Origin of the sequence: Acidovorax sp. NO-1 (assembly GCF_000238595.1) — a bacterium.
In the GTDB taxonomy this organism is placed as follows: domain Bacteria; phylum Pseudomonadota; class Gammaproteobacteria; order Burkholderiales; family Burkholderiaceae_C; genus Acidovorax.
Genome location: NZ_AGTS01000055.1, coordinates 1 through 57,671 on the forward strand (window position 1 = coordinate 1; position 57,671 = coordinate 57,671).

General features: G+C 64.6%; 46 protein-coding genes and 2 pseudogenes (1 of these 48 running past the window's edge). 29 read left to right on the plus strand and 19 right to left on the minus strand.

All coding sequences use genetic code 11. The annotated features are described in order from the left end of the window. A partial coding sequence (locus KYG_RS06195) for a DEAD/DEAH box helicase (RefSeq protein WP_008903991.1) occupies positions 1–1,322 on the minus strand: 1,322 nt, incomplete at its 3' end. A 296-nt stretch (positions 1,323–1,618) separates the two neighbouring features. On the opposite strand from KYG_RS06195, the gene ettA reads away from it, so the two are divergent. Then, positions 1,619–3,280 carry an energy-dependent translational throttle protein EttA gene (ettA, locus tag KYG_RS06200; RefSeq protein ID WP_008903992.1) on the plus strand — a complete coding sequence of 554 codons (1,662 nt, stop codon included), beginning with the start codon at positions 1,619–1,621 and terminating at the stop codon, positions 3,278–3,280. 60 nt (positions 3,281–3,340) lie between these two features. Beyond that, on the plus strand, positions 3,341–5,782 hold the full coding sequence (locus KYG_RS06205; RefSeq protein WP_034693413.1) for a DUF1631 family protein: 2,442 nt from the start codon (positions 3,341–3,343) through the stop codon (positions 5,780–5,782). 47 nt (positions 5,783–5,829) lie between these two features. On the opposite strand, the gene KYG_RS06210 is transcribed toward KYG_RS06205, so the two are convergent. From KYG_RS06210 to KYG_RS06220, 3 genes are all read right to left on the minus strand, one after another. After that, positions 5,830–7,152, minus strand: coding sequence for a TAXI family TRAP transporter solute-binding subunit (locus KYG_RS06210; protein ID WP_008903994.1), 1,323 nt, complete (start codon positions 7,150–7,152; stop codon positions 5,830–5,832). A gap of 149 nt (positions 7,153–7,301) precedes the next feature. Further along, positions 7,302–7,655: a hypothetical protein gene (locus KYG_RS06215; RefSeq protein ID WP_008903995.1), complete on the minus strand. Its 354-nt coding sequence runs from the start codon at positions 7,653–7,655 to the stop codon at positions 7,302–7,304. A gap of 235 nt (positions 7,656–7,890) precedes the next feature. Continuing rightward, positions 7,891–9,348, minus strand: coding sequence for a PLP-dependent aminotransferase family protein (locus KYG_RS06220; RefSeq protein WP_034693416.1), 1,458 nt, complete (start codon positions 9,346–9,348; stop codon positions 7,891–7,893). Positions 9,349–9,503: 155 nt separating this feature from the next. Here KYG_RS06220 and KYG_RS06225 point away from each other — a divergent pair, with 155 nt between their 5' ends. The 12 genes from KYG_RS06225 (at position 9,504) to KYG_RS06280 (ending at position 26,437) form a co-directional block, all read left to right on the plus strand. Beyond that, positions 9,504–10,298, plus strand: coding sequence for a c-type cytochrome (locus KYG_RS06225; protein WP_008903997.1), 795 nt, complete (start codon positions 9,504–9,506; stop codon positions 10,296–10,298). 14 nt (positions 10,299–10,312) lie between these two features. Further along, positions 10,313–11,593 carry a cytochrome c gene (locus KYG_RS06230; RefSeq protein WP_008903998.1) on the plus strand — a complete coding sequence of 427 codons (1,281 nt, stop codon included), beginning with the start codon at positions 10,313–10,315 and terminating at the stop codon, positions 11,591–11,593. 71 nt (positions 11,594–11,664) lie between these two features. Beyond that, on the plus strand, positions 11,665–12,069 hold the full coding sequence (locus KYG_RS06235) for a thioredoxin family protein (RefSeq protein ID WP_034693419.1): 405 nt from the start codon (positions 11,665–11,667) through the stop codon (positions 12,067–12,069). 190 nt (positions 12,070–12,259) lie between these two features. Continuing rightward, positions 12,260–15,610, plus strand: a complete 3,351-nt coding sequence (locus tag KYG_RS06240) for a DEAD/DEAH box helicase (protein ID WP_008904000.1) — start codon at positions 12,260–12,262, stop codon at positions 15,608–15,610. A 384-nt stretch (positions 15,611–15,994) separates the two neighbouring features. Then, complete coding sequence (gene rimP, locus KYG_RS06245; protein WP_008904001.1) at positions 15,995–16,591, plus strand: ribosome maturation factor RimP; 597 nt, start codon at positions 15,995–15,997, stop codon at positions 16,589–16,591. A 79-nt stretch (positions 16,592–16,670) separates the two neighbouring features. Beyond that, a complete protein-coding gene (gene nusA / locus KYG_RS06250) occupies positions 16,671–18,155 on the plus strand; it encodes a transcription termination factor NusA (RefSeq protein WP_008904002.1) in 1,485 nt (494 codons plus the stop codon). 24 nt (positions 18,156–18,179) lie between these two features. Then, entirely contained in the window at positions 18,180–21,044 is a 2,865-nt protein-coding gene (gene infB / locus KYG_RS06255) for a translation initiation factor IF-2 (protein WP_008904003.1), read from the plus strand. A 171-nt stretch (positions 21,045–21,215) separates the two neighbouring features. Next, positions 21,216–21,587 (plus strand): 30S ribosome-binding factor RbfA, encoded by a 372-nt coding sequence (gene rbfA / locus KYG_RS06260; protein ID WP_008904004.1) that lies wholly within the window; start codon positions 21,216–21,218, stop codon positions 21,585–21,587. Between the two features lie 3 nt (positions 21,588–21,590). Then, entirely contained in the window at positions 21,591–22,583 is a 993-nt protein-coding gene (gene truB, locus KYG_RS06265; protein WP_008904005.1) for a tRNA pseudouridine(55) synthase TruB, read from the plus strand. Next, complete coding sequence (gene typA, locus KYG_RS06270; protein ID WP_008904006.1) at positions 22,580–24,406, plus strand: translational GTPase TypA; 1,827 nt, start codon at positions 22,580–22,582, stop codon at positions 24,404–24,406. The genes truB and typA overlap by 4 nt, the downstream gene beginning before the upstream one ends. Before the next feature lie 64 nt (positions 24,407–24,470). After that, positions 24,471–25,346 carry a DMT family transporter gene (locus KYG_RS06275; RefSeq protein ID WP_034693423.1) on the plus strand — a complete coding sequence of 292 codons (876 nt, stop codon included), beginning with the start codon at positions 24,471–24,473 and terminating at the stop codon, positions 25,344–25,346. Further along, complete coding sequence (locus KYG_RS06280; protein WP_008904008.1) at positions 25,343–26,437, plus strand: enoyl-CoA hydratase/isomerase family protein; 1,095 nt, start codon at positions 25,343–25,345, stop codon at positions 26,435–26,437. Before KYG_RS06275 ends, KYG_RS06280 begins: the two co-directional genes overlap by 4 nt. Before the next feature lie 241 nt (positions 26,438–26,678). On the opposite strand, the gene smpB is transcribed toward KYG_RS06280, so the two are convergent. After that, positions 26,679–27,152 (minus strand): SsrA-binding protein SmpB, encoded by a 474-nt coding sequence (smpB, locus tag KYG_RS06285; RefSeq protein WP_008904009.1) that lies wholly within the window; start codon positions 27,150–27,152, stop codon positions 26,679–26,681. A 121-nt stretch (positions 27,153–27,273) separates the two neighbouring features. Here smpB and KYG_RS06290 point away from each other — a divergent pair, with 121 nt between their 5' ends. After that, on the plus strand, positions 27,274–27,714 hold the full coding sequence (locus KYG_RS06290; RefSeq protein WP_008904010.1) for a type II toxin-antitoxin system RatA family toxin: 441 nt from the start codon (positions 27,274–27,276) through the stop codon (positions 27,712–27,714). Continuing rightward, complete coding sequence (locus KYG_RS06295; protein WP_008904011.1) at positions 27,707–28,063, plus strand: RnfH family protein; 357 nt, start codon at positions 27,707–27,709, stop codon at positions 28,061–28,063. Before KYG_RS06290 ends, KYG_RS06295 begins: the two co-directional genes overlap by 8 nt. A gap of 28 nt (positions 28,064–28,091) precedes the next feature. Here the strand turns inward: KYG_RS06295 and KYG_RS06300 are convergent, their stop codons facing one another. Beyond that, entirely contained in the window at positions 28,092–28,631 is a 540-nt protein-coding gene (locus KYG_RS06300) for a DUF4124 domain-containing protein (RefSeq protein ID WP_008904012.1), read from the minus strand. 270 nt (positions 28,632–28,901) lie between these two features. Here KYG_RS06300 and guaB point away from each other — a divergent pair, with 270 nt between their 5' ends. From guaB to KYG_RS06315, 3 genes are all read left to right on the plus strand, one after another. Continuing rightward, complete coding sequence (gene guaB / locus KYG_RS06305) at positions 28,902–30,377, plus strand: IMP dehydrogenase (RefSeq protein WP_008904013.1); 1,476 nt, start codon at positions 28,902–28,904, stop codon at positions 30,375–30,377. 77 nt (positions 30,378–30,454) lie between these two features. Beyond that, complete coding sequence (gene guaA / locus KYG_RS06310; RefSeq protein WP_008904014.1) at positions 30,455–32,092, plus strand: glutamine-hydrolyzing GMP synthase; 1,638 nt, start codon at positions 30,455–30,457, stop codon at positions 32,090–32,092. Positions 32,093–32,134: 42 nt separating this feature from the next. Next, a complete protein-coding gene (locus KYG_RS06315) occupies positions 32,135–33,205 on the plus strand; it encodes a DUF6352 family protein (RefSeq protein WP_008904015.1) in 1,071 nt (356 codons plus the stop codon). Positions 33,206–33,304: 99 nt separating this feature from the next. Here the strand turns inward: KYG_RS06315 and putA are convergent. Beyond that, a pseudogene (gene putA, locus KYG_RS23230) lies at positions 33,305–37,161 on the minus strand (trifunctional transcriptional regulator/proline dehydrogenase/L-glutamate gamma-semialdehyde dehydrogenase). A 27-nt stretch (positions 37,162–37,188) separates the two neighbouring features. Here putA and KYG_RS06330 point away from each other — a divergent pair. The 3 genes from KYG_RS06330 to rlmD all read left to right on the plus strand — a co-directional run bounded on the left by KYG_RS06330 (position 37,189) and on the right by rlmD (position 39,580). Then, positions 37,189–37,662, plus strand: a complete 474-nt coding sequence (locus KYG_RS06330) for an Lrp/AsnC ligand binding domain-containing protein (protein ID WP_008904018.1) — start codon at positions 37,189–37,191, stop codon at positions 37,660–37,662. Positions 37,663–37,764: 102 nt separating this feature from the next. Next, positions 37,765–38,058 (plus strand): hypothetical protein, encoded by a 294-nt coding sequence (locus KYG_RS06335; RefSeq protein WP_008904019.1) that lies wholly within the window; start codon positions 37,765–37,767, stop codon positions 38,056–38,058. A gap of 61 nt (positions 38,059–38,119) precedes the next feature. Beyond that, entirely contained in the window at positions 38,120–39,580 is a 1,461-nt protein-coding gene (gene rlmD, locus KYG_RS06340; protein WP_008904020.1) for a 23S rRNA (uracil(1939)-C(5))-methyltransferase RlmD, read from the plus strand. Between the two features lie 80 nt (positions 39,581–39,660). Here rlmD and KYG_RS06345 read toward each other — a convergent pair whose 3' ends face one another. Next, positions 39,661–40,035 (minus strand): hypothetical protein, encoded by a 375-nt coding sequence (locus tag KYG_RS06345; protein ID WP_008904021.1) that lies wholly within the window; start codon positions 40,033–40,035, stop codon positions 39,661–39,663. A 112-nt stretch (positions 40,036–40,147) separates the two neighbouring features. Continuing rightward, the gene (locus KYG_RS06350) at positions 40,148–40,843 is read right to left on the minus strand and encodes a Bax inhibitor-1/YccA family protein (RefSeq protein ID WP_008904022.1); all 696 of its coding nucleotides are present in this window, start codon (positions 40,841–40,843) and stop codon (positions 40,148–40,150) included. Between the two features lie 236 nt (positions 40,844–41,079). Between KYG_RS06350 and KYG_RS06355 the strand changes: the two genes are divergently transcribed. Next, positions 41,080–41,487, plus strand: coding sequence for a heme-binding protein (locus KYG_RS06355; RefSeq protein WP_008904023.1), 408 nt, complete (start codon positions 41,080–41,082; stop codon positions 41,485–41,487). A 271-nt stretch (positions 41,488–41,758) separates the two neighbouring features. On the opposite strand, the gene hemP is transcribed toward KYG_RS06355, so the two are convergent. Next, positions 41,759–41,983 carry a hemin uptake protein HemP gene (gene hemP / locus KYG_RS06360; protein ID WP_008904024.1) on the minus strand — a complete coding sequence of 75 codons (225 nt, stop codon included), beginning with the start codon at positions 41,981–41,983 and terminating at the stop codon, positions 41,759–41,761. A gap of 505 nt (positions 41,984–42,488) precedes the next feature. Between hemP and KYG_RS06365 the strand changes: the two genes are divergently transcribed. Further along, positions 42,489–43,541: a DMT family transporter gene (locus KYG_RS06365; protein ID WP_034693430.1), complete on the plus strand. Its 1,053-nt coding sequence runs from the start codon at positions 42,489–42,491 to the stop codon at positions 43,539–43,541. 172 nt (positions 43,542–43,713) lie between these two features. Here the strand turns inward: KYG_RS06365 and KYG_RS06370 are convergent, their stop codons facing one another. The 8 genes and pseudogenes from KYG_RS06370 to KYG_RS06405 all read right to left on the minus strand — a co-directional run bounded on the left by KYG_RS06370 (position 43,714) and on the right by KYG_RS06405 (position 50,885). Then, positions 43,714–44,124 carry a biopolymer transporter ExbD gene (locus KYG_RS06370; RefSeq protein WP_008904027.1) on the minus strand — a complete coding sequence of 137 codons (411 nt, stop codon included), beginning with the start codon at positions 44,122–44,124 and terminating at the stop codon, positions 43,714–43,716. A 3-nt stretch (positions 44,125–44,127) separates the two neighbouring features. Next, positions 44,128–44,847 carry a MotA/TolQ/ExbB proton channel family protein gene (locus KYG_RS06375; RefSeq protein ID WP_008904028.1) on the minus strand — a complete coding sequence of 240 codons (720 nt, stop codon included), beginning with the start codon at positions 44,845–44,847 and terminating at the stop codon, positions 44,128–44,130. Positions 44,848–44,884: 37 nt separating this feature from the next. Then, positions 44,885–45,594 (minus strand): annotated as a pseudogene (locus KYG_RS06380) (energy transducer TonB). Positions 45,595–45,692: 98 nt separating this feature from the next. After that, positions 45,693–45,965, minus strand: coding sequence for a bacterioferritin-associated ferredoxin (locus tag KYG_RS06385; protein WP_034693432.1), 273 nt, complete (start codon positions 45,963–45,965; stop codon positions 45,693–45,695). A 165-nt stretch (positions 45,966–46,130) separates the two neighbouring features. Further along, complete coding sequence (locus tag KYG_RS06390) at positions 46,131–47,249, minus strand: alpha-hydroxy acid oxidase (RefSeq protein WP_008904031.1); 1,119 nt, start codon at positions 47,247–47,249, stop codon at positions 46,131–46,133. Positions 47,250–47,330: 81 nt separating this feature from the next. Beyond that, a complete protein-coding gene (locus tag KYG_RS06395) occupies positions 47,331–48,020 on the minus strand; it encodes a Fe2+-dependent dioxygenase (RefSeq protein WP_008904032.1) in 690 nt (229 codons plus the stop codon). Between the two features lie 39 nt (positions 48,021–48,059). Then, on the minus strand, positions 48,060–50,342 hold the full coding sequence (locus tag KYG_RS06400; protein ID WP_008904033.1) for a TonB-dependent siderophore receptor: 2,283 nt from the start codon (positions 50,340–50,342) through the stop codon (positions 48,060–48,062). Between the two features lie 222 nt (positions 50,343–50,564). Further along, positions 50,565–50,885, minus strand: a complete 321-nt coding sequence (locus KYG_RS06405; protein ID WP_008904034.1) for an SWIB/MDM2 domain-containing protein — start codon at positions 50,883–50,885, stop codon at positions 50,565–50,567. Between the two features lie 312 nt (positions 50,886–51,197). Here KYG_RS06405 and rraA point away from each other — a divergent pair, with 312 nt between their 5' ends. Next, complete coding sequence (gene rraA / locus KYG_RS06410; RefSeq protein ID WP_008904035.1) at positions 51,198–51,713, plus strand: ribonuclease E activity regulator RraA; 516 nt, start codon at positions 51,198–51,200, stop codon at positions 51,711–51,713. A 36-nt stretch (positions 51,714–51,749) separates the two neighbouring features. Here rraA and KYG_RS06415 read toward each other — a convergent pair whose 3' ends face one another. Continuing rightward, the gene (locus tag KYG_RS06415) at positions 51,750–52,712 is read right to left on the minus strand and encodes a DMT family transporter (RefSeq protein ID WP_008904036.1); all 963 of its coding nucleotides are present in this window, start codon (positions 52,710–52,712) and stop codon (positions 51,750–51,752) included. 110 nt (positions 52,713–52,822) lie between these two features. Here KYG_RS06415 and KYG_RS06420 point away from each other — a divergent pair, with 110 nt between their 5' ends. The 4 genes from KYG_RS06420 to infC form a co-directional block, all read left to right on the plus strand. Then, entirely contained in the window at positions 52,823–53,230 is a 408-nt protein-coding gene (locus KYG_RS06420) for a gamma-glutamylcyclotransferase (RefSeq protein ID WP_034693442.1), read from the plus strand. Positions 53,231–53,503: 273 nt separating this feature from the next. Then, positions 53,504–54,835, plus strand: a complete 1,332-nt coding sequence (gene aceA / locus KYG_RS06425; RefSeq protein WP_008904038.1) for an isocitrate lyase — start codon at positions 53,504–53,506, stop codon at positions 54,833–54,835. Positions 54,836–55,156: 321 nt separating this feature from the next. Further along, positions 55,157–57,076 carry a threonine--tRNA ligase gene (gene thrS / locus KYG_RS06430; protein ID WP_008904039.1) on the plus strand — a complete coding sequence of 640 codons (1,920 nt, stop codon included), beginning with the start codon at positions 55,157–55,159 and terminating at the stop codon, positions 57,074–57,076. A gap of 81 nt (positions 57,077–57,157) precedes the next feature. Continuing rightward, positions 57,158–57,671: the 5' portion of a translation initiation factor IF-3 gene (gene infC / locus KYG_RS06435; RefSeq protein WP_085942513.1), read on the plus strand. 95 nt of this gene lie beyond the right edge of the window; only the first 514 of its 609 coding nucleotides appear in the window; its start codon is at positions 57,158–57,160; the stop codon falls past the right edge of the window.

A 57,671-nucleotide genomic window follows, 5' to 3' on the forward strand; every position in this document is an offset into this window, starting at 1 on the left:
GGGGCGCGATCACCACCCTGGCCGCCGCCCTGGCCTGCCTTGTTGGTGCGGATGCGGTCCATCATTTCGCTGCGCGCTGCCTTGGCGGCTGCCTGCATCACTTCACGGCTGGGCGGCTTGCCCGCGCCACCCCAGATCGTCTGGCGGCCCATGGCGATGGGCTCGGCCTTCTCGCCAGGTTCTGGGCCAAAACCTTCGATCACCTGGACAGGAATCTGCTGCTTGGTGAAGCGCTCGATGTCCATCATGAAGCCTTCTTCGTCCATGCAGACCAGGCTCACGGCTTCGCCCGTGGCGCCTGCGCGGCCGGTGCGCCCAATGCGGTGCACGTAGTCTTCGGAGACGTTGGGGATTTCGTAGTTGACGACGTGGGGCAGGTCATCGATGTCGATGCCGCGTGCGGCGATGTCGGTGGCCACCAGCGCGCGGATCTCGCCGCTCTTGAATCCAGCCAGTGCCTGCGTGCGGGCGCTCTGGCTCTTGTTGCCGTGCAAAGCCATGGCCTGCACGCCGTTCTTGGTCAGGAACTCGGCCACGTTGTTGGCGCCGAACTTGGTGCGCGTGAACACCAGCACCTGGCTCCAGTTGTGCTGCTGGATGATGTGCAGCAGCACCTGCTTTTTCTTGCCGCGGCCCACGGGGTGGATCACCTGCGAGATACGCTGCACGGTGGTGTTGCGCGGGGTGACCTGGATGCTCTGGGGGTTCTTGAGCAGGGTGTTGGCCAGGTCGCGGATTTCGTCGCTGAAAGTGGCCGAGAACAGCAGGCTTTGCTTGTCCTTGGGCACCAGGGCCAGCACCTTTTTCACGTCGTGGATGAAGCCCATGTCCAGCATGCGGTCGGCTTCATCCAGCACCAGCACCTGCACGGTGGACAGGTCCAGAAAGCCCTGTTGCTGCAGGTCGAGCAGGCGGCCGGGGGTGGCCACCAGGATGTCCACGCCGCGCTTGATACGGTCGATCTGCGGGTTCATGCCCACGCCGCCGAAAACGACGGTGGAGTTGATATCCAGGTATTTGCCGTATTCGCGGACCGACTCTTCCACCTGGGCGGCGAGTTCACGGGTGGGGGTGAGCACCAGGGCACGGATGCCCTTGCCACCAAACTTGTTCTTGGGCGCAGCGCTTTGCGAGAGGCGGTGCAGCATGGGCAGGGTGAACGCAGCGGTCTTGCCGGTCCCGGTCTGTGCGCCGGCCAGAAGGTCATGGCCTTCCATCACGGCGGGAATGGCCTGGGCCTGAATGGGCGTCGGGGTTTCGTAGCCCGTTTCGTGCACGGCCTTCAGGATGGCAGGAGCCAGGTTCAGTTCGTCAAATGTCATGTCGTAGGATGCGCCCGTCCGGGGCGCCGGGTATCTGCCTGTCGTGCAACCGGGCGGTTGCTGAGCCAGTCTCAGGCGGATGAGTTCAGGATTGGGAGCCCGGAAGCGTGGCTTCCTTCGTCCCCAGCAGTGTGCTGATGTGGCGGGCAACTGGAGCCCGCAACGAGGGGTATTGTCGCATGGACCGATAATCCAAGGTTTGAGAGCTTGTTCTGTCTTTTCCGGAGGCCCGGAAATGACCTCCTGGACAGGCTCGGATGCAGACATCCTGCCCACTTTCGCAAGTCAGAACCCCCATGGCCCAATACGTTTACTCGATGAATCGCGTCTCCAAGACCGTGCCACCCAAGCGGCAGATCTTGAAAGACATTTCCCTGAGCTTCTTCCCCGGCGCCAAGATCGGCGTGCTGGGTCTGAACGGTTCCGGCAAGTCCACACTGCTCAAGATCATGGCCGGCGTCGACAAGGAGATCGAAGGCGAAGCCATCCCCATGCCGGGAATCAAGATCGGCTATCTGCCCCAGGAACCCCAGCTCAACAACGAGCACACGGTGCGCGAAAGCGTAGAAGAGGCCATGGGCGAGGTGTTTGCCGCCAAGGCCAAGCTCGAAGAGGTGTATGCCGCTTATGCAGAGCCAGATGCGGATTTCGATGCCCTGGCGGCCGAGCAGGCGCGCCTTGAAGCCATCATCGCCACCGCGGGCACGGACTCCGAGCACCAGCTTGAAATCGCAGCCGATGCGCTGCGCCTGCCGCCCTGGGATGCCAAGATCGGCCTGCTGTCGGGTGGTGAAAAGCGCCGTGTGGCGCTGTGCCGCCTCCTGCTGTCCAAGCCCGACATGTTGCTGCTCGACGAGCCCACCAACCACCTGGACGCCGAATCGGTGGACTGGCTGGAGCAGTTCCTGCACCGCTTCCCTGGCACCGTGGTGGCCATCACCCACGATCGCTACTTCCTCGACAACGCGGCCGAGTGGATCCTGGAGCTGGACCGGGGCTATGGCCACCCCTACAAGGGCAACTACAGCACCTGGCTGGACCAGAAGCAGGCCCGCCTGGAATCCGAAAACAAGGGTGAGGAAGCCCGCGCCAAGGCCCTGAAGAAGGAACTGGAATGGGTGCGCCAGAACGCCAAGGGCCGCCAGGCCAAGAGCAAGGCGCGTATTGCCCGCTTCGAGGAACTGAGCGACTACGAATACCAAAAGCGCAACGAAACGCAGGAAATCTTCATTCCTGTGGCCGAGCGCCTGGGTACACAGGTGATCGAATTCCACAACGTCACCAAGTCGTTTGGCGACCGCGTGCTCATTGACAACCTGTCCATGACGATCCCGGCAGGCGCCATCGTCGGCATCATCGGCCCGAACGGTGCCGGTAAATCGACCCTGTTCAAGCTCATCGCTGGCCGCGAGAAGCCCGATAGCGGTGAGGTGGTGATCGGTGCCACGGTGAAGATGGCCTTTGTGGACCAGCACCGCGATGCCCTGTCGGACGACAAGACCGTGTGGGAAGACATCTCCGGTGGCCTGGACATGATCAACATCGGCAAGTTCACCATGGCCAGCCGTGCCTACGCCGGGCGCTTCAACTTCAACGGCGGCGACCAGCAAAAGAAGGTCGGCTTGCTTTCCGGTGGTGAACGCGGTCGCCTGCATCTGGCCAAGACACTGATCGCGGGCGGCAACGTGCTGCTGCTGGACGAACCCTCCAACGACCTGGACGTGGAAACCCTGCGTGCACTGGAAGACGCCCTGCTCGAATATGCGGGCACAGTGTTGGTAATCAGCCACGATCGCTGGTTCCTCGACCGGATTGCCACGCACATCCTGGCCGCTGAAGGCGACAGCCAGTGGACGTTCTTCGACGGCAACTACCAGGAGTACGAGGCCGACAAGAAGAAGCGTCTGGGCGAAGAAGGCGCAAAACCCAAGCGTATGCGGTTCAAGGCCCTCAAATAGGGCGTCTGGTCAAGTAGCATTGCACCCGGAGCCCCGTCGGGCAATTGATTCCTCCCCACCATGTCCCAGCCTGCTTCTCGTTCGAGAACCGTTTTTCGCGCTTGTGTCGTCAACGCCGTGCGCGGGGGCGAGGCCTTGATGCAGGAACTGGTCAAGGTCACGCAGGGGGCCCTGACGGCGGAAGAGTCTGTGGTGCGCAACATCCAGCAGCGCAATCTGGTCAGTGACAGCCTGCGCCTGCTGACCCAGCACGAAGCAGCGCTGGTCAAGGGCTATCCAATGGCGCTGCTGGAGATTTTTGCGGAGGGCCCTTCTGCCGCCAAAGGCCGCAGCTCCGCGGAAGACACCGGAATGGACTTTGGCGAGCTCTCGCTCATGGACGAGAGCGAAATGCAGGCGCAGGTCGAGCTCTCCAAGGCGCAGCAATCCGCGCTGCATGCCACCGATGCCGTGCTGGCAGAGCTCAACACGCTGGTCAGTTCTGCGCAGGGGCTTCGCAGCGTGCAGCCCGAGCGCAACCCGCTGCGGCCCGAGAGCTACATCCGTGCCCTTCAGCGGGTGGTGGGTGACACCGGTGTTTCTGCCGAGGTGCGCCAGCTGTGGATGCAGCACATGCGTGACCTGCTGGGCAAGCTGCTGGTGGAGGAATACAAGAAGACAGCCGCCAGCCTGCGCGAACACGGCGTGCAACCCGTGGGGTATGCCGTGGTGGGCACGCCGGGCGGGCAGGGCGGGCGCGGCGGCGGTTACGGTGGCCCCGGCATGAACACCGGGATGGGCACCGGATACGGCAGCGGATATTCCGGCTACGGTCATTCGACCAGCGCACCCATGAGCGAATACGGCACCACCGGGTACGGCCGTGGTGGCGGTCCGTCGACGGGCTGGAGCGGGGATTCCATGCAGTCCGCCATGGCGCCGGCTGCGGAAGAAGCGTTGCTCACCGTGGGCATCCTGCGCCAGATGCTGGCGGGTGGAGACCCGTTCAGCGTCCCCGCGCATGGCGTGATGCCATCTCAGCCGGTGGCGCTGCAGCCGGGCTGGGGTGGGCCTGTGGTGGGGATGCCGGTGGGGGGCGCGCAGGGCGCGCCCATGGCGCACGCAGGCGGGTACTTCCCAGCCGGTGCGGCGGCAGAGGCCATTGAAGACATGGCCCAGCTCGAGCGTCTGGTGGGCCGGCTTGCCAACGGCAGCCCGGCGGCTTCCCTGTCGGCGCCCTTGTCTGGATGGCGCGCCTCGGGTGTGGCGCCGGTGGTTTACGCCGCGATGCCCATGGAGGCCGCAGCACAGTCGCCTGCGGTGGCCATGGAGGTGGTAGGCCGCATGATGCAGAACATTGCCCAGGACACCCGGCTGCTGCCGCCCGTGCAACAGGCGGTGAAAAGCCTGGAGCCGGCCCTCAAGCAGCTGGTGACGCACGACACGCGGTTCTTTACCGATGCGACGCACCCTGCGCGCATCCTGCTGGACGAGCTGACGCAGCGCAGCCTTGCGTTTGCCGAGGAGTCCACGCCCGGGTTCAGCCGTTTCATGCGCCTGGTGCAGGGTGCCGTGGGGCACCTCACCGCCAACGACATCCGGGACGCCGGGCCGTTTGACTCGGTGCTCAAGGCGCTGCAGTCTGCCTGGGATACGCAAGAGAAAAAGATCAAGGCCCAGCAGGAGGAGCAGCAGAAAACCCTGTTGCAGGCCGAGCAGCGCGAGATGCTGGCAGAAAAAACGGCTGCCGACATCCGCAAGCTGCCTGGCCTGGGCAATGTGCCGGCCGACGTGCTGGACTTTGCGGCCGGCCCCTGGGCAGACGTGATTGCGCTGGCGCAGGTCCTCAAGGGCGGCGACGGCAAGGACGAAGACCCGGGCGGGTACCTGGCGCTGGTGCCGGTGCTGCTGTGGAGCGCGCAGCCCGACCTCACCCGCCTGGAGCCGGACCGTCTGAACGAGGCCATCCCCGGGCTGCTGGCCAAGCTGCGCAAGGGCCTCAAGACCATCAATTACCCCCCCACCCAGACCAGTGCGTTTTTGCAGCGGCTGGTGGGGTTGCACCAGTCAGCGTTTGAAAAACCGGCGCCCGCCGCGGCGTCATCGCCAGAACCCGAGCCAGCGCCCGAGTCCGCACCAGCCGCGGAACCTGCTTCGGCGGAGCCTTCTGCCCAAGCGCCTGTGGACACCGCCGAGGCGCCTGTTGCCGCGCCTGACCCCTATGCAGACTTTGTCATAGGCGCCTGGGTGGAGCTTGTCACCAACGGTCGGGTCGTGCGCACCCAGCTCACCTGGGCCAGCCCGCACGGCACGCTGTTCCTTTTCACGGCGCCGGATGCCAGCACGCAGTCGATGACCCGGCGCATGCGCGACAAGTTGTTCACGGATGGCTCCTTGCGCCTGCTGCCTCCCGTGACCACCACCCGCGCCCTGGACGCCGCGGCGTCAGGATCGCCCCGCAAACCGTCGGGCGTTGCATCCAGGGCGGCCCCCTTGGCGGGCAAGCCCCCCAAGACGCGCTGACGCAGGCCCCCGGTGGGCCGGGCGGATACGCGCCTCCGGTACTTACCTCAAGTGCGCAGCAGCTTCTTGCGCACCAGGTGGATGTGGTTGCGCAATGCGTACAACTCGTCGGCATACGACAGCGGCACGCTCACCTTTTCAGCCTGCGCCTCCAGCGCATCGAGCGCCTGCAGGAGTTCGGCTGGCGCTGCCTTGCCGGTCTCCATGTCGTTCTCGATTTCACGCAGCCGGCCATACCAGCGGAACACCCGTGAACGCACCCTGAACTGGTACAGCGGCGGCACGACGCGCGACAGCGGCAGCATGATGGCCAGCAGGATGCCCAGCACCAGCCACATGCGCTCGATCAGGTTCGCCAGCCAGAACGGCAGGTAGCGCTGCAGCATCGGTACCGGCTCGTTCATGGCGCGGTCGGCTTCCTTGGAAAGTGGCAGCTCGCTGTGGCGCGAGTTGGGGAACTCCCGGGCCCGGTTGAACCAGCCCGAGCCACCGTGCAGCTTCTGGGCGTTCTGGGCGAACAGCGTGAGCAGCGCAGGGTGCGTGGCTTCGCGCGCCAGCATCGAGGTGGTGGACGCCACCAGCCGCACATCCCCTGCCGGCACATTGGCCGCCAGGTCCACCACGCCGCGCGGCAGTGTCACCGGCGTGAGAAAGGGAAAGCGCCGTGCATAGGCTTCATGCTGCGGAAAGTCGAGCAGCTGCACCCCGGGTGTCTGCAACAGCATCTGCACCATGAGCGACTCGGGGGCCGAGGCAAACACCAGCGCGTCCAGCTCGCCTGCCAGAAACTTCACCGTGGCGGGCGTCTGGTCCAGCCGGGACATCTGCACGTCGCCGGGCGCCAGCTTGTTGGCCTCCAGCAGCCGCTCCATGAGCCGGGGCACTCCGCTGCCCTCCGAGCCCACATTCACCCGCCAGCCGCGCAGTTGCCGCAGGTTGTCAATGCGGGGGGACCTGGCCCTGCGCTCTGCGCTGTCCGATCGGTAGAACAGCCACACCGGCTCCACAAAGAGGCTGCCCAGTGACACCAGTTCGTCGGTGTCGTCGGGTTGCAGTTCGGCCGTGCCGCCCTGCACGAAGGCCACATCGGCCTTGCCCTCGCGCAGCAACTCCAGATTGTGCGAAGACCCGTCGCTGGCCAGGAGCAGAACGTTGATGCCTTCGGCTGCCAGTGCTTTCTGGTAGCGCTTGCCAAACTCTTCGTAGGCGCTTTGCGCCGGGCCGGTGGCCAGCGTGACGGTTTTGGGCGGATTGGGGTTGAGCCACCAGTACGCCAGCACCACCAGCGCCACGGCCAGGATGGCCAGCGGGCCGGCGGACACGATCAGATCGCGCAGTGAAAGCAGGGTGTTGCGAAAGGCCTGGGACATGGGATGGACGGTGCGTGCAGGGGGGCGCCAGCCGCTCCACCGCTGCCCAGGGGCTGCGATGCGCGCTCTGTGGAGGGCGCTGGCCGGGAGGGCGGGCCTGGGTGCGCGGCGTTGGCCGGACAGTGGCCGGGATTATCCCGCTGTTGCGGCTAAAGACTGGCGAGCTGGAACCGCTGGTCAAAATTCATCTTGCCCAGCACCCGCATCGCGGCGGCCAGTGTGCGGCCGTCGATCTTGCTGACGTCCAGGCGGTAGCGCCGCTCGGTAGACACCACATCCACGCTGGTGCTGCCCCACTGCACCGCCACCAGTTGCGCGCGGTGCGGGGGTGTTTCTGCTGCCACCGAGACGCCGCGCTGCTCGGGGTGCATCATGAATTCGAGCCGGGGCGCACGCATGAGCGTGAGGCGATTGCCGCCCTGCGGGCACAGCGCAAACGAGACGACCCAGTCGTCTTCGTCTTCCACGGTCAGAAACGGGACAGGCTGGGGCGTGGTGGCCATGGGTGGTGGGTAGGAAGGGGGCGAGCCCCCGGTGGCCGGGGCTCAGGCACGCGGGCTCAGCCGGGTGGGCGCCAGTATGCCCATGCAATCGTCGCGCCGATGTGGGGAGAACCCGAGGTTGGGTGCTTCCAACACACGGCTTGGCTGCCAGCATGTGCGGTGCCGGTATGCACAGCAAAAATATATGAAAAATATGACTCCAGCGCTTATCTGTAAAGCGCAAACAGCTATGAATTCAGGAGTAATTGAGGATGTTTGCAGGCGTTTTGTTCGCGGCCAGCGCCCCCACGGTCTGCAGTGCGGGCTCCAGGAGCCCCCGCGCCGGGTGCCCATAGTTGATGCGCACGCAGTTTGCAAAACGCTGGTCTGCCGAAAAGATCTGCCCCGGGGCCAGGCTGATGCCGTGCTGCAGTGCCCGGCAGTGCAGATCCAGGGCGTTGACCTGTGGCGGAAGCTCCACCCACAGAAAGTAGCCTCCCTCGGGCTGCGATACGCGCGTGCCGGGCGGAAAGTGCCGGGCCACCGCCGCCAGCGCGATGGCCTGCTGTTGTTCCAGGCTGCGGCGCAGTGCGCGCAAGTGGCGGTCGTAGCCGCCTTGGGCCAGGTATTCGGACAGCGCCTGCTGCGACGGCGTGGCGGCCGAAAGCGTGGTCATGAGCTTGAGCCGTTGCACCGCCGTGGCGAAGCGGCCCGCCGCCACCCAGCCCACGCGGTAGCCGGGCGCCAGGCTTTTGCTGAACGAGCTGCAGTGCATCACCAGCCCCGCACCGTCAAACGCCTTGGTCGGTGGCGGGCGCTGGGGGCCGAAGTGCAGTTCGCCATACACGTCGTCTTCGATCAGCGGTACGCCGTGGTGCGCCAGCAGGGCCACCAGCTCGCGTTTTTTGTCCGCGGGCATCAGGCTGCCCAGCGGGTTCTGAAAACTGGGCATGAGCCAGCAGGCCTTGACAGGCTGGTGGGGTGGCTGGCGTTCCAGCGCCTCGGCAAGCGCGGCCAGGTCGATGCCGTCGCGCGGGTGGGTGGCGATTTCCAGCGCCTGCAGGTTCAGCCGTTCCAGCGCCTGCAGCGCGGCGTAGAAGGTGGGCGATTCGACCACCACCACATCGCCGGGCTGGGTGACGGCCTCCAGGCACAGGTTGAGCGCCTCCATCGCACCGTTGGTGATGATGATTTCTTCCACATCCACCGCCATGCCGTGCAGCCCGTAGCGCAGCGCAATCTGCTGGCGCAGGCGTTCGTCGCCGGGCGGCAGGCTTTGCACGATGGTCCACGGGTCGAGCTTGCGCATGCCGCTGGCCAGGCACCGCGCCAGGCGGTCCAGCGGAAACAGCTCCAGCCCTGGAAAGGCCGAGCCCAGCGGCACCAGGTTGCGGTCGCGCGCCAGGCCCAGTACCTCGAACACCAGATCGCTGATGGCCACGCCGGTGGAAGTGGCGGCCGTGCGCGAGGGCAGGGGCTCGGCTGACCGGGCCTCGGCGGCGGGCACCCGGGCGCTCACGTAATAGCCCGAGCGCGGGCGCGCGTGGATCAGGCCCTGGGCCTCCAGCAGGTAATACGCCTCGAACACGGTGGACGGGCTGATGCCCTGCGTGCGGCTGGCTTCGCGCACCGAGGGTACGCGGTCGCCGGGGCGCAGCGCGCCACTGTGGATGAGCTGCGCGATGGTGTCAGCGTGGCGTTCGTAGCGTTTCATGGGCAGGGCGGGGGGCAAACTGATCTGTATTTTTAACTTGAAACTGAATCTGTACTGTTTTTCAGCCAGCGCGTAAAGTGCCGTGGCGTGTCGGTGCAAGCCTTGGCGCATGCCCCTTGTGCGCCCACCGACAGGTTTCCCACGGACAATTCCCCATGATCGATTGCCTGCGCAGCCTGCTGCGCCCTGTTTCTTTCCTGTCTGCTGCCGCTGCGGTGGCCGCGATGGCCTTGAGCGCTGGCGCCCAGGCCCAGACCGCGCCGGCCAGCGCGGCGCCAGCAACCCCGGCGGCCACGGTGCCCGCGTCATCCATGGCCTCGCGCGTGCTGGCCTGCACCGCCTGCCACGGCAAGGAGGGGCGGGCTACGCCCGACGGCTACTTTCCGCGCATTGCGGGCAAGCCTGCGGGCTACCTGGCCAACCAGCTCATCAACTTTCGCGACGGGCGGCGCAGCTACCCGCAGATGACTTACCTGATAGAGCACCTGACGGACGACTACCTGCGCGAGATGGCCGACCACTTCGCCGCGCTGGATGTGCCCTATCCGCCACCGCCCGCGCCCCAGGCACCCCCCGCTGCGCTGGAGCAAGGCCGCAAGCTGGTGCAAGTGGGCGACGTGGCCCGCAACATCCCCGCCTGCGTGGCCTGCCATGGCGCAGCCATGACGGGGGTGGAGCCGTCCATACCCGGCCTGCTGGGCCTGCCGCGCGACTACCTCAACAGCCAGCTCGGCGCCTGGAAGACCGGCCAGCGCCGCGCACATGCGCCCGACTGCATGGCCGATATTGCCCGCCAGCTCACGCCCGACGATGTGAGCGCGGTCTCTGCCTGGCTGGCCGCCCAGCCCGTGGCAGCAGGCGGCAAGCCTGCCCGTACCTTGCCTGCCGCCATGCCCGCACGCTGCGGTGGCGTGGCCGAAGTGCCTGTAGTCGCCGCTGCGGCACGCTGAGAAAGGATGCCCCGATGAAACGCATCCTCTGGTCCCTCTCTTGCGTGCTGGCGGCCCTTGGCATTGCCGCAGCCGTGCTGATCACCCTGAACCTGCGTGGTGAAGAACCGCTGCCCCCCAACGAGACGCTGCAGAGCACGCCCGCGCTGGTGCAGCGCGGCGAATACCTGGCCCGCGTCGGCAACTGCATGGCCTGCCACACCACGCAGGGCGGCGCGCCGTTTGCGGGTGGGCGCGGCATCGAGACGCCGTTTGGCGTGATGCACAGCTCCAACCTCACGCCCGACAAGGCCCATGGGATCGGCGCGTGGACCTCTGCCGAGTTCTGGCGCGCCATGCACCACGGCCGCAGCAAGGACGGGCGCCTGCTCTACCCGGCCTTCCCGTACCCCAACTACACGCAGGTGACGCGCGAGGATTCGGACGCCATCTTTGCCTACCTGCAAAGCCTGCCCGCCGTCGCGGAGGCCAACCGCGACCACGCCCTGCGCTTTCCGTACAACACGCAGGCGGCGCTGGCCGTGTGGCGTGCGCTGTTCTTCACGCCCGGCGCGCCCCAGCACGAGCCTTTGCAAACGGCCGAGTACAACCGGGGCGCGTACCTGGTCAACGGCCTGGGTCACTGCACCGCCTGCCACACGCCGCGCAATGCACTGGGCGCCACCACCGATGCCAAGGCCTTCACCGGCGGGCTGATCCCGGTGCAGAACTGGTATGCCCCTGCGCTCAATGCTGCGCAGGAAGCGGGCGTCAAAGAGTGGAAGACGGACGACGTGGTCGCACTGCTCAAAACCGGCGTGGCCCCCCAGGGCTCGGTGCTGGGCCCCATGGCCGAGGTGGTGTTCCGCAGCACGCAGTACCTCACCGACGTCGATGCCCGCGCCATGGGCGTGTACCTGCAGGCCCTGCCGCAGCAGGGCAGCACACCGCCCGCCACCGTGGCCGCGCCCCCGGCCAGCGCCATGGCGCGTGGCGGCAAGGTGTACGAGCAGCAATGCGCCCAGTGCCACGGCGACCGGGGCCAGGGCGAGCCCGGTGCCTTCCCCGCGCTGGCGGGCAACCGCGCAGTGATGCTGGCCGACCCGACCAACCTGGTGCGCGTGGTGCTGCAGGGCGGCTACCTACCCGCCACCGCAGGCAACCCGCGCCCGCACGGCATGCCACCGTTCCAGCAGTTGTTGTCCGACGAAGACATCGCGGCCGTGACCACCTTTGTGCGCAACAGCTGGGGCAACCAGGCCCCCGGTGTGGGTACCATCGAGGTTTATCGCGCCCGCGAACGGCGCGGCATGTAGCAGTTGCTGGGGCGGCGGTTCGCCTGCTCGCAGCCCGGCCGCGTGCTGACCGACCCCCAGGAGCCCCTTAGATGCAAAGCCCGGCCGCATTGCCAGAATCCCCACCGCCATCAAGTCCTGAACTCCCCGCGCGCGGCGGCTGGTGGGCGGTGTGCCTGTGCGCAGCATGGTGCGGCACCTGCGGTGTGTACCGCCCCCTGTTTGACGAACTGGCCCGGGCGCATCCGGAGGTGCGGTTCGAATGGGTGGACATCGAGGACGACTCGGACATCGCCGGTGATCTGGATGTGGAGACCTTCCCCACCCTGCTAATCGCCGATGGCGAGCGCGCGCTGTTTCTGGGGCCCTTGCTGCCCCAGGCGCCCGTGCTGGCGCGGTTGTTGACCAGCTTGCAGGCCGCAGCACCGGGCAGTGCCGGCGCAGGCGGAGAGGCGCAGCAAGTGTTCGAGCGCGTGCGTACCGCCCGCGGCGCGTAGCGGCCCACCGCGCCTGCCGCGCAGCATGCGACTCCGCTCCGTGTACTCCTGTTTTTATAGCTGCTAGCGCTTGATGGTAAAGCGCTAGAGGCACTTTTTATTTGATTTTTTTGTGGCTACACAACGATCCCCGTGGTTTCAGACCAGTTCGCTGCAGGCCCAGTGCGACAGGGGCGCATGGTCGCGCGGCATGGATCTGTACCGGCGCGCCGACGTGGTTCGCATGGACGTCACCCCCCAGGCCGAAGGCAGCTGGACCATCGAGGGCGAGGTGCAGGGCAGCCTGCCCGCGCCGTACCAGGTGCTGGTGCACCTCATTCTTGCGCCCAACGGGCAGGTCAAGCACTGGTCCGGGGATTGCACTTGCCCTGTGGGTGGGGACTGCAAGCACGCCGTGGCCCTGACGCTTGCGGCCGCGCAACTGAACCCTGCGGACGGAACGAACTCATCACATGCGGCAGATGCTTTGGCGGCAATGCGGGAGCGCAAAGAGGCTTTGGCCCGCGCCGAGGCCGAGGCACGGCTGGTGCACTGGCTGCAGGACTGGGACCGCGCTGTGGGCGCCGCCACCTCGCAGGCGCCAAGTGCGCATCCAGGGCGGCCCGAGTGCTATCTGTACCTCGTCTCCACCGCGGGGCGGTCGCGCACCACGGTGCCGCAGATGCAGCTGGAAGCCGTGGTCTCGTACCCCAAGGTCACGGGCGGCTGGGCCAAGCCCAAGCAGATCCGCACCCAGCCCGGGCCTGGCCAGGCGGTGTACGACCGCGCCAGCGATGCAGACCGCCAGGTGCTGCAGCTGCTGCGCGCCATGCCGCGCAGCGTGGGCTACTACTCGGCGTACAGCGTAGCGCCCATCGGGGTGCTGGAAGGGGCTGTGGGCTTGCTGGCGCTGGAGCAGGCGGCCGCCACGGGCCGGCTGTTTGTGGACGCGGGCGGGTCCACCGTGGGCGCACCCTTGCGCTGGGGCGATGCGCTGCCCATCACGTGGGGCTGGAAGGAGTCGGTGCCCGCCCAGGGGGGCGAGGGTGTCTGGGCACTGCAGGCCACGCTGCCCAGCGCGTCAGCGACGCTGTGCGACAACCACCCGCCTTTGTATCTGGACGCAAGCGAGGGCGTTTGCGGCCCGGTGCAGGCCGAGGGCCTGAGCCCGGCGCAGGTCGCCATGCTGCTCAAGGCGCCCGCCCTCAGCGCCACGGCGCTGCAAAAACACCATGCCGACATGGCACGCCGCATCGGTGGGCTGTTGCCGCTGCCGCCGGTGCTCGGGCCACTCGCGCGGGTGCACGGGGTGAACCCGGTGGCCCGTCTGCATCTTGCGCCGTCGCCGCCGCACGAAGTGGCAGACATGGGCCTCATCACCGCGCAACTGCAGTTCGATTACGCAGGCCATGTTGGTTGGTGGGCCGGGCAGGAGCTCGCCGTGCTGGTGCAAGGCGCTGACGGCGGCCAGGTGCTGCTGCAGCGCGACGCGGGGGCCGAACTCAACGCCATCCAAAGCCTGATGGACCTCGGCCTGCTGGCCACCGACGAAGGCCTGTTTGGCATTCCGGGTGAACACTCGCAGAACGACTGGATGCACTGGGCGGACAACGGCTTTGAGGTGCTGCGAAACGCCGGTTTTGACATCACGCTGGATGCGGCGCTGGACGGCTGGATCCAGCATGCCGACGCGCTCGATGTAGCGCTGCAGCCCGAAGGCGGCGACGAGGCCACATCGCCGTGGTTTGCGCTGTCGCTGGGCATGGACATCGACGGCGTGCGGCACAACATCCTGCCCTGGCTGCCCCATCTGATTGCTGCTGCAGCCACCCAGCCGCTGGACCCTGCCACGGGCCTGCCCCAGCTGCCCTCGCATGTCTACCTGCCGTCGCTGAGCGGCCCTGGCTTTGTGCGCCTGCCCACCGACACCCTGCGGCCCTGGATGGCGGCGCTGATGGATCTGGTGGGCGACCGGGCGCGGGACTTCCAGGCCGGCAGCCTGAAGCTATCGCGCCTGGACGCGCTGCGCACCGGCGCCGCGCTGGGCGAAGGCGCGGTGTGGCAGGGCGCCGATGCCTTGCGTGCCATGGTGGCCCAGTTGCGGGGCGCCAGTGCCTTGCCCGATGTGCCGCTGCCCGCCAGCGTGTTGGCCACGCTGCGCCCCTACCAGCAGCAGGGCCTGAACTGGCTGCAGTTCTTGAGCGCCAATGGCCTGGCCGGGGTGCTGGCCGACGACATGGGCCTGGGCAAAACGCTGCAGACGCTGGCCCACATCCAGGTCGAAAAAGACGCCGGGCGCCTGACCCACCCCGCGCTGGTCATCGCGCCCGTGAGCCTGATGGGCAACTGGCAGCGCGAAGCCGCGCGCTTTTGCCCCGGCCTGCGCTGCCTGGTGCTGCACGGCGCAGGCCGCCACCAGGTGGCTGACGAAGTCACCGAGCACGACCTCGTCATCGCCCCGTATTCGCTGCTGCAGCGCGACCGCGAACGCTGGCTGGCGCACCAGTGGCACCTGGTGGTGCTCGACGAAGCCCAGAATGTCAAGAACGCCAGCACCCACGCCGCGCAGGTGGTGAGCCAGCTGCAGGCGCGCCACCGCCTGTGCCTGTCGGGCACGCCCATGGAAAACCACTTGGGTGAGATCTGGAGCCTGTTCCACTTCCTGATGCCGGGCTTTCTGGGAAGCCAGCAGCGCTTCAAGGAAGTGTTTCGCACGCCCATCGAAAAGCAGGGCGACGGCGCGCGCATGGCGCAGCTGCGTGCGCGCATCACGCCCTTCATGCTGCGGCGAACCAAGGCGCTGGTGGCGGGCGAGCTGCCGCCCAAGGTCGAATCGGTGATGCCCGTGGAACTGACCGGCGCGCAGGCCGACGTGTACGAAACCATCCGCTTGGGGATGGAAAAAACCGTGCGCGAGGCTTTGCAGTCCAAGGGGCTGGCCAAATCGCAAATCACCATCCTCGATGCGCTGCTCAAGTTGCGCCAGGTCTGCTGCCATCCACAACTGGTGCCACTGGATGCGGCCAAAAAGGTCAAGACATCGGCCAAACTGGACCAGTTGATGGCGCTGCTGCCCGAGATGCTCGCCGAAGGGCGGCGCATTTTGCTGTTCTCGCAGTTCACCAGCATGCTCACGCTGATCGAGGCCGAGTTGAAAAAGCGCGGCCTGCCCTGGGTCAAGCTCACGGGCCAGAGCCAAAAGCGCGACGCGATCATTGAACAGTTCACCAGCGGGCAGGTGCCGCTGTTCCTCATCAGCCTCAAGGCGGGCGGGGTGGGGCTGAACCTGCCACAGGCCGACACGGTGATCCACTACGACCCCTGGTGGAACCCGGCGGTGGAAAACCAGGCCACCGATCGCGCCCACCGCATTGGCCAGGTGCAGAGCGTCTGGGTGATCAAGCTGGTGGCGCAGGGCACGATCGAAGAACGCATCCTGGCGCTGCAGGAGCGCAAGGCCCAGTTGGCGGGCAGTCTGTACAGTGGCGCTGCGGCCCGCAAGGAGCCGATGTTCACCGAGGGCGATCTGGCCGAGCTGTTGCAACCGCTATCACTGTCATAGCTGCCCGCGCTGGTGGGGTGCGCGTAAGGGGCTGTTTTTGTGCCTTGTCGGCCTGCAAGCCGCATGAGCGCTGGCATTGGTGAGGAATCAAGGGCGCGAAAGGGCGTGTTGACAACAGTTTTCCCCTTGCGTGTCTTTGCAAAACACCCCTTTGCGCGCTACAATACAACTCTCACGACCAAGCGGGCGGGTACCAACCGCCCGTTTTTTTGGTCGAACGCTTTTGGAGCTCGAAGCTGTCGGAGAGGGTCTCCGGGGGTTATCGGGTTTTTTGTTTTGGACACACGCAAACAGGTGCACAAAAAAGTGCTTCCTTGGAGAGGGCGATTGGCCTGATTCTTATTTGCGTATGTCGGATTGTTTTTCCGGGATTGAACTGAGCACGTGGCATTGCAGCAAGTCGTTGAAGAAATCGTGACGGGTCTGGGCTATGACCTGGTGGAGATCGAACGCTCCGCCGGCGGCCTTCTGCGCGTCACCATCGATTTGCCCTGGGTGCAGCCGGCTGCCGACGCGCCGACACCCCCAGTGGAGCAGTTTGTCACTGTCGAGGATTGCGAGAAGGTTACCCGCCAGCTGCAGTTTGCGCTGGAGGTGGATGGCGCCGAATACAAGCGCCTGGAAGTCTCGTCGCCCGGTATCGACCGCCCCTTGCGTCACGAGCAGGATTTCGTGCGCTTCGAGGGCTCGGTCATTGACATCACCCTGAAGGCGCCCATCGGCGCCGCAGCAGCGGGAGGGCAGGTCAACGCCACCCGCAAGAAATTTCGCGGCACGCTGGAGCGGGCCGAGACCGGGGGCTGGCAGATCGTCTGGAGCGACGAGCCGCCGGTCAAGCCAGGTCAGAGAGTCAGCAAGAAACGCGTGCCCGCCCCGTTGCAGGCGATGGGCTTCACCCTGGACGAGTGCCGGGATGTACGCCTGGCGCCCATCGTGGACTTCAAGGGGCGCGCGGGCAAAGCCGGGGCTGCCCCTGGCTGATTTGCTGCTGAACAATGTGGGGTGGGTGGTTGCAGCGCGCAGCCCCGCCCTCGGGTGATTGAAACAGGAGAGTCGTCGCATGAATCGCGAATTGTTGATGTTGGTTGAGGCCATTTCGCGCGAAAAGAACGTGGAGCGTGATGTGGTCTTGGGCGCCGTGGAATCGGCCTTGGCCCAGGCTACCAAGAAGCTGTACCAGGGCGAGGTGGACATTCGCGTGTCCGTCGATCGCGACAGCGGCAACTACGAGACTTTCCGCCGGTGGCTGGTGGTGCCCGATGATGCCGGCCTGCAAAACCCCGAGGCCGAAGAGCTGCTGATGGATGCGAAGGACCGCATTCCGGACATCGAAGTGGGCGAGTACATCGAAGAAGGTGTCGAGTCCGTGCCGATTGGCCGTATTGGCGCCATGGCTGCCAAGCAGGTCATCTTGCAGAAGATCCGCGACGCCGAGCGCGAAATGTTGCTCAACGACTTCATGTCGCGTGGCGAGAAGATTTTCACCGGCACCGTCAAGCGCATGGACAAGGGCGACATCATTGTCGAGTCTGGCCGCGTGGAAGGCCGTCTGCGTCGCGGCGAGATGATCCCCAAGGAAAACCTGCGCAGCGGCGACCGCGTGCGGGCCATGATCATGGAAGTGGACCTGACGCTGCGCGGCGCGCCCATCATCCTGTCGCGCTCGGCCCCCGAGTTCATGATCGAGCTCTTCCGCAACGAAGTGCCCGAGATCGAGCAGGGCCTGCTGGAGATCAAGTCCTGCGCACGTGACCCCGGCTCGCGCGCCAAGATCGCCGTGCTCTCGCACGACAAGCGCGTGGACCCCATCGGCACCTGCGTAGGTGTGCGCGGCACCCGCGTGAATGCGGTGACCAACGAACTCGCTGGCGAACGCGTGGACATCGTCCTGTGGTCTGAAGACCCGGCCCAGTTTGTGATTGGCGCCCTGGCACCGGCCAACGTGTCCTCCATCGTGGTCGATGAAGAAAAACACGCCATGGACGTGGTGGTAGACGAGGAAAACCTCGCCATCGCCATCGGCCGTGGTGGTCAGAACGTGCGCCTGGCGTCCGATCTGACCGGCTGGAAAATCAACATCATGGACGCCGCCGAAAGCGCGCAGAAGCAGGCCAACGAGACCGACACGGCCCGCAAGCTGTTCATGGAAAAGCTCGATGTGGACGAGGAAATCGCTGACATCCTGATCGCTGAAGGTTTCAACAGCCTGGAAGAAGTGGCCTACGTGCCGCTGCAGGAAATGCTGGAGATCGAAAGCTTCGACGAAGATACCGTGAACGAGCTGCGCGCCCGTGCCAAGGATGCCCTCCTGACCATGGAAATCGCCCGTGAGGAAAGCGTGGAAGAGGTCTCCCAGGACCTGCGCGACCTCGAAGGCCTCACCCCCGAGCTGATTGCAAAGTTGGCCGAAGGCGGTGTGCACACACGTGACGACCTGGCCGATCTGGCCATTGATGAACTGACCGACCTGACCGGACAGTCTGATGAAGATGCCAAAGCCTTGATCATGAAGGCGCGCGAACACTGGTTCGCAGGGCAAGAGTAAAGGTCAGGGAGGCACGAACCACATATGTCCAGTAATACTGTCGCCGAGTTTGCAACCGAACTCAAAAAATCGCCCGAAATCCTGCTCGATCAGCTCAAGGCTGCCGGTGTGGGCAAGGCTGCCCTGTCTGATCCGTTGACCGAGTCTGACAAGCAAAAACTGCTGGCTTACCTGCAGGCCAGCCACGGTACGGCCTCGGCCGACCGCAAGAAAATCACGCTCGTGAAGAAGTCCACCAGCGAGATCAAGCAGGCGGATGCCACGGGCAAGGCCCGCACGATCCAGGTAGAGGTGCGCAAGAAGCGCACTTTCATCCAGCGTGACGAAGGCGCAGAAGCCGTGGCTGAAGCGCGCGAGCCCATGGTCGAGCAGGTTGCCGTCTCGAGTGAGGATCAGGAACTGGCCCGCCGCGAGGAAGAAGCCCGTCGTCAGGCCGAACTGATCCGTCGACAGGAAGCTGAACTCGCCGAAAAGCGCGCAGAGCGCGAAGCCCGCGAGAAGCGCGAACGCGAAGCCGAAGAGCGCGCTGCCGCCTACGCCGCCCAGGAAGCCGAAAAGAAGGCGCAGGCCTCTGCCGTCAAGCAGGAAGCCACCCGTGAGCAGGCCGCCGAAGCCGCCGCGCGCACTGCTGCGCAGAACGAGGCGCGCGAAAAGGCTGCTGCCGAATCGAAGGCACGCTCGGACGAGGAGTCCGCCCGTGCTGCTGATCTGGATGCACGCCGCCGCAAGGCCGAGGCCGAAGCTGCCGCCATCCGTTCGATGATGGCCACACCCAAGAAGGCTGTCATGGTGGCCAAGAAGCCCGAGGAAGCCAAGCCTGTTGCCAAGCCCGCTGCCGTGGGCGATGCCAAAAAGGGCACCCTGCACAAGCCTGCCGTCGGCACGGGCGTGCCGCGTGCGGGCGCTCCTGCAGCGGCTGGTGCCGCGGCGCCGGGCGCTGGCAAGGAAGTGAAGTCGGCCAAGCTGTCCTCCAGCTGGGCCAATGACACCGCCAAGAAGAAAGAAATCAAGACCCGCGGCGACAGCAGTGGCGGCGTCGGTCGCAACAACTGGCGTGGTGGCCCCCGTGGCCGCCGTGGTGACAACCGCGACCACCGCGATGACCACCAGCAATCCGCGCCGGTCGAAGCGCGCACGATTGAAGTGCACGTGCCCGAGACCATCACGGTCGCCGAGCTGGCACACAAGATGTCCATCAAGGCCAACGAGGTCATCAAGGCGCTGATGAAGATGGGCCAGATGGTCACCATCAACCAGCCGCTGGACCAGGACACCGCCATGATCGTGGTGGAAGAACTGGGCCACAAGGCCGTGGTGGCGGCGTTGGACGATCCGGAAGCCTTTACCGATGAGGATTCGGGCCAGCAAAACGTCGAACTCCTGCCGCGCGCTCCCGTCGTGACCGTCATGGGCCACGTGGACCACGGCAAGACCTCGCTGCTGGACTACATCCGCCGCGCCAAGGTGGCTGCGGGCGAAGCCGGTGGCATTACCCAGCACATTGGTGCCTACCACGTGGAAACGCCACGCGGCATGGTGTCGTTCCTCGACACCCCGGGTCACGAGGCCTTCACGGCCATGCGTGCCCGTGGTGCGCAGGCCACCGACATCGTGATTCTGGTGGTGGCTGCCGATGACGGTGTGATGCCACAGACCAAGGAAGCCATCAAGCACGCCAAGGCGGCGGGTGTTCCTATCGTGGTCGCCATCACCAAGTCGGACAAGCCCGATGCCAACCCCGACCGCGTCAAGCAGGAGCTGGTGGTCGAAGAAGTGGTGCCTGAAGAATACGGCGGTGATTCGCCCTTTGTGCCCGTGTCCTCCAAGACCGGTATGGGTATCGACACCCTGCTGGAGCAGGTGCTGCTGCAGGCCGAAGTGCTGGAGCTCAAGGCGCCCGTCGATTCCCTGGCCAAGGGCCTCGTGATCGAAGCGCAGCTCGACAAGGGCCGCGGCCCGGTGGCCACGGTGTTGGTGCAGGCCGGTACGCTCAAGGTCGGCGATGTGGTGCTGGCGGGCCAGACCTATGGCCGCGTGCGCGCCATGCTGGACGAGAACGGCAAGGTCGCCAAGACGGCCGGTCCGTCGATCCCCGTGGAAATCCAGGGCCTGACCGAAGTTCCGCAGGCTGGTGACGAGTTCATGGTGCTCACGGACGAACGCCGTGCCCGTGAGATCGCCACCTACCGTGCAGGCAAGTTCCGCAACACCAAGCTGGCCAAGCAGCAGGCTGCCAAGCTGGAAAACATGTTCGCCGACATGACGGCGGGCGAGGTCAAGACCCTGCCCATCATCGTCAAGGCCGACGTGCAAGGCTCGCAGGAAGCGCTGGCCCAGTCGCTGCTCAAGCTCTCGACCGACGAGGTCAAGGTGCAACTGGTGTACGCCGCCGTGGGTGCGATCAGCGAGTCCGACATCAACCTGGCGATTGCATCCAAGGCCATCGTGATCGGCTTCAACGTGCGTGCCGATGCCGGTGCGCGCAAGCTGGCCGAAGGCAATGGTGTTGATCTGCACTACTACAGCATCATCTATGACGCTGTGGACGAGCTGCGTGTGGCAATGTCCGGCATGCTGGCACCTGAGCAGCGCGAAGAAGTCATTGGCACGGCCGAAATCCGCACCGTGTTCGTGGCCTCCAAGATCGGTACTGTGGCCGGTTCGTACATCACGTCCGGCATGGTCCATCGCAACGCCAAATTCCGTCTGCTGCGCGACAACGTGGTGGTCTACACGGGCGAAGTCGATTCGATCAAGCGCCTCAAGGACGATGTCAAGGATGTCAAGGAAGGCTTTGAGTGCGGTATCAAGCTCAAGAATTACAACGACATCAAGGAAGGCGATCAACTCGAGTTCTTTGACATCAAGGAAATCGCAAGAACTCTATGAGTCACCCCCTGAGTCGCTTTACGCCTTCCCCCTCTCTCGACTCGCTGTGCGAGTCGGGAGGGGGACGCCCCCAGCGCGGCGGGGCGGCCCTTGCGCGGGGGCACTCGCATGAACCCCGCCAAGTGCATGGGTCACAGGTGAATGAATCCGTGCTGGAAAGCTGCTGACAACATGGCTGCGAAGAAATCTTCTACACCGAACCGCGCCTTCAAGGTGGCCGATCAGATCCAGCGCGATCTGACGGAGCTGATCGCGCGCGAGTTGAAAGACCCGCGCGTGGGCATGGTCACGCTGCAGGGTGTGGAGGTGACTCCCGACTACGCCCACGCCAAGGTGTTCTTCAGCCTGCTCACAGGCGACCCTGTGGAAACCCAGGCAGCGCTCAACCAGGCAGCCGGGTTCCTGCGCAACGGTCTGTTCAAGCGTCTGCACATCCACACCGTGCCTACGCTGCACTTCGTGTTCGACCGCACCTCCGAGCGTGCGGCTGACATGAACGCCTTGATCGCCAAGGCCGTTTCTTCGCGCGCGAAAGAGGACTAGCCTATGCACGCGCCACGCACCAGGGTGCAGCGGCGCCCTGTGCATGGGGTGTTGCTGCTGGATAAACCGCTCGGCCTGTCGAGCAATGACGCGTTGCAAAAGGCGAAATGGCTGCTGCGCGCCGAGAAAGCGGGCCACACGGGCACGCTGGACCCGCTCGCCACAGGCGTGTTGCCGCTGTGTTTCGGCGCCGCCACCAAATTCAGCCAGCTGCAGCTGGACGCTCCAAAGACCTATGAGGCAATCGCCCTGCTGGGCACCACCACCACCACTGGCGATGCCGAAGGTGATGTGGTGCAGCGCTGTGATGTGGACCCTGCGCAGCTCACGCCCGAGCGCCTCGCCGCAGTTCAGCAGCAGTTCACCGGCCCCATTCGCCAGGTGCCGCCCATGCACAGCGCGCTCAAGAAAGATGGCAAGGCGTTGTACGAATACGCACGGGCCGGTGTCACCGTAGAGCGCGAGGCGCGCGACGTGGTCATTCATGCATTAAAACTGACCTTGACGCAGACGGATAAAGCGCAAACAGCTATCAAAATAATAGTGACCTGCAGCAAAGGCACCTACATCCGCACGCTGGGCGAAGACATCGGCGCGGCGCTCGGTTGCGGCGCGCACCTGACGTTCCTGCGCCGCATCGATACCGGTGGCATTGGCGTGGAGCGCTGCGTGACACTGGCCCAGCTGGAGGCCATGCCCGAGGCGGAGCGCCTGGCCAGCCTGGAGGCGCCCGAGTCCCTGCTGGCCCACCACGTGCGTGTCACGCTGGACAGTGAAAATGCAGCCCGATTCCTGTCGGGCGTGCGTCGCCGTGGCAACTGGCCCGATGCCAGTGCCGTGGCGGTGTTTGGCGAGAACCCACCGGCGTTGCTGGGGGTGGGCCACATCGTGGGCGGGGAGCTGGTGCCGGACAGGCTCCTGAGTCCGCTGGAAATTCAACAAATTTTGGAAGGCATGCCGCACCCTCAAGCCAGCGGCACATTGGAAAAACTATGACGACGAAACAAATCCGCAATATCGCGATCATTGCCCACGTTGACCACGGCAAAACCACCATGGTCGACCAGCTGCTGCGCCAGTCCGGCACCTTTGCCGACCACGAGAAGGTCGTGGACACCGTGATGGACAACAACGCGATTGAAAAAGAGCGTGGGATCACCATCCTGGCCAAGAACTGTGCCGTGAGTTGGAAGGGTACGCACATCAACATCGTGGACACCCCCGGCCACGCGGACTTCGGCGGCGAAGTGGAACGTGCGCTGTCCATGGTGGACAGCGTGGTGCTGCTGATCGATGCGCAAGAAGGCCCTATGCCCCAGACGCGTTTCGTGACCAAGAAGGCACTGGCCCTGGGCCTGCGCCCCATCCTGGTGGTGAACAAGGTGGACAAGCCCGGTGCCAACCCCGACAAGGTGGTGAACGCCGCGTTCGACCTGTTCGACAAGCTCGGTGCTACCGATGAGCAGCTCGACTTCCCCGTCGTGTACGCCTCGGGCATCAACGGCTGGTCGTCGCTGGAAGAAGGCGCGCCCGGTGAGCAGTGGGGCCCCGACATGTCGGCCCTGTTCGATACCATCCTCTCGCACGTTCCGCCCAACACGGGCGATGCCAATGCGCCGCTGCAGCTGCAGATCTCTGCGCTGGACTTCTCCAGCTTCGTGGGCCGCATCGGCGTGGGCCGCATCAGCCAGGGCACCCTGAAGCCCATGCAGGACGTGATCGTCATGGAAGGCCCTGATGGCAAGGCCGTGAAGGGCCGTGTGAACCAGGTGCTGACCTTCCAGGGTCTCGATCGCATGCAGACCCCCTTGGCGGGCCCTGGCGACATCGTGCTGATCAACGGCATTGAAGACATCGGTATCGGCGTGACCGTGACCGACCCCGCCAACCCCGCGCCGCTGCCCATGTTGAAGGTGGATGAGCCCACGCTGACCATGAACTTCTGCGTGAACACCAGCCCGCTGGCCGGCCGCGAAGGCAAGTTCGTGACCAGCCGCCAGATCTGGGACCGCCTGCAAAAGGAACTGCAGCACAACGTGGCCCTGCGTGTGAACGAAACCGACGAAGAAGGCATCTTCGAAGTGATGGGCCGTGGTGAACTGCACCTGACCATCCTCTTGGAAAACATGCGCCGCGAAGGTTACGAGCTGGCCGTGTCCAAGCCCCGCGTGGTGTTCAAGGACATCGACGGTGTCAAGCACGAGCCTATCGAGCTGGTGACAGCCGACATCGAAGAAGGCCACCAGGGCGGCGTGATGCAGGCCCTGGGCGAGCGCAAGGGCGAGCTGGTGAACATGGAGTCCGACGGCCGTGGCCGCGTTCGCCTGGAGTACCGCATCCCGGCCCGTGGCCTGATCGGTTTCACCAACGAATTCCTGAACCTGACGCGTGGGTCCGGCCTCATCAGCAACATCTTCGACAGCTACGAGCCGCACAAGGGCGAGATCGGTGGCCGCAAGAACGGCGTGCTGATCTCCATGGACGACGGTGAAATCTTCACCTATGCCCTGGGCAAGCTGGACGACCGTGGCCGCATGTTCGTGAAGGCCAACGACCCCGTGTACGAAGGCATGATCGTGGGCATCCACAGCCGCGACAACGATCTGGTGGTGAACGCCACGCGTACCAAGCAGCTGACCAACTTCCGCGTCTCCGGCAAGGAAGACGCGATCAAGATCACGCCCCCGATCGACCTCACGCTGGAATACGGCGTGGAATTCATCGAGGACGACGAACTGGTCGAAATCACGCCCAAGTCGATCCGCCTGCGCAAGCGCCATCTGACCGAAAACGAGCGCAAGCGCGCTTCGCGGTCCTGATGGGCTGAGCGTTTGCCAAAAGGGCCACTGCCATGCAGTGGCCTTTTTTCCGCCCGTCGCAGCTATGCCAAAACTCACCCACTCCCGTGCCGTTTTTCTGATGGTGGCCGTGACCCTGATGTGGTCCATCGCCGGTGTGGTCACGCGCCATCTTGAACATGCGCGCAGCTTTGAAGTCACCTTCTGGCGCAGCTTCTTCACCCTGGTGGCGCTGCTCATCATCCTGCCGACCTTGCAGGGCAGGGCGGTGTTCACGTCGATGCGCCACAGCGGGCGCGCCTTGTGGATTTCTGGCGTGTGCTGGAGCGTCATGTTCACCGCCTTCATGGTGGCCATCATGCTCATGCCGGTCGCCAATGTGCTGGTGACCATGGCCGTGGGGCCGCTGCTGACCGCGCTGTTTGCCCGTGTGTTCATCGGCCACCATATTGCACCGCGCACGTGGGTGGCGATTGCGGTGGCTGGCCTCGGTATTGCGTGGATGTATGGCTCGCAGATGGCAGGCCTGCCCATCGTTGGCACGCTGGTTGCCTTGTGTGTTCCGGTGGCCGCGGCCATCAACTGGACGGTGGTGCAGCATTCGCAGCGCCATGGCCACGCGGTGGACCTGGTGCCCGCCGTGCTGGTGGGGGCGGTGATCTCGGTGGTGGCCACGCTGCCGGTGGCTCTGCCTTTTCAGGCGTCATGGCACGACCTGGGCCTGCTGGCGCTGCTGGGCGTGGTGCAATTGGCCATACCGTGCGTGCTGGCCGTGCGCTGCGGGCGCGTGCTCAAGGCACCCGAGATGGCGCTGCTCGGGCTGCTCGAAGTAATCTTTGGCATCTTGCTGGCATGGCTGGGCGCGGGCGAACGACCCGCCGCTGCCGTGCTGACGGGGGGCGCACTGGTGATCGGTGCGCTGGTTTTCAATGAACTGTTGGGTTGGAAGGAACAGAAATGACGGAGACGGTGGTGTCGGAAGTACTGAGTGAAGTGCGTGGCCAGGTAGGCTTCATCACGTTGAATCGCCCGCGTGCGCTCAATGCGTTGTCGCTCGGCATGGTGCGGGACCTGATGGGCATCCTGCTGGCCTGGCAGGACGATGCGCGGGTGCTGGCCGTGGCCATCCGCGGCAGCAACAAGGAAGGTCCGTTTGGCGCCTTCTGCGCAGGCGGTGACATCCGCTTCCTGCACCAGGCAGGCAGCACGGGCAATCCGCAGCTCGAAGATTTCTTTACCGAGGAATACGCGCTCAACCACCTGATCCACAACTATCCCAAGCCCTACATTGCCTTCATGGACGGCATCGTCATGGGCGGCGGCATGGGTATCAGCCAGGGTGGCAGCCTGCGCATCGTGACCGAGCGCACCAAGATGGCCATGCCGGAGACGGCCATCGGCCTGTTCCCGGATGTGGGCGGCGGCTACTTTCTCTCGCGCTGCCCCGGCCGGGTGGGCGAGTGGCTGGCCTTGACGGGGGACACCATCGGCGCCGCAGACGCCATTGCCTTCAAGCTTGCCGACGGCTTCCTGGCCGCAGACCAGCAGGCCGCGGTGTGGGACGCCCTGGGCGCACAAACCTTTGCAGACGGCGCCGCGGCGCAGCAATGGGTTGCTTCAAAATTTGTAGCTGCTGGCGCTTGTTCTATAAGCGCTGGAGGCCAAATTGACCAATATTTTTCTCTCGATGATGTGCCGGCCATCGTGAAAGCGCTGGAAGGCGCGGACAGCGATTGGGCCCGTACCACCGCCGCCACGCTGCGCAAGCGCTCGCCGCTGATGCTGCATGTGGTGCTGGAGCAGATCCGCCGCGCACGCGGCATGGACCTGGCCGACGACCTGCGCATGGAGCGCGACATGGTGCGGCACTGCTTTTACCTGCGGCCCGGCCAGAGTGAGACGGTGGAAGGCATCCGTGCGCTGGCGGTGGACAAGGACCACCAGCCGAAGTGGAGCCCCGATCGCATCGAGGATGTGAACCCGGCGCTGGTGCAGGACTTCTTCAAGAGCCCTTGGCCGGCGCATGCGCACCCGCTGGGCCACCTCAACTGACTGGGGCGTGCCCTGGTCGTGCCGAGTCCTCAGAGCGTGTTCACGATCCATTGCAAGATCGTGAGCAGGCTCAAAGCGGCGCGTCAGGGGCTCAGCTCCGGGTACACCACCGTATGACGCTGTAGTCGCCACTGGGCGCCTTGCTGGCCCTGAGCGGTGGCTCGTTGGTGGCACAGGGGCCGCGCTGCACACCAACTGCCGCTACCTGCAGCATCGCGGTTGCCTCAGCGGGCTAGCTGGGTTACCTGTTCCTGCTTTTCATGGCGCGCTCCACCTCGCGCTTGCCTTCCCGGTCCTTGATGGTGTCGCGCTTGTCATGCTCGGCCTTGCCCTTGGCCAGGGCGATCTCGCATTTCACAAAGCCGTTCTTCCAGTGCAGGTTCAGCGGCACCAGCGTGTAGCCCTTTTGCTCGACCTTGCCGATCAGGCGTTTGATGTCGTCCTTCTTGAGCAGCAGCTTCTTGGTGCGCGCCGATTCAGGATTGACGTGGGTGGAGGCCGTCTTGAGTGGATGGATGAGGCAGCCCAGCAGGTACAACTCGCCGTCGCGGATCAGCACGTAACCGTCCGTCAGTTGCACCTTGCCCTCGCGCAAGGCCTTGACCTCCCAGCCGTGCAGCACCATGCCCGCCTCGTGGCGTTCTTCAAAGAAATAATTGAAAGCCGCTTTCTTGTTGTCGGCGATGCGGGACGCTGAATCGGGTTTTTTGGCCATGGGGATGTAGATGCGGCACAAACCGGGAGTTAAAAGGCCTCCCTACAATGCGCAGTGCCGCTGGCTGTGATTCTAGTTTCCTCCTGCCAGCGCACATTGGCCCCAGCACTGCAACGTCTGCATGAAAACCGTTCACAAGTCCGTCCTCATCTGGTACAGCCCCGAAGAAATGTTTTCCCTGGTGACCGGGGTGGAGCAATACCCGCAGTTTCTGCCATGGTGCGACCACGCGGGCGTGCTGGAGCGCAGCGACGAGGGCATGACCGCCGAAGTGGGCATCGCATTCAGCGGCATCCGCCAGACCTTCGTAACACGCAACACGCACGAACCCGGAAGGCGCGTGCAGATGCACCTTGTCAAAGGCCCGTTTTCGCGCCTCGATGGGGACTGGCACTTCCACCCCGTGGGGGATGGCTCGCAGCGCGCCTGCAAGGTGGAGCTGCTGCTGAACTACGGTTTTGACAGCGCTGCGTTGGCGACGCTTGTGGGCCCCGTGTTTGACCGTATCGCGGGCAGCATGGTGGATGCATTTGTCAAGCGGGCAGAGCAGGTATATGGCTGACCGCGTGGCCGGCGCGTGCGTTCGGGTCACGGTGGTGGTGTGTGTGGCCCCGAGGCAGACGCAGGAATGGGAGCTGGAGCTCCCTGTGGGTGCCACGGCGGGTGACGCGCTGCGCGCATGTGGCGCAGATCGGCTGGCGGGGCTGCAGGGCGGCGGTGCACCGCTGCTGGGAATCTGGGGCCGGAGCGTGGGGGTGGATGCACCGCTTCAGGATCTGGACCGTGTAGAGATCTACCGGCCGCTGAAGGTAGACCCCAAAGTCGCCCGACGCGAGCGCTTTGCGCGCCAGGGTGCCCGTACCACCGGCTTGTTTGCGCGCCAGAGGCCCGGGGGCAAGTCCGGCTACTGACCCTGCCGACGGGGCGGGCAGCAACCTGTCAGCGTTTGCAGTCGGCCGCGATGATCCCGTCAATGCGGCGGGCTTCGGCGGCGCGTCCTGCTTCATCGAGAAACACGCGCTCACCCTGGGCATTGGACTGGGTGATGGGCCGACCGGAGTCAAATGCTGCCTTTGCCTGCCGCGCACGGGCACAGTTGTCAGCCTTGGCTTTGGCCAGTTTTTCTTCCTCGGCCTTCTGCTTGGCAGCTTCGGCGGCTTCAGCTTGGGCTTTCTTCTCTTCCAGGGCATTGTCTTTGCCACTGCCAGGAGCGCTTGCAGCCACCCTGGGCGCCGAAGCGGGTTGTGCGGTTGCGGCTGCCTGCGCACCGTCTGCGGGCTGCACAGCGGCGGGCGCCGGAGCCGCGCGCGGTACGCCGCCGCCGGGTTGTTTGAGGATGCTCTTGTCCGGGATTTCCTGTGGGGGAGGGCGGTCACTGAAGACCTTGCGGCCGTCCTTGTCGATCCACTGCCATTGCGCCGCCGCGCCCATGGCCCAGGTGCAGGCCACGGCCAGCAGGAGAAGCTTGTGCATTTTCATGCGGACAAGTTTATCCATGTGACTCCCCCCCGCCAGTGCGTTACCGACGGGAGGGCGCGTTTTCGCCACATCTGGCGGATGTGGGACGTGGAATCGCCGGCGAAATCGACCACAGCGGCACCTTTCTGCCGGCTTTTTGCCCCGCAGCTGCGGCTACGGGGCTGCAACCCCGGCGAAAACCGCGATCGCTGAGATCGGTTGTCGCTTTCGGCACTCCCGACCCGGCAGGCTCCTTTGCCGCGGGTACAATCCGTTTTTTGGAGCTTTCTCATGCGCCTTCTTGGAAAAGCGCTCACCTTCGACGATGTGTTGCTGGTGCCAGCGTACTCCCAGGTCCTGCCCAAGGACACGTCCCTCGCGACGAAACTCTCCCGCAATATCCAACTGAACCTGCCGCTGGTGTCCGCCGCCATGGACACCGTGACCGAGGCGCGCCTGGCCATTGCCATTGCCCAGGAGGGCGGCATCGGCATCGTGCACAAGAACCTCACCCCGCAAGAGCAGGCCGCCCATGTGGCCAAGGTCAAGCGGTATGAGTCGGGCGTGCTGCGCGACCCGGTGGTCATCACCCCCGAGCACACGGTGCTGCAGGTGCTGCAACTGTCCGAGCAACTGGGCATTTCGGGCTTCCCGGTGTGCGATGGTGGCAAGGTGGTCGGTATCGTCACGGGCCGCGATCTGCGCTTCGAGACCCGCTATGACGTCAAGGTCCACCAGATCATGACGCCGCGAGAAAAGCTCATCACCGTCAACGAGAAGGACCACACCACGCCGGCCGAGGCCAAGGCGCTGCTCAACAAGCACAAGCTTGAGCGCATCATGGTGGTGAACGACGCCTTTGAGCTCAAGGGCCTGATCACGGTGAAGGACATCACCAAGCAGACCAGCTTCCCCAACGCTGCACGCGACCCTTCGGGCCGCCTGCGCGTGGGCGCGGCGGTGGGCGTGGGCGAGGGCACCGAAGAGCGTGTCGAGGCCCTGGTCAAGGCCGGCGTCGATGCCATCGTGGTGGACACCGCACACGGCCACAGCAAGGGTGTGATCGAGCGCGTGCGCTGGGTCAAGCAGAACTATCCGCAGGTCGATGTGATTGGCGGCAATATCGCCACCGGCGCAGCCGCTCTGGCGCTGGTCGAGGCCGGGGCCGATGCCGTCAAGGTCGGCATCGGCCCTGGCTCCATCTGCACCACCCGCATCGTGGCGGGCGTGGGCGTGCCGCAGATCATGGCCATCGACAACGTGGCCACAGCACTGCGCGGCACCGGCGTGCCGCTGATTGCCGACGGTGGCGTGCGCTATAGCGGCGACATCGCCAAGGCGCTGGCCGCAGGCGCCAGCTCCATCATGATGGGCGGCATGTTTGCGGGCACCGAAGAGGCTCCCGGCGAAGTCATTTTGTTCCAGGGCCGCAGCTACAAGAGCTACCGCGGCATGGGCTCCATCGGCGCCATGCAGCAGGGCAGTGCCGACCGCTACTTCCAGGAGTCGAGCACCGGAAACCCCAATGCCGACAAACTGGTGCCCGAAGGCATCGAAGGCCGTGTGCCGTACAAGGGCTCGATGGTTTCCATCGTGTACCAGATGGCGGGCGGCGTGCGTGCGGCCATGGGTTACTGCGGCTGCGCCAGCATCGAAGAGATGAACAACAAGGCCGAGTTCGTCGAGATCACCACCGCCGGCATCCGCGAAAGCCATGTGCACGACGTGCAGATCACCAAGGAAGCGCCCAACTACCGCGCTGACTGATTGTCCGATGCTATTGTTTTGATAGCCCCTGGCGCTTGCCCATTAAGCGCCAGGGGCTGATTTCATTCTAAATCGCCATGCAACACCAGAAAATCCTCATTCTCGACTTCGGTTCGCAAGTCACCCAGCTCATCGCCCGCCGCGTGCGCGAGGCCCATGTGTATTGCGAAGTGCACCCGTGCGACGTGAGCGACGAGTGGGTGCGTGACTACGCCAAGGATGGCTCGCTCAAGGGTGTGATCCTTTCGGGCAGCCACGCCAGCGTGTACGAGGTGGACGACAAAGCGCCGGACGCCGTGTTCTCGCTGGGTGTGCCCGTGCTGGGCATTTGCTACGGTATGCAGACCATGGCCCAGCAGCTGGGCGGGAAGGTCGAGGCGGGTCATACCCGCGAGTTTGGTTATGCCGAGGTTCGTGCACGCAGCCATACGGCGCTGCTCAAAGATATCGCCGACTTCACCACACCCGAAGGCCACGGCATGCTCAAAGTGTGGATGAGCCACGGTGACAAGGTCACAGAAATGCCGCCAGGCTTCAAGCTCATGGCCAGCACGGACAGCTGCCCCATCGCGGGCATGGCCGACGAGGCGCGCCGCTTCTACGCCGTGCAGTTCCACCCCGAAGTCACGCACACCGTGCAAGGCAAGGCACTGCTCGAGCGCTTCGTGCTCGGCATCTGCGGCACCACGCCCGACTGGGTGATGCGCGACCACATTGCCGAGGCGGTGGAGCAGATCCGCCAGCAGGTGGGCGATGAAGAAGTGATTCTGGGCCTGTCGGGCGGCGTGGATTCGTCCGTGGCCGCAGCGCTGATCCACCGTGCCATCGGCGACCAGCTCACCTGCGTGTTCGTGGACCACGGCCTGCTGCGCCTGAACGAGGGCGACATGGTCATGGACATGTTCGTCGGCAAGCTGCACGCCAAGGTCATCCGCGTCGACGCCAGCGACCTGTTCCTGGGCAAGCTGGCGGGTGTCAGCGAGCCCGAGCAAAAGCGCAAGATCATCGGTGGCCTGTTCGTCGATGTGTTCAAGCAGGAAGCCGCCAAGCTCAAGGGCGAGGGGGCCAAGGGCGAGGCGGGAGGTCGCACCGTCAAAGGCGCGACGTGGCTGGCCCAGGGCACCATCTACCCCGACGTGATCGAATCGGGCGGCGCCAAGAGCAAAAAGGCCGTCACCATCAAGAGCCACCACAACGTCGGCGGCCTGCCCGAGCAGCTGGGCCTCAAGCTTTTGGAGCCCCTGCGCGACCTCTTCAAGGACGAAGTGCGCGAACTCGGCGTGGCTCTGGGCCTGCCGCCCGAGATGGTCTACCGCCACCCGTTCCCAGGCCCCGGCCTGGGCGTGCGCATCCTGGGCGAAGTGAAGAAGGAATACGCAGACCTGCTGCGCCGCGCCGACGCGATCTTCATCGAAGAATTGCGCAACTTCGTGGATGAAGCCACCGGCAAGACCTGGTACGACCTCACCAGCCAGGCCTTCACCGTCTTCCTGCCCGTCAAGAGCGTGGGCGTGATGGGCGACGGCCGCACCTACGACTACGTGGTGGCCCTGCGCGCCGTGCAGACCAGCGATTTCATGACCGCCGACTGGGCCGAGCTGCCCTACGCCCTGCTCAAGAAGGTGTCGGGCCGCATCATCAACGAAGTGCGTGGCATCAACCGCGTGACCTACGACGTGAGCAGCAAGCCGCCTGCGACCATCGAGTGGGAGTGATCCCTCCCTTTGCGCAGATCACCACCTCCTGATATCTCTGCTATGACGTTTGGGACTGATTTCTGGCTCCATTGCGGCTTTCGCACGCTGGTGCGCACTGAACGCGGGTGGCTGATCCCTACCGGTGACTACTTTGTACAGGTGCTGGCCCGCCCCGAGCTGGCGCTGGTACCCGAGTCATGCGCCGCAGAAATCGCCCTGCACGAATCGTTGGCGGCGCAGCCCTTGCGGGCTGTTTCAGCCAGTGAGCTGGCCGCTGTGCAGGACGACGACGCCCGCGAGAACTACGCGGTGTTTCTGCGCTTTCGCGATGCGCTGCAAACCGCCGGCACGCTAGAGGCCTACTACCTTCAACTCATGCGCAGTGGGGTGGTGAACGTTCCTGCCGTGTTCATCGACGCCGTGGTGCAGGCGCTGCTGCGCAACCTGCTGGACAACTGCAACGACGCCTTCGAAGCCCGCGCCGCCGAAATGCTGTTTCGGCCGCAGCGCATCACCCTGCAAGACGGGCAAATGCTGGCGGGCGACCGGGCGACGCTCGACATGCTCAATGAGACCGCGGGCCTGGGTGAGGTGGGGCGGTTGCTGCTGCAAAGCGGCGCACTGCAGCCCACGGCGCAGGTCAAGGTGCTGTCGGCCGACAATGCGGCGCAATATTGGCAGGAGAGCGACCGCCACCACTTTCTGCTCGACCTGACCCATGAGCTGACGCAGGACCTGAGCCATGGGTTGACCTTCAAGATGACCCGCGCCCGCTCGGGCCTCAAGGCGCTGGCGCGGGTGCTGGAGCGCTGGGTCGCCCACTTGCTGGGCGTGCAAGTGCAGATCGAGCCTGTGCACCAGGTCACCGACAGCGCGTGGCGCTGGCATGTGGGGCTGGATGTGGAGTCCACTGCCATCCTGAATGATCTGTACCAGGACCGGCCGGTGGAGGCCGAGCGCATGCAGCGTCTGGTGAGCCTGTTCACGCTGACTTTTGCCAACCCGGCCGAGATGCGCGTCGATGTGGCGGGCAAGCCGGTGTACCTGGGGCTCGCCACCAATGCTGATGGCGTGGTGCGCATCAAGCCGCAGAACCTGTTGCTCAATCTGCCGCTGGCATCGGCATCTTGATTGCTATTGAATCAATAGCATATAGCGCTTGATGAATAAGCGCTAGCGGCCAATTTGATTCAAATTCTTCACGATGACTGGCCGTCCGGTGCTGGACGCTCATCCAATCGTCATCAGGCTCGCGTTTCCACCAGCAGCTGCCGTGTTCACACTGAGCGCACGCTCGATCAGCAGGCGCTCCAGCGGAATGTCGGTGGCGCCGGGCTGCAGCGCGGTCACGCCCACGATGGGCCCGGCGCGGCGGGCGAGGGCGGTGCACACCGCCTGCAGCGATGGGGCGTCGCCATGGTGCAACACGGCGTCCAGCGCGAGCGTGCCATCGTTCAGTGTGTTGTCCTGCAGCAGGATTTGCGCTTGCACCAGCGTGGGCAATGGCGTGCGCAGTTGGGCCTGGGCGTTGGGCCACAGGGCCGTGCCACCGGTGGCGAGCACGGCGGCCGTCTGCACCAGCAGGTCGTCCGCGCTCTGCGCGAGGCACAGCACGCGGGCACGTGGGGCCAAGGTGTACACATTGCGCTCGCCCGTCGGGCCGGGCAGGGTGCGGGCGGTGCCGCTTTGGGTTTGTTGGGCAAAGCGCTGGCAGGTGGCCGCCAGCGCGGCGTTGCCTTGGAGTTGGGCCCATTGCTCCAGCGTGGTCAGCGGTGCCAGCAGGCGCTCGCGCCGCTCGGTGTCGGGCGGACTGGTGCGGTCAGCCTCGGCAAAGGTGCGCGCCAGCGCATCGGCCGGGCGCTGCGACACCAGGCGCAGCAGGTACAGCGGCCCGCCTGCCTTGGGCCCCGTGCCCGACAGGCCCTCGCCGCCAAACGGCTGCACGCCCACCACGGCACCGACCATGTTGCGGTTGACGTACACGTTGCCAGCGTGGGCCCGGTTCACCACACGGGCAATGGTTTCGTCGATGCGGGTGTGCACGCCTTGCGTCAGGCCGTAGCCGGTGGCGTTGATCTGGTCGAGCAACTGGTCCAGGTCGTTGCGGGCGTAGCGCACCAGGTGCAGCACAGGGCCGAAGACTTCGCGTTGCAGCTCGCCGATGTGGTTCAGCTCGATCAGCGTGGGGGGCACAAAAGTGCCTTGGCTGGTCGCGGTCGCAAGGTGCTGCGGGTGCTGGAACACCCTATGGCCTTGGGCCTTGAAGTTCTCGATGTGTTGGGTGATGCCCGCTTGTGCTTCGGCGTCGATCACCGGGCCCACGTCCACGCGCAGCTCGCCAGGGTTGCCCACGCGCAGTTCACCCATGGCACCTTGCAGCATCTCCACCACGCGGTCCGCGGCATCTTCCTGCACGCACAACACGCGCAGCGCCGAGCAGCGCTGTCCTGCGCTGTCAAAGGCGGACGACACCGCATCGCCCACCACCTGCTCGACCAAGGCGGACGAGTCCACGATCATTGCGTTCTGCCCGCCGGTTTCAGCAATCAGCGGGATGGGACGGCCTGCAGCGTCCAGCCGCCCGGCCACGGTGCGTTGCAGTATGCGCGCCACTTCGGTGGAGCCAGTGAACATCACGCCCATCACGCGGGCGTCACCGATCAGGCGCGCGCCCACGGTCTCACCCTGGCCGGGCAGCAGTTGCATCGCCGCACGGGGCACACCGGCTTGCCACAGCAGGCGCACGGCCTCGGCGGCGATCAGCGGGGTTTGCTCTGCCGGCTTGGCCAGCACGGGGTTGCCAGCGGCCAGCGCGGCCGCCACCTGGCCCATGAAGATGGCGAGCGGGAAGTTCCAGGGGCTGATGCAGGCCACTGGGCCCAGCGGGATGTGGGTGGCGTTGTCGAAGGTGCTTTGCACCTGGGCTGCGTAGTAGCGCAGGAAGTCCACGGCTTCGCGCACTTCGGCGATGGCGTTGCTGGCGCTCTTGCCTGCTTCGCGCATCAGCAGGCCCATGAGGGGCTGGATGCGCTCCTCCAGCAAGTCGGCCGTGCGCAGCAGCGCGGCAGCACGCTCGGCGGGCGGTGTGGCCGCCCAGGGGGCTGCGGCGGCCTCGGCATGGGCCAGGGCCTGGTCCACGTCGGCAGTGGTGGCCTCTTGCACCTGGCCCACCACGTCGCTGTGGTTGGCGGGGTTGCGCACAGGCTGGGTCGAGCCTGCAGGGGCATCGGTGCCCAGCAGCGGGGCAGCAGTCCAGGCATGGGCGGCCGTGGCTTGCAGGGCGGCGGCCAGTTCGGTCAGCGTGTTTTCGTTCGACAGATCCAGCCCGCGCGAGTTGGCGCGGTGCGCGCCATACAGCCCCTGGGGTGTGGCAATGCGGGGTGGGGCAGGCCAGCGGCACCTTCTGCAGCGGCTTGCTGGTCCACCACCAACACGGGGCTCTTCACCAGCTCATCCAAAGGAATGGTTTCATCGGCAATGCGGTTCACGAACGAGGTGTTGGCGCCGTTCTCCAGCAGGCGGCGCACCAGGTAGGCCAGCAGCGTCTCATGCGTGCCCACGGGGGCGTAGATGCGGCAGGGGCGGCCGAGCTTGCCCGCGGTGATGGCACCTACCACCTGCTCATACAGCGGCTCGCCCATGCCGTGCAGGCACTGGAACTCGTACTGCCCGGCGTAGTAGTTGCTCCCTGCCAGTTGGTAAATGGTGGCCACCGTCTCGGCGTTGTGCGTGGCGAACTGGGGGTATACGGCCTCGGGCGCGGCCAGCAGCTTGCGTGCGCAGGCGATGTACGAGATGTCGGTGTGCACCTTGCGGGTGTAGACGGGGTAGTCCTCCAGGCCATCGACCTGGGCTCGCTTGATCTCGCTGTCCCAGTACGCGCCCTTGACCAAGCGCACCATCAGCCGGCGCTGGGTGCGGCGGGCCAAGTCCACCACGCAGTCGATGACGAACGGGCAGCGCTTTTGGTAGGCCTGGATGACGAAACCAATGCCGTTCCAGCCCGCCAGGGTGGGCTCGTGGCACAGGCGTTCCAGCAGGTCCAGCGACAGCTCCAGCCGGTCGGTTTCTTCGGCGTCGATGTTCAGGCCAATGTCGTACTGCTTGGCCAGCGCGGTCAGGCGCAACACCAGCGGGTACAGCTCATCCATCACACGGCCAAACTGTGCGCGGCTGTAGCGCGGGTGCAGGGCCGAGAGCTTGATGGAGATGCCCGGCCCTTCATAGATGCCGCGTCCGGCAGAGGCCTTGCCGATGGCGTGGATGGCTTGCTCATACGACGCGTAGTAGCGCTGGGCGTCTTCGCTGGTCAGCGCGGCCTCGCCCAGCATGTCGTACGAATAGCGAAAGCCCTCGGCTTCCATGGTGCGGGCGTTGCGCAGGGCTTCGTCAATGGTTTCGCCGGTCACAAACTGCTCGCCCATCATGCGCATCGCCATGTCCACGCCCTTGCGGATCAGGGGCTCGCCGCCTTTGCCGATCAGGCGGCTGAGCGAGTTGCCTAAGCTGCCTTCGCTGTGTGTGGCCACCAGCTTGCCGGTGATGAGCAGGCCCCAGGTGGCGGCGTTGACGAAGAGCGACGGGCTCTTGCCCAGGTGGGCATCCCACTGGCCGTGGCTGATCTTGTCGCGGATCAGCGCATCGCGTGTGGCCTTGTCGGGGATGCGCAGCAGCGCCTCGGCCAGGCACATCAGCGCCACGCCTTCTTGCGACGACAGCGAAAACTCCTGCAGCAGCCCCTGCACGATGCCCGCGCGCCCGGCGCTGGCCTTGCGTTCGCGCAGTGCTTTGGCAATGCGCAGGGCCAGTTGCTGGGCCGACGCCGCATGGTCAGCAGGCAGGCGGGCCTGGGCCAGCAGCGGGGCCAGGGCTTCGGGTTCGGGGCGGCGGGTGGCGGCGGTGATGGCGGCGCGCAGCGGGTTGTTCAGCGGTGTGCGGGGTGCGAAGTCTGCAAACGGGGCGGAGGGCTGGGTATTGGGCTGCGTCATGGCGGTGTCTTTCGGTGGATTTGTGGGCCAAAAGCCTGTTTGGCATGTTGATGGCAATGATCCTTGCACTGATGCTAAATAAATGTTCGAAAATTGCATCTGACGCCGAATTAATGACTATCAAAAATGCAAGCAGATCCCGATATCGACCGAATTGACCGCAAGATCCTGTCAATCCTGCAGGAAGACGGCCGCATTGCCAACCTCAAGCTGGCCGAGGCGGTGGCTCTGTCGCCCACGGCCGTGCTGGCGCGCGTGCAGCGCCTCACACGCGACGGCTTCATCCTGGGCTACGAGGCGCGCCTGAACCCCCTGAAGCTGGGCGCCGGCATGCTGGTGTTTGTGGAGGTGCTGCTCGACCGCACCACGCCCAACGTGTTCGACCAGTTCAAGGCCGCCGTGCAGGTGCACCCCGAGATCATGGAATGCCACATGGTGGCGGGCGGGTTCGACTACCTGCTCAAGACCCGCTCCGCCGACATGAACGCCTACCGCGTGTTCGCGGGCAATGTGCTGTGGCAGTTGCCCGGCGTGCGCGAGACCCGCACCTATGCGGTGATGGAGGAGGTCAAGCACACCAACCACTTGTATCTGCGCTGAGGGGGCAAACGGTCTGGCGGCCTGAAAGCCACAGCCGCATTGGCTCGCTGGGCATAAGCCCGCATAATTGCTTGCAAAATTGCCCGATTGAGGAGAACACCCATGAACGCCATTCCCTTTGCTGCCGCTGCCCTGGTGGCGCTTTTCAGCCAATCGGCTGCAGCCTCGTGCTACGTTGTGTACGGGCCCGACAAGGACATCGTGTACCGCGCTCCTGAGCCGCCAATCGACATGTCCTACCAGATCCACGAAACCCTGCCGCTGGTGGCGCCCGGCGCCACACTGGTGTTCAGTCCTGACAACTACGGCTGCGACCAGACCATCAACAAGCTGCCGCTGGCGTCCGCGCAACGCGGCCTGCGCGGCGGCCGTCCGGCCCGCGCCGACCGGGGCTGACGCCTTCCCCGCCCCACCAAGCCCCCGGTCAGCGCGGCCCCGGGCCTGAGACAATCGGGGGATGAGTGAACCCAAAGAACTGTCCCCCGCGTTTGAGCCGACCGCGTTAGACGCCTCCGACCTGCCTGCCGACTGGCTGCAGGTGCAATCCCTGAACCTCGACGCGCAAGGCGTCGCCCGCAAGCCCGACGGCAAGGTCATCTTCATCGAGGGTGCGCTGCCCTTCGAGCTGGTCACCGCCAACACCCACCGCAAGAAGAACAACTGGGAGCAGGCCAGCCTGACGGCCATCCACCGCGAATCCTCGCAGCGGGTGCGCCCTGGCTGCCCGCACTTCGGCCTGCACGCCGGTGCCTGCGGTGGCTGCAAGATGCAGCACCTGCATGTGGGCGCCCAGGTGGCCGTCAAGCAGCGGGTGCTGGAAGACAACCTCTGGCACCTGGGCAAGGTCAAGGCCCAGACCATGCTGCGGCCCATCGAGGGGCCGTCCTGGGGCTACCGCTACCGCGCCCGGCTGTCGGTGCGCCATGTGATCAAGAAGGGCCAGGTGTTGATCGGATTTCATGAGCGCAAGAGCCGCTATGTGGCCGACATGGAGCAGTGCCCCGTGCTGCCGCCCCATGTGGATGCCATGCTCATGCCCTTGCGCGCGCTGATTGCCGGCATGGATGCACGCGACACCTGTCCGCAGATTGAACTGGCCTGCGGCGACACCGTGACCGCACTGGTGCTGCGCCACCTGGAGCCGCTGAGCACCGGTGACATCGCCCGGCTGCGGGCCTTTGCGGCGGAGCACCATGTGCAGTGGTGGCTGCAGCCCAAGGGGCCCGACACCGTGAAGCTGCTGGACGAGGGCGGCGAGCAGCTGTCGTATGCGCTGCCGGATTTCGGCATCACCATGCCGTTCAAGCCCACCGATTTCACGCAGGTGAACCCGCACATCAACCGCGTGCTGGTGTCGCGCGCGCTGCGCCTGCTGGACGTGCAGCCACACGAACGCGTGATCGACTGGTTCTGCGGCCTGGGCAACTTCACGCTGCCACTGGCCACGCAGGCGCGCGAGGTGCTGGGTATCGAGGGCAGCGAGGCCCTGGTGGCCCGTTCGCGCGAAAACTATGCATCAAATCAGGCTGCAGCGCCCGACCATAAAGCGCTGGCAGCTACTGATTTTGTAGCGAGAAACCTGTTCGACATGACGCCGGAGATGCTGGTCGCTGACGGGTCTGCCGAGAAGTGGCTGGTCGACCCACCGCGCGAAGGTGCGTTTGCGCTGGCCAAGGCCTTGGCGGACATCGAGCAGGCCCGCATCGGTGCCGAAGGCGCAGGCCCGCTGCCTGCCGGTGCCGAGGGCTGGACGCCGCCCAAGCGCATTGTGTATGTGAGCTGCAACCCCGCCACCCTGGCACGGGATGCTGGGCTGCTGGTGCACCTGGCGGGTTACCAGTGCACGGCAGCAGGCATGGTGAACATGTTCCCGCACACGGCGCATGTGGAGAGCATGGCGGTGTTTGACCGGGTGTGAGCGTGGTTGGCCGGTGATCCGGTCACCCGCCGCGGGCTTGCAGCCTTGCGGCACTGCTGGGGGCCGGGGTGGGCACCGCGTCAGCTGCGGTTGCGGCTGGATGCCGGCTCGCCTGTTTCGGTTTCGATGTCGGCGGGCTTTTCAGCGCTTTCGGGTTTTTCGACCTTGCCCAGCACCGACGGCGTGCCCTGGATGTTGTTCTCGCGCATGTAGGCGTCCATGTCCTTCCAGCCCGCAAACACCTGGGCCTTGGGGGCCTTGGGGTTCAGGGTGTAGCAGTCTTCCAGGCCCCGCAATGCGTGGCGGCAGGCGCCACCAATGGCCTTGGCCTCTTCCTCACGCTGGGCCACGCGCGGGTCGGGCCCGAGCCCGGGAATCTTGTCGCAGGCGGTCAGCAGCAGGATGCTGGAGAACGCCAGCAGCCGCAGTGCGGTGGAGGGAATTTTGGGATACATGTACTTGCATTATCGGCACGCTCTCCGCCGTATTGAGGCTTGACCCTGCAAGGCGCCTAGAAAAAAGGCTCCCGAGGGAGCCTTTTTGACTTGAGGGTACCAACTGCACTGCTTACTCGCGCTCGCCACCCATGATGCCCAGCAGCGCCAGCAGGCTCTGGAACACGTTAAAGATGCTCAGGTACAAGCCCAGCGTGGCGCTGATGTAGTTGGTTTCACCGCCATCCAGAATGCGCTTGAGGTCGTACAGCATGAAGGCGCTGAAGATGCCGATGGCCGCCACCGAAATCGCCATCATGCCGGCCGTGGAGCCCACGAACACGTTGACGACGGCGCCCACCATGAGCACCAGTGCGCCCACCATCAGCCACTTGCCCATGCCCGACAGGTCGCGCTTGATCACGCTGGCGAGGCTGGCCATCACGAAAAACACGCCTGCGGTGCCGGCAAAGGCCGTCATGATCAGGTCGGTGCCGTTCTTGAAGCCCAGCACCATGCCGATCATGCGCGACAGCATCAGGCCCATGAAGAACGTGAAGGCCAGCAGCACGGGCACGCCGGCGGCCGAGCGCTTTGTCTTTTCGATGGCATACATGAAGCCAAACGCGCCCCCGAGGAACACGATCAGGCCCAGGCCGCCAGACAGCGAGCGCGTGATACCGGTGGCCACACCCACCCAGGCGCCCAGCACGGTGGGGATCATGCTCAGTGCGAGCAGCCAGTACGTATTGCGAAGCACCTTGTGGCGCTCTTCCTGCGAGATGCCATAGCCCGCAGAGTGGCCCAGGGTGGTGACTTGGTCGTTCATCATCTTGTGTCTCTCCTTGTTGGCCTGCACAGCGCAGACACAGCAAATTTTAGGTGGTGACGGTTTTCGGGCCTTCAATACCCGCATCCGGTTACCTACTTTTGGTAAGGGTTCTTTCACCCTGGGTGCGGGTGAAGGGGGCAAGGCATCCCGCTATGCTCCGGGTTCCTGCTGCGGGCCAGCCTCCGGCAACGCGCGTAATTCTGATTTCATTCCCCCATTTTTGGATTGCTCCCATGAAAACCAAGCACGAACTCGAACTGGCCGACGTCAAGGCCGTTGCCGCCGCCGCCGAAGCTGAAGCCCTCAAGAACAACTGGCCCGTGACCATCGCCATCGTGGACGATGGCGGCCACCTGCTGTGGCTGCAGCGCCTGGACGGTGCGGCGGCGGTGTCGTCGCACATTGCGCCCTCCAAGGCGCGTACGGCAGCCCTGGGCCGCCGTGAGAGCAAGGTGTACGAGGACGTGATCAACGGCGGCCGCACCTCCTTCCTGAGCGCGCCCACCATTGACGGCCTTCTCGAAGGCGGCGTGCCGATCATGAAGGACGGCCAGTGCCTGGGTGCGGTAGGTGTGAGCGGTGTGAAGTCCACCGAAGACGCGCAGATTGCCCGTGCGGGCATTGCTGCGCTGGGCCTTTGAGGGAGCCCTTCAGCGTCTGCGATGCTATTTAATTTATAGCTTCACGCGCTTGTTGGTAAAGCGCTGGAGCCTGAAAAAGCTTGCAATGCAAGCCCCTGCGCAAAAAACCGGCCATGGGCCGGTTTTTTGTTGTGTGGATGAAACCTGGGGCGAGGGCGTTCCGAAAAAAAAGCCTGGCTACGCGGGCGAACCCGTTGGCTGGCAAAAACGACCTTTCGGGCTTGTGGCAAGCCCTGGAGTCGCCCCACGATGAAACCTGGGTGCCAAGGATTTACTTGGTAAGGATGAGTTTGCCCAGCTTGGTGGCCTGCAGGCGGTACAGCGAGCCGTTGTGGCTGATGGCAACGGCCTTCTGGCCTTGCAGCAGCGCGCTGCTGTCTACAGCACCTGGTACGGCGTCGTTGGCCGCATGGGCCGTGCCGCTGTCTGCACGCGAGACGGGCAGATCGGATGGGACGTTACGCAGGAGCGAGGCGGAGGTCAGTGTGGCTTGCATTGAAAAGTGTTCCTGTTGCATTGCAGTGCGTTTTACTAATGATAACGATTCGCAATTACGAGTCAAGCAATTTCCGTGTTTCTTTTTTCTGTTTTGAAAACGGGATGCTGCGCCGCGCGCTTGGGGGCTGATCCATGCTGCGTTTGGCGCTCCCCGACATGTCTCCCATCGCCTTGTGGCGCTGCTGCAGCCGGGGTGCGGCCGGGGTGCAGCCACAAGCAAGGATCAAACAATTGCCGCTTCATGGCTCCAGGCCTGCGGCAGAGCCGTTGTGACGGGCTACCACGATCAGCGCCTGGCGATGCGGGTCAAGGCGCGTAAGCTTGATGTGTCCTCGGCCGCTGTCATGACCGGGAAAATCGAAACCGTGGACGGTTAAAAGGGCCAAGAATGCAAGCTGACCTTCAAGCACCTGGCAATTGCGGACGCCAGCAAATGGACGCTGTAAATGTTCTGCAGCTTGCCCGGCCACTTCATTGCCGCCAACTTCACAGGCCAGTGAGCCATGCGGCGTGATCTTTCCTCACCCGCGTTGCGGGGCGGCTTGCTTGCGCTGCTTTCCGCAGCCTTGTTCGGGTTGAGCACTCCGCTGGTGCAAGGTTTTGGCGTGGGCGTCGGGCCGTTCACCACCGCAGCGCTGTTGTATGGCGGCGCGGCATTGGTGGCTGCGTTCATGCGCCGCACATCCGCGCACGAGGCGCAACTGCGCCGGGGCGATTTCCCGCGCTTGCTTGCCATGGCTGGCATGGGCGCGGTGGTAGGCCCGGTGGCGCTGGCGTGGGGTCTGCAACGCACCAGCGGGTCCAGCGCGTCGTTGATGTTGACGCTGGAGGCGGTGTTCACTGCCGGCCTTGCGTGGCGCTGGTACGGTGAGACGCTGGACAGACGCGTTATTGCCGCTGTCACTCTCCTCCTGCTGGGCGGAGTCGTGCTCGTTCTTGAACAGGGCCTGCTCGGCCAGGTTCAACTGCTGGGACTGCTTGCAGTCACCGTGGCCACCATCGCATGGGGCGTCGACAACACGCTGTCGAGGGGGGTTGCGGACCGCGATCCGGGACAGGTGGTCATGGTGAAGGCGGTGCTTGGCACGCTGGCGACCGTGTTGATGGGTAGGGTGTGGGGCGAGCCTTTGCCCGGGGCCGGTGCCGCGTTGGCCTTGCTGGCCGTTGGGGCCACTGGCTACGGTCTGAGCCTGCGGTTTTACCTGCTTGCACAACGGGCGTTTGGAGCGGCACGCACGGGGTCAGTCTTTGCGTTTGCTCCGTTCATTGGCGCCGTGGGTGCGTTCGCGCTGGGCGACCGGTCAGGGTCATGGTTGATGGCAATGGGCGGGGCGTTCATGGTCGGTGGCGTGTTGCTGCACCTTGCCGAGCGACATGAGCACATGCACACCCACGAAGCCCTGGAGCATGAGCACGCCCACACCCACGATGACGATCACCACACGCACGCCCATGCCGAGATGCCCGTGGGCCCACACAGCCACCGCCACAGCCACGGTGTGGTGAGCCACTCCCACCCCCATGTGCCGGATGCACACCATCAGCATTCCCATTGATGCTGTGGGCGCTGCATTCACTTTTTCAAGCTCGCAAGGCGCAAGGCGGCGAGGCGCCCTTCAGCCCCGAAGGTAGAAGAGGAAGCCAAACCCCTGCGGCCCCCGGAACGTGGACTGCCCGGTCGGCGGGTGGCTGGCCGGGCCGGAACGAGGTCACCCCTTGCGACAAGAATCAGGGCGTTGGCTCCGTCACAAACCCGATCTTGCGCACCCCGGCGCGCTGCGCGGCTGCCATGGCCTGGGCCACGCGTTCGTAGCGCACTTCCTTGTCGCCGCGGATGTGCAGGTCGGGCTGGGGCTCCTTGGCGGCTTCGGCCTGCAGGCGGGGCAGCAGCTCTTCGTCGGTCAGCTGCAACTCGTTCCAGTAGTACTTGCCATCGGCCGCAACAGACAGGCGCACGGTCTCGGGCTTGATGAGCTCGGGCTGGTTGGTGGCGCGCGGCAAATCAACGTTGACCGAGTGTTTCATCACCGGCACGGTGATGATGAAGATGATGAGTAGTACCAGCATGACGTCCACCAGCGGCGTCATGTTGATCTCGTTCATCACCTCATCGGCATCGTCTTGGGTTCCAAAGGCCATGGCTTAGCTGCCTTTCTTCATGGGCAGCACCTTGCCCGGTTCACCCCCGGCGTTCACGCGGGCGCCGGTCACAAAGTAGGCGTGCAGGTCGTGCGCAAAGCTGTTGAGCCCGCCCAGAATGGACTTGTTGCCGCGCACCAGCGCGTTGTAGCCCAGCACCGCCGGGATGGCCACCGCCAGGCCCAGGGCCGTCATGATCAGCGCCTCGCCAATGGGGCCGGCCACCTTGTCGATGGTGGACTGGCCCGAGGTGCCGATGGCCAGCAGCGCATGGTAGATACCCCACACGGTGCCAAACAGGCCAATGAACGGCGCCGTGGAGCCCACCGATGCCAGGATGGCCAGGCCTGACTGCAGGCGGGCGGTGAATTCGTCAATGCAGTTGCGCAGGCAGCGCGTGACCCAGTCGCTCACGTCCAGGGCGTCGTGCAGGTGGGCCTTGGTGTTGCGGTGGTGGGCGGTGGCCTCGCGGCCTTCCAGGGCCAGGTGGCGGAAGGGGTTGGTCGGGTCCGGGCCCAGCTTGGTCAGGCCGGCCGCAAAGTCTTCGCTGTGCCAGAAGTCCTTGGCCGCGCGGGCGTGCTTCTTGAACCGGATGATGTCCAGCGCCTTGATGAGGATGACGATCCACGTGACCAGCGACATGGCCAGCAGCAGCACGGCGACTGCGCGGGTGACAAAGTCGCCCTGGATCCAGACGTTGGCGATGCCGAATTGCGATTCCATGAGAAAACTCCCTGTATGTTGGTATGCGTTGAATGCGTTATTCGAGAACGAAGTTGATGGGCACCAGGTTCCACATGGCTTCCGGCACACCGTTGCGCTTGCCAGGCACAAAGCGCCAGCGCATCACGGCATCCTGGGCCTGCCGGTCCAGCCGGTCGAAGCCGCTGGATGTGCTCACCTCCACCTTCTGCGGCAGGCCGTCGGTGCCAATCAGCACGCGCAGCACCACCTTGCCCTGTTCACCCATGCGTTTGCTGATGGCGGGGTAGCTGGGCCTGGGGTTGTTGAGGTAGGCCGCGTCGCTGGAGGGCAACTCGATCCGGGGTGGCGCCGCTGGCGCGGGTGGGGCAGGAGGCGCCGGCGCGGGGGACGGCGGTACTGCAGGGGCATCCGTGGGTGGCGCGGGGGGCTGGGGCGTGGCAATGCCCGTGGGGGCTGTGGGTGCCGGTGTGGGGTCGGCAACGGCCACAGGCATCGGCGCGGGGCGCGGTGCGACCCGGGGCGGCGCCTTGGGTGCCGGTGTGGGGGCGGGGGCGGCGCGGGGGGAGGTGGTGCCACCTTGGGCGGCGCGGGTGGCGCAATGAATTCGCTCAGCAGCTCCGCCGGCACGATGACCTCGGCAGCCTTGCGCACCAGGCCCGACTGCAGGGCCCAGATGCCGGCCACATGCAGCGCCACCACAGATCCCACGATCACGGCATTGCGGCTCACGCCCCCGGCGGGGGCAAAACGATCAGGGTGAGACATAAAAATGATAGCTGCCAGCGCTTGATGGATAAGCGCCAGAGGCCAAAAAGACCTAATTTATTTGCGAAAGACCCACCAGGCCGAGCCTGCGACGAGGATCAGGCTGCCTGCGAGTGTAGAGAGGAGTTCCATGACTTGCTTTCCAAAATGGAGCTGGCAAGCTGGATCGGTTGCGGCGCGGCCTCGTTGCGCAAGGCGGCCACAGGGGTCGATGCACTGCACTGCGCGACCACATCGCGGGCGCAGCTTTCGCAGCATCCGCATTGGGTGGCCACGCCCAGTTCGAACTGGATTTCGTCAAAGCTCATGCCTGCGCGTGCGTGGCGGGCAATCTCACGGTCCGAAATCCGGCGGCAAACACAGACGATCATGGCGGCAGGCAGTGTGGCTGGCTGTTGAAGGGATGTGTGATTATAAATACGAATCCGTCGCATTTGCAATAAACATTCCTTGCGTCATGGGAAAGGCTACCTGCCCTGGCTGCCGGGCGTCCATATCGCCGCTCACTCGCCGCTCAGTCGCCGCTCAGTCGCCGCTCAGTCGGGGCTCAGCAGGGCCTGGGTAGCATCGGCCAGGGTGGCACAGCCGGTGAGGGCCATGGCCACTTCCAGCTCGTCGCGCAGCAGTCGTAGCACATGGGCCACGCCCGTTGCCCCGGCATTGGCCAGGCCCCACACGGCGGGACGGCCTACCAGCACGGCCGATGCACCCAGCGCCATGGCCTTGAGCACGTCGGTGCCACGCCGGATGCCACCATCGACCAGCACGGGCACTGCGCCCCCCACGGCCTGCACTACGCGGGGCAGGGCGGTGGCCGTGGGCGGGGCGGTGTCGAGCGTGCGGCCGCCGTGGTTGGAGACGATCAGCCCTGCCGCGCCCGCGGCCACGGCCTGACGCGCATCGGCAGGGTGCAACACGCCTTTGAGCAGCACCGGCAGTGCCGTGATGGACTGCAGCCAGGCCACGTCGTCCCAGGTGGGGGCGTGGCGCAGCAGGCCGTCGAACAGTGCACTCTGGCCGGGGCGCAGGTCGGGCGGTGGGGGCGGGGGCAGGCCGGCCAGGTTGACCGGGCCTATACCCTGGGGCAACCGGAACCCCGCACGCTGCTCGCGGTCGCGCACGCCGCTGGCGGGCGCGTCCACCGTGAGCACCAGCGCTTCGTAGCCCGCCGCCTCGGCGCGCTGCACCAGCGCCTGCGTAAAGCCCCGGTCGTGCTGCAGGTAAAGCTGAAACCACAGGGGGCCCCGCCCCGGGTCGGGCAGCACGGCGCTGGCGATGGCTTCGAGCGACACGCTGGCCTGGGTGCTGAGCACCACCCCCGCGCCCAGCGCCGCCGCTGCGTAGGCCATGGCCAGCTCGCCATCCGGGTGCGCCAGGCGCTGGAAGGCGACCGGTGCGAGCAGGATGGGGTGGGCCAGCGTGCGCCCCAGCAGCTGCACCCGTGTGTGGCCGCCGGCCAGCGGCTGCAGCACGCGCGGCCACAGGGGCAGTGTGTCCCAGGCGCTGCGGTTGGCGTGCAGCGTGGTCTCGTTCGCCGCACCGCCGCTGAAGTAGGCCCAGGCGTTGTCGTCCAGATGCTGGCGCGCCTGCAGCTCGTGGTCGGCCAGGGTGACGATCTCCGGGGGGATGTTTTGCCGTGCGGGGGTGTGGGTCATTCAAGCGAAAAAAGCACCTGGCGCTTATGCAGCAAGCGCAAGGTGCTATTGAAAAGTGAGCGGATGCTGGGTGTGGCCGCCTTATGCATCGGCCCACATGCGCAGCAGGTTGTGGTAAGTGCCCGAGAGGGCAATCGCCGAGGGTTCTTTTTCGCCGTGCGCGTGGCGCAGCTTGAGCAGCGCCATGTCCATGTCGAACAGCAACTGGCGCTGCTCCAACCCGCGCACCATGCTTTCCACCCAGAAGAAGCTGCTGATGCGGTGGCCGCGTGTGACGGGGGACACCTGGTGCACCGTGCTGCTGGGGTACAGGATCAGGTCGCCGGCTGGCAGCTTGATGCGTTTTTCGCCGAGCGCTTCGGTGATGACCAGCTCGCCCCCGTTGTAGTCCTCGGGGGGCGTCAGGAACAGGGTGCACGACAGGTCGCTGCGCACCCAGCAGTTGTCGGCCCTGGAGTGCATGACGGCGCTGTCCACATGGTTGCCGTAGAAGTTGGCGCCGTCGCCGTATTTGTTGAACAGCGGGTTGTATATGCGGCGCGGCAGGGCCGCCGAGAAGAACAGCGCGTTGCGGTGCAGCGCGACCTTGACCTGCTCTTGCAGCCGGGCCGACAGCTCGCTGCCTTGCGCCAGTTGCAGGTTGTTTTTCTGGTGGACGGCCTGGCCACCCGCACTGCGTGCTCCGTCCACCCAGGGGGCTTGTGGCCCCAGGGCCTGGCGGAACATGCCCACTTCGTCGGGCGTGAGGACTTCTTTGATGTGCAGAAACATGCGGTGCGGTGGTTCAGGAAATCCGTCAGCGATATCCGTTCAGAAACGGGTCTTGAGCGTCAGCTGGGCCGAGCGCGCGGCCCCGGCGCCGTAGAAGCCGCGGTACAGCGTATCGGCGTAGAGCTTGTTGGCCAGGTTGGTGATGTTGAGCTTGAGCGAGGTCTTGTCGTCGAAGCTGTATTCCACCATCGCATCTGCCGTGGCAAAGCCGCTGGCCTTCATGGCACGCGAGCCTTCGGGGTTCTGCGCGCCACGGTAGGTGAGGCCCGCGCCCACGCGCAGCTGAGGCGTCACCACATAGGTGGTCCAGATGCTGCCGCTGTGCTTGGGGGTGAGGCCCGGGCGATCGCCCTTCACCTGGGCACCGCCACCGTTGGCGGCCAGCACGGTGGTGCTCCGGTCGATCTTGGCGCTTGGAATCCAGGTGTGGTTCATGAAGATCTCCCACTGGGGCGTGATGCGGCCGGCCAGGTTGAACTCCATCCCGGTCGCGTGGCGCTTGCCCGAGAGCAGGTAGCCCGGGTTGTCGGGATCGGTGTTGCGCTCGTTGTATTTCTCGCTGTAGAAAGCGGCCACACCCAGCAGGGCGCGGCGCTCGAACAGCTCCCACTTGCCGCCGATTTCAATGTTGCGGCTCTTTTCGGGCGGCGTGTTGGCCAGGGATCCGGTGCCCGGGTTGGACACCGTGCCGCCAGCGCTCACGCCGCCAAACTGGTAGGTGTCTCCGGAGGTGTTGTACGAAGAGCCATAGGACACGTAGTACGACGACACCTCATCAGGCTGGAACAGCACGCCCGCGCGCGGGCTCCACAGGCCGTCGGAGGTCTGGTCGCTCAGCGAACCATCGGCATTGCGATAGGAGGCCTTGAACCGGTCGTAGCGCAGCCCGCCGACGAGCTTCACGGTCGAGGTGAGCGACATCGTGTCCTGCAGGTACATGCCAAAGTTCTGCGCCTTGAACGTGTTGTAGGCCACCGGCGCGCGCGTGTCGGGCGCCCAGGCACCGTTGTCCGGTGTGCCGACGGTGGTGCCCAGCCCGTTGGTGGCCGATGAATTGCCGGCGGGATTGGCGTAATTGGAATTGCGGTTGGCGTCGTCACGGTAGAAATCGACGCCCGCCAGGATGTCGTGCTTCTTGCCGCCCCAGGTGAAGGAGTTGGTGTAGTCGCTCTGCAGCTGCGTCATTGTGCTGTCGCCGATGCGGCCCTTGGAGCTGCGTGTGAGCGGCGTGCTGGCGTTGATCTGGTCGAGCGATGTGATGGGCGTGCCAAAGCGGATCACGCTGGCCAGCAGGTCGCGCTCGTACTTGCCGTGGCGCAGCCGGGTCTGCAGCTCACCGCCATCGCGCAAGCGGTGGATGTGGCCCAGCGTCAGGTACTGCGATGACGTGTTGAGGTGGTCGCTGTCCAGGCCGTAGTAGTTGCGGGCGGCCAGGGTGGGCGCGATCTTGCCGTTGTTGTTGATCCAGGGGCTGTTGTAGATGGGGCGGCCCTTGACGTCCAGGTAGTACAGGCCCACCGAGAACTCGTCGGCCGTGCCGATGCCCCAGCTGAACGTGGGTGCGATGCCACGCTTGTCCTGCCGTGCACCGAAGTTGTCGGAGTTGTGCACCATCGCATTGAGGCGCACCGCGGCGTTCTCGCCCGTCTTGATGTTGAAATCGCCGGTGAGGCGGTGAAAGTTGCCGGTGCCCAGGGTGTACGAGACTTCGTGCTGGTCGATCAGCAGCGGGGCCTTGTTGACCTGGTTGACCACGCCCCCGGTGGAGCCCTTGCCAAACAGCATGGAGGCCGAACCCTTGAGTACTTCAACGCGGTCGAGGTTGAAGGTGTCGCGCTCGTACAGAGGTGCATCTTTCATGCCGTCGGTGTAGATGTCACCGGCCTGGCCCAGCGAGAAGCCGCGCAGGCGCACGTCTTCCTCGCCGGTTTCACCCGCCTGGAACGTTACCCCCGCGGTGGTGCGCAGCACCTCGCGGAAGTCGTCCTGGTTGCGGTCGTTCATGAGCTTTTCGGTGAACACCGTGACCGATTGCGGGATGTCCTTGATGTCCTGTTTGCCTTTGCCCACCGTGGTCTGCCTGAGCAGCAAGGTGTCTTTGCCCTGGACGTCTGCCGCTTCCTTCACGGTGACGGCGGGCAGCGTGGCCTCTGCCGCATGGGTCTGGGCCATGGCCCCCACCGAGGCTGCCAGCATCAGTGCGCCCAGCGGGAGCAGGGCCTTTTCCGATGCCGCAGTGCGAGCGGGCTGGGTGATGGGTTGTTGGGTTGATTGGGGCGCGCGCAGCGGGATGCTGCGGCGCAGAGCGCGTGATTTTGCCAAGGAGGCCTCCGTGGTGGGAATGTGCTGATGGCGCGCAGGTGCGCCAGGCGCAAGCGAGAGGCAGTGGCTAGATCAACATGGCTGTGCTTCGACGTGCTGCGTTATGTTACATCAAATGCGGGTCATTCTCATTTGCATTGATGTTTGTGAGCCACAGATTGCCAAGCTGCAGACGAAAAAAAGCCGGCATGGGCCGGCTTTCTGGGGCACTGGGTGCGGGGCTTACTTGACGTGTTTGCCGATCAGGCCGGCCAGTTCAAACATCGAGACCTGGGGCTTGCCGAACAATTCCTTGAGCTTGGCGTCGGCGTTGATGTTGCGCTTGTTGGCGGCATCCTGCAGGTTGTTGGCCTTGATGTAGACCCACAGCTTGCTGATGATCTCCGTGCGCGGCAGCGGCGCCGAGCCCACCACGGCGGCCAGCGCGGGGCTGGGCGTAAGTGCCTTCATGAAAGCAGCGTTGGGGGTGCGCTTCTTGGCGGGGGCAGCAGCCTTCTGGGCTGCGGGGGCTGTTTTTGCCGGAGCTTTTTTTGCAGTTGCCATGTCGGGTTTTCCTTGTTGGAAGTAGATTTTTCACCAGAGAAAGCTGGGCTTTCCCATAGGCAGACCGATGCTACTGGGAAAAAAACGCGTTTCCAAGGGAGAAAGGGCTTTTTTTGCCTCGATTTGTAGCCGTGGTGCCGCGTGCGCGCCAATTAGTCGCCCATGCAGCGCCGGTACCTTGACAAAGCGCCCTGGGATGCCGGCGTTTCCAGGTTTGCTCACCCGGGCTGTATCACAATGCGCACCCATCCTTGGGGCACGGCGGTTTGCCGCTGTGCCCGTTGTTCATTTCGCCTGAAAGGCTTTCACTCCATGTCTGCTGCGCCATCCTCCCCATCTTTCAGCACCTGTGATTTTTGCGATGTGCACAAGGGCGACATGAGCGGTGCGTTCCGCGTCCTGCCCCCGGTTTTTCACAGTTATGGCGGTGTGGCCGCGTTTGCCGGCCCGGTGAGCACCGTCAAGTGCCATGAAGACAACACGCAGGTGAAGGCGGCGGTGGAGTCGCCGGGTGCGGGCCGCGTGCTGGTGGTGGATGGGGGTGGCTCGCTGCGCCGCGCGCTGGTGGGGGGCAATCTGGCGGCTGCCGCTGCGCGCAATGGCTGGGCCGGTGTGGTGGTGGACGGGTGCGTGCGCGATGTAGCCGAGCTCAAGGCGGCGGCCGTTGGCCTGTGTGCGCTGGCGTTGATGCCGCTGCCCACCGAGCGCCGTGGCGAGGGGCAGCGCGATGTGGCCGTGCAGATCCAGGGCGTCTGGGTGCGGCCGGGCGACTGGCTGTACGCCGATGCAGACGGCATTGTGGTGAGCGCACAGCCCCTGGTGGTGTAGCGGTCGCGGCCAGGAGGCCGCGCAGCCGGGTTGCCCTCAGTCTGCGTGACCCGCCCGTCGGCCCACCCGCAGGCCGGTGCGTGAGGGCAGGGTCGCCAGCAGCACGCTGGCCAGTGCGATGACGAAGGCCATCAGCTGGGTGCCGGCCAAGGTTTCGCCCAGAAACAGCACGCCCACGAGCGCCGCGCTCACCGGCAGCATGACCGAGAACACCCCGCCCTGCGCAGCGGGCACGGCCTTGAGCCCCGTCATCCAGAGCCACACCGTCCACACGCAGGCGGCCAGCGCGTAGAACACCAGCAGCACCCAGGTGCCCCAGCCCACGGCCGTAAAGTTGAAATGCCAGGCGGCGTAAAGCCCCAACGGCGTGGACAGCACAAAACCCCACAGGTTGATGAGCGAGGTGATGCGCTTGGGCCCGAGGCTGGTGGTGAGCTTCTTGCCGATCACCGTATAGGCGGCTTCGCACACTACTGCGCCCAGCAATAGCCAGGGGCCCAACCAGCCCATATTACGAGTATTATTGGCATCCAGCGCTTGTGCAATATGCGCCGAATGCTCTTGTTTTGATAGTGAAAAAAGCGCAATCCCTGCCACGGCACAGACCACGGCGGCCCAGGTGCGTGGCGCTACGCGTTCGCGCAGGAAAGCCCAGCCCATCACCGCCACAGCCGCAGGAATGGCCGCCAGCGTCACCCCGGCCGTGACCGCATCGGTAAGGCTTACGCCATAGATCATGCAGAGGGTGAACAGGAAGTTGCCCAGGAACGACTGCAGAAACAGCAGCCGCCGGGTGGACCGGGTGATCGGCGGTTCATCCACCGGTTTGCGCAGCCAATGCAGCATGGCTACACCGCCAATGCCAAAACGCATCCACGCGAGCAGGAACACGGGCAGCACGGCAGCCAGCGGCTTGGACAGCGCCACGTAGCTGCCCACCAGGGCCATGCTGAGGGCCAGGCACACATAAGCAAAAGGGCGGCTGGGCGTGGTGTTCACTAGACTGCTGATGAGATGGCCGGGAGCCTGCTCGGGCGGCCGGTGTGGGCCGCCGTCTGGCGCGCCCGGAATACATTGAACCGGTTCTGAACCAAAACGAGGTGCGCATCATGCCCGACAAACCCCCGCCCGCCGTTCCCGCCCGCCATGTCTTTGTTTATGGCACCTTGCGCCGTGGCGGATCCAACGACATCACGCGCCTTCGCCCGGAACCAAAGTTTGTGGGCCCAGCCCGGGTGGCCGGGGCGCTTTACCACCTGGGGGCCTATCCGGGCATGACGCTGGGCGGACCCTTGGTGGTGCAGGGCGAGGTATATGAAATTGGCGCTGACCTGGAGGCCGTTCTGGACGAGATCGAGGGGCTCGGCGCCACCCCTATCGATGAATACGTGAAGCGAGAGGTCGTGGTGGATGTGGGCGGGCAGGCCGTGTCCTGCCTGGTTTACGAGATCAATCCCCGGTATACGGTCGCTGCGCCCCATATTGCCGATGGAGACTGGTTGCAAGCCACTGCGTGAATTTCGGCTTAAACAACGTCAAATATTGCAATGCGGAATTTGATTTTCTCGATGTGGAAAGCAATGAATGTTGCGCCGCCACATTTTTTCTCAATATGAGAAATCAAATTTTGCATTACAAGATGGTGTGGATAACTCGTTGTTTTAAAAAGAGAAAATTTATCTCTTGTATAAGACATAAGAGCTTGCATAAGTCTTATAGAAGACTTAAAGTTGTCTCCAAGGGCAGCACACGCAGCCCGGCGTTTTTAACCTACCTCCTGGAGTGATCTCATGCCCCAATCCCTCAACGAACAACTGAGCCGCGAACAGCAAATTGCCGCCCTGGAAAAAGACTGGGCCCAGAACCCCCGCTGGAAGGGTGTGAAGCGTGGTTACTCCGCTGCCGACGTGGTGCGCCTGCGCGGCTCGCTGCCCATCGAACACACGCTGGCCAAGCGCGGTGCTGAAAAGCTGTGGGACAAGATCAACGGCGGTGCCAAGAAGGGCTATGTGAACGCGTTCGGCGCGATCTCTGCCGGTCAGGCCATGCAGCAAGCCAAGGCAGGCCTCGAAGCCGTGTACCTGTCGGGCTGGCAAGTGGCCGCTGATGGCAACACCAGCGAAACCATGTACCCCGACCAGTCGCTGTACGCCTACGACTCGGTGCCCACCATGGTGCGCCGCATCAACAACACCTTCAAGCGCGCTGACGAAATCCAGTGGGGCCGTGGCATCAACCCCGGCGACAAGGAATTCATCGACTACTTCCTGCCCATCGTGGCCGATGCAGAAGCCGGTTTCGGCGGCGTGCTGAACGCCTTCGAACTGATGAAGAACATGATCGCTGCAGGTGCAGCCGGCGTGCACTTCGAAGACCAGTTGGCCGCCGTGAAGAAGTGCGGTCACATGGGTGGCAAGGTGCTGGTTCCTACGCAGGAAGCCATTGAAAAGCTGATCTCGGCCCGTTTTGCTGCTGACGTGATGGGCGTGTCCACCATCGTGCTGGCCCGCACCGACGCCGAAGCCGCCAACCTGATCACGTCCGACCACGACGCCAACGACAAGCCTTTCCTGACCGGCGAGCGCACACAAGAAGGCTTCTACCGCGTCAAAAACGGCCTGGAACAAGCCATCAGCCGTGGCGTGGCTTACGCCCCCTACGCCGACTTGGTGTGGTGCGAAACCGGCGTGCCCGACATCGGCTTCGCCCGTGAGTTCGCGCAGGCTGTGCACGCTGCCTGCCCCGGCAAGCTGCTGTCGTACAACTGCTCGCCATCGTTCAACTGGAAGAAGAACCTCAACGACAAGCAGATCGCTTCCTTCCAGGAAGACCTGTCGGCCCTGGGGTACAAGTACCAGTTCATCACGCTGGCTGGCATCCACATCAACTGGTTCAACACCTTCCAGTTCGCCCATGCCTATGCACGCGGCGAAGGCATGAAGCACTACACCGAAATGGTGCAGGAACCTGAATTCGCAGCTCGCGAAAAGGGCTACACCTTCGTGTCGCACCAACAGGAAGTGGGCGCAGGCTACTTCGACGACGTGACCACGGTGATCCAGGGCGGCTCGTCCTCCGTGAAGGCCCTGACGGGTTCGACCGAAGAAGAGCAGTTCCACTGATCTGCGGGGCTCAGCGCCGCTTTGTTGTGGCGCCAAATGCACTCGACAAAAGCCCGAAGCATCTGCTTCGGGCTTTTTTTCTGGGTGCTGGGGTTAAAATCCAAGGAAATTCACAGCACAAGAGCGAGAAAGGCAATCTGGTTATGACACCGCGAACTACATCGGAGATGTTGACCGGCCGTTGAGGCTGGCTGTTCGCGCCTGCACGAGATTGCACACCCCTCCAAAAAGCGCGGACCTGTTCCGCGCTTTTTTGTTTCCTGGGCCTGGCGCGTGCCCGCACCCATTGCACTGATTGATTGAAAAGAAAGAGTTACTCCCATGATTCACATCACGCTTCCCGACGGTTCACAGCGCGAGTTTCCGGGCCCCGTCACGGTGGCCGAAGTGGCTGCTTCCATTGGCTCGGGTCTGGCCAAAGCGGCTTTGGCGGGCAAGATTGGCGACAAGGTCGTGGACACCAGCTACCAGATCACGACCGATAGCCCGCTGTCCATCGTGACTGCGAAAGATGCCGATGGCCTGGATGTCATCCGCCACTCCACCGCCCACTTGCTGGCCTACGCCGTCAAGGAGCTATTCCCTGACGCACAGGTCACCATCGGCCCGGTGATTGAGAACGGCTTCTATTACGACTTTGCTTACAAGCGCCCCTTCACGCCGGAAGATCTGGTGGCCATCGAAAAGCGCATGGCCGAACTGGCGGCCAAGGACGAACCCGTAGTGCGCCGCGTGTTGCCGCGTGACGAGGCGGTGGCGTACTTCAAGGGCCTGGGCGAGCACTACAAGGCGGAGATCATTGCCAGCATCCCCAGCAACGAAGACGTGAGCCTGTACCGCGAAGGCAATTTCGAAGACCTGTGCCGAGGTCCCCACGTGCCGAGCACGGGCAAGCTCAAGTTCTTCAAGCTCATGAAGGTGGCGGGTGCCTACTGGCGCGGCGACCACCGCAACGAAATGCTGCAGCGTGTCTATGGCACCGCATGGACCACGAAGGACGAGCTCCAGCAGTACCTCACGATGCTGGAAGAGGCCGAAAAGCGCGACCACCGCAAGCTGGGGCGCGAACTCGACCTTTTCCACATCGACGAGCACTCACCCGGCACGGTGTTCTGGCACCCCAAGGGCTGGACGCTGTGGCAGGAGGTGGAGCAATACATGCGCCGCGTGTACCGCGACAACGGCTACCAGGAGGTCAAGGGCCCGCAGATTCTGGACAAGACGCTCTGGGAAAAGACGGGCCACTGGGACAAGTACCGCGACAACATGTTCACGACCGAGAGCGAGAAGCGCGACTACGCGCTCAAGCCGATGAACTGCCCGGGCCATATCCTGATCTTCAAGCAGGGCATCAAGAGCTACCGCGACCTGCCTCTGCGCTACGGCGAGTTTGGCCAGTGCCATCGTAACGAGCCCACGGGTGGCCTGCACGGCATCATGCGCGTGCGCGGCTTCACGCAAGACGACGGTCACATTTTCTGCACGGAAGATCACATCCTGGCCGAATGCACGGCGTACACGACCCTGCTGCAGAAGGTCTACAAGGATTTCGGCTTCGAGAACATCATCTACAAGGTGGCCACGCGCCCCGAGGCGCGCATCGGATCGGAAGAAAGCTGGGACAAGGCGGAGCACGCGCTCATGGAAAGCCTGCGGGCCTCGGGCTGCGAGTTCGAGATCGCCCCGGGCGACGGCGCCTTCTATGGCCCCAAGATCGAGTACACCCTCAAGGATGCAATCGGGCGCCAGTGGCAGTGCGGCACCATGCAGGTCGATTTCTCCATGCCCGAACGCCTGGACGCCGAGTACGTTGGCGAGGATGGCGCGCGCCACAGGCCGGTGATGCTGCACCGCGCCATCGTGGGCAGTCTGGAGCGCTTTATCGGAATTCTGATCGAGCAGCACGCTGGCGCCCTGCCCACGTGGCTGGCTCCCGTGCAGGTTTCGGTGCTCAACATCACGGATGCGCAGTCCGATTACTGTCGTGAAATCGCAGCAAAACTGCAAAAAGCGCTGCCCAATCAAGGCCTTAGGGTGACGCTGGACCTTCGCAACGAAAAGATTACGTATAAAATACGGGAGCATTCGATGCAAAAGCTGCCTTACATCCTCGTCGCTGGCGACAAGGAAAAGGCCGCAGGTGCCGTCGCAGTGCGAGCCCGGGGCAATCGTGACCTCGGCGTGATGTCGGTGGATGCGTTCATTGAGCTGATCGCCAACGACATTGCCACCAAAGCCTGATTTTGAACACAAAAGCTGCTTTGCCGCTCGCGGACTGTGCGGGAATAGCTACTTTTTTTGTAGCATTTTGATTCAAGGAAGATAGCCATCGCTACTGAATTTCGTGATCGTCGCCACCGGGAAGAGCGCAAGCACCGCCTGAACCGTGAAATCATGGCCCCGGAAGTCCGTCTGTCCGGGCCTGACAACGAGCCTTTGGGTGTTGTCAGCCTCATGGAGGCCTTGCGCATGGCCGGTGAGCTGGATGTGGATCTGGTGGAAATTGCCGCCACGGCAAACCCGCCGGTGTGCCGCCTCATGGACTACGGCAAGTTCAAGTACCAAGAGCAAAAGCGTGCGGCAGAAGCCAAAGCCAAGCAGACGGTCATCGAGATCAAGGAAGTCAAGTTCCGTCCTGGCACGGACGATGGCGACTACAACATCAAGATGCGCAACATCCGCCGTTTTCTGGCGGATGGTGACAAGTGCAAGATCACGCTGCGGTTTCGCGGTCGTGAAATCACGCACCAGGAACTCGGTTTGGCGTTGCTGAACCGGATTCGTGACGAATTGGCAGACAGCATCATCATCGAGCAGTTTCCCAAGCTGGAAGGCC

What these genes read in the sequence shown, in the direction of transcription:
- KYG_RS06315 (WP_008904015.1), top strand. Translation starts at nt 32,135, where the DNA reads ATGACGTTTGGGACTGATTTCTGGCTCCATTGCGGCTTTCGCACGCTG.
- KYG_RS06395 (WP_008904032.1), bottom strand. Translation starts at nt 48,020, where the DNA reads ATGTTTCTGCACATCAAAGAAGTCCTCACGCCCGACGAAGTGGGCATG.
- KYG_RS06280 (WP_008904008.1), top strand. Translation starts at nt 25,343, where the DNA reads ATGACGGAGACGGTGGTGTCGGAAGTACTGAGTGAAGTGCGTGGCCAG.
- guaA (WP_008904014.1), top strand. Translation starts at nt 30,455, where the DNA reads ATGCAACACCAGAAAATCCTCATTCTCGACTTCGGTTCGCAAGTCACC.
- rlmD (WP_008904020.1), top strand. Translation starts at nt 38,120, where the DNA reads ATGAGTGAACCCAAAGAACTGTCCCCCGCGTTTGAGCCGACCGCGTTA.
- KYG_RS06365 (WP_034693430.1), top strand. Translation starts at nt 42,489, where the DNA reads ATGCGGCGTGATCTTTCCTCACCCGCGTTGCGGGGCGGCTTGCTTGCG.
- truB (WP_008904005.1), top strand. Translation starts at nt 21,591, where the DNA reads ATGCACGCGCCACGCACCAGGGTGCAGCGGCGCCCTGTGCATGGGGTG.
- KYG_RS06420 (WP_034693442.1), top strand. Translation starts at nt 52,823, where the DNA reads ATGCCCGACAAACCCCCGCCCGCCGTTCCCGCCCGCCATGTCTTTGTT.
- KYG_RS06345 (WP_008904021.1), bottom strand. Translation starts at nt 40,035, where the DNA reads ATGTATCCCAAAATTCCCTCCACCGCACTGCGGCTGCTGGCGTTCTCC.
- aceA (WP_008904038.1), top strand. Translation starts at nt 53,504, where the DNA reads ATGCCCCAATCCCTCAACGAACAACTGAGCCGCGAACAGCAAATTGCC.
- thrS (WP_008904039.1), top strand. Translation starts at nt 55,157, where the DNA reads ATGATTCACATCACGCTTCCCGACGGTTCACAGCGCGAGTTTCCGGGC.
- KYG_RS06220 (WP_034693416.1), bottom strand. Translation starts at nt 9,348, where the DNA reads ATGAAACGCTACGAACGCCACGCTGACACCATCGCGCAGCTCATCCAC.
- hemP (WP_008904024.1), bottom strand. Translation starts at nt 41,983, where the DNA reads ATGCAAGCCACACTGACCTCCGCCTCGCTCCTGCGTAACGTCCCATCC.
- KYG_RS06235 (WP_034693419.1), top strand. Translation starts at nt 11,665, where the DNA reads ATGCAAAGCCCGGCCGCATTGCCAGAATCCCCACCGCCATCAAGTCCT.
- smpB (WP_008904009.1), bottom strand. Translation starts at nt 27,152, where the DNA reads ATGGCCAAAAAACCCGATTCAGCGTCCCGCATCGCCGACAACAAGAAA.
- KYG_RS06385 (WP_034693432.1), bottom strand. Translation starts at nt 45,965, where the DNA reads ATGATCGTCTGTGTTTGCCGCCGGATTTCGGACCGTGAGATTGCCCGC.
- KYG_RS06355 (WP_008904023.1), top strand. Translation starts at nt 41,080, where the DNA reads ATGAAAACCAAGCACGAACTCGAACTGGCCGACGTCAAGGCCGTTGCC.
- KYG_RS06350 (WP_008904022.1), bottom strand. Translation starts at nt 40,843, where the DNA reads ATGAACGACCAAGTCACCACCCTGGGCCACTCTGCGGGCTATGGCATC.
- KYG_RS06205 (WP_034693413.1), top strand. Translation starts at nt 3,341, where the DNA reads ATGTCCCAGCCTGCTTCTCGTTCGAGAACCGTTTTTCGCGCTTGTGTC.
- infB (WP_008904003.1), top strand. Translation starts at nt 18,180, where the DNA reads ATGTCCAGTAATACTGTCGCCGAGTTTGCAACCGAACTCAAAAAATCG.
- KYG_RS06275 (WP_034693423.1), top strand. Translation starts at nt 24,471, where the DNA reads ATGCCAAAACTCACCCACTCCCGTGCCGTTTTTCTGATGGTGGCCGTG.
- nusA (WP_008904002.1), top strand. Translation starts at nt 16,671, where the DNA reads ATGAATCGCGAATTGTTGATGTTGGTTGAGGCCATTTCGCGCGAAAAG.
- KYG_RS06405 (WP_008904034.1), bottom strand. Translation starts at nt 50,885, where the DNA reads ATGGCAACTGCAAAAAAAGCTCCGGCAAAAACAGCCCCCGCAGCCCAG.
- KYG_RS06375 (WP_008904028.1), bottom strand. Translation starts at nt 44,847, where the DNA reads ATGGAATCGCAATTCGGCATCGCCAACGTCTGGATCCAGGGCGACTTT.
- ettA (WP_008903992.1), top strand. Translation starts at nt 1,619, where the DNA reads ATGGCCCAATACGTTTACTCGATGAATCGCGTCTCCAAGACCGTGCCA.
- KYG_RS06230 (WP_008903998.1), top strand. Translation starts at nt 10,313, where the DNA reads ATGAAACGCATCCTCTGGTCCCTCTCTTGCGTGCTGGCGGCCCTTGGC.
- KYG_RS06300 (WP_008904012.1), bottom strand. Translation starts at nt 28,631, where the DNA reads ATGAAAATGCACAAGCTTCTCCTGCTGGCCGTGGCCTGCACCTGGGCC.
- KYG_RS06330 (WP_008904018.1), top strand. Translation starts at nt 37,189, where the DNA reads ATGCAAGCAGATCCCGATATCGACCGAATTGACCGCAAGATCCTGTCA.
- guaB (WP_008904013.1), top strand. Translation starts at nt 28,902, where the DNA reads ATGCGCCTTCTTGGAAAAGCGCTCACCTTCGACGATGTGTTGCTGGTG.
- KYG_RS06295 (WP_008904011.1), top strand. Translation starts at nt 27,707, where the DNA reads ATGGCTGACCGCGTGGCCGGCGCGTGCGTTCGGGTCACGGTGGTGGTG.
- KYG_RS06215 (WP_008903995.1), bottom strand. Translation starts at nt 7,655, where the DNA reads ATGGCCACCACGCCCCAGCCTGTCCCGTTTCTGACCGTGGAAGACGAA.
- KYG_RS06210 (WP_008903994.1), bottom strand. Translation starts at nt 7,152, where the DNA reads ATGTCCCAGGCCTTTCGCAACACCCTGCTTTCACTGCGCGATCTGATC.
- KYG_RS06290 (WP_008904010.1), top strand. Translation starts at nt 27,274, where the DNA reads ATGAAAACCGTTCACAAGTCCGTCCTCATCTGGTACAGCCCCGAAGAA.
- KYG_RS06240 (WP_008904000.1), top strand. Translation starts at nt 12,260, where the DNA reads ATGGATCTGTACCGGCGCGCCGACGTGGTTCGCATGGACGTCACCCCC.
- KYG_RS06225 (WP_008903997.1), top strand. Translation starts at nt 9,504, where the DNA reads ATGATCGATTGCCTGCGCAGCCTGCTGCGCCCTGTTTCTTTCCTGTCT.
- KYG_RS06335 (WP_008904019.1), top strand. Translation starts at nt 37,765, where the DNA reads ATGAACGCCATTCCCTTTGCTGCCGCTGCCCTGGTGGCGCTTTTCAGC.
- KYG_RS06390 (WP_008904031.1), bottom strand. Translation starts at nt 47,249, where the DNA reads ATGACCCACACCCCCGCACGGCAAAACATCCCCCCGGAGATCGTCACC.
- rraA (WP_008904035.1), top strand. Translation starts at nt 51,198, where the DNA reads ATGTCTGCTGCGCCATCCTCCCCATCTTTCAGCACCTGTGATTTTTGC.
- KYG_RS06370 (WP_008904027.1), bottom strand. Translation starts at nt 44,124, where the DNA reads ATGGCCTTTGGAACCCAAGACGATGCCGATGAGGTGATGAACGAGATC.
- typA (WP_008904006.1), top strand. Translation starts at nt 22,580, where the DNA reads ATGACGACGAAACAAATCCGCAATATCGCGATCATTGCCCACGTTGAC.
- rbfA (WP_008904004.1), top strand. Translation starts at nt 21,216, where the DNA reads ATGGCTGCGAAGAAATCTTCTACACCGAACCGCGCCTTCAAGGTGGCC.